The sequence below is a fragment of the Fontibacillus phaseoli genome (assembly GCF_003337355.1).
Taxonomy (GTDB): domain Bacteria; phylum Bacillota; class Bacilli; order Paenibacillales; family Paenibacillaceae; genus Fontibacillus; species Fontibacillus phaseoli.
Genome location: NZ_QPJW01000006.1, coordinates 1 through 57,671 on the forward strand (window position 1 = coordinate 1; position 57,671 = coordinate 57,671).

Below are 57,671 nucleotides of genomic sequence, written 5' to 3' on the forward strand. Positions count from 1 at the left end.
AAGACCCCTTGAAGACGACGAGGTTGATAGGCCTGAGGTGGAAGTGCAGCAATGTATGGAGCTGACAGGTACTAATCGGTCGAGGGCTTATCCAAAAACACCCCAAAAAGTGACGCGAGGCTTCGAAGGTAATTCCGATTACTTTTCGGGGACCCCGGGAAACCCAGTAAGGGCTAACATGCAAATTCACGTTTCGTATCCAGTTTTCAAGGATTAACACCTTGAATTTATGGCTTGGAGAGATACCCAAGTGGCTATAAGGGGACCCTCTGCTAAGGGGTTAGACTGCGTAAGCGGTGCGAGGGTTCGAATCCCTCTCTCTCCGCCATTTGTACAAGCTTAATATCCTTAATATGGCGGTGTAGCTCAGCTGGCTAGAGCGTACGGTTCATACCCGTGAGGTCGGGGGTTCGATCCCCTCCGCCGCTACCATATTTCCCTGGAGGCTTAGCTCAGCTGGGAGAGCATCTGCCTTACAAGCAGAGGGTCGGGGGTTCGATCCCCTCAGCCTCCACCATTATATATTTCACACCGTGCCGTTGTAGCTCAATTGGTAGAGCAACTGACTTGTAATCAGTAGGTTGGGGGTTCAAGTCCTCTCGACGGCACCATCTTTACCTAATGCGGAGCCGTGGTGTAGAGGCCTAACATGCCTGCCTGTCACGCAGGAGACCGCGGGTTCGAATCCCGTCGGCTCCGCCATTTTTTACAACTTTCATATTTCCACAATGAAGTGGGAAAGTTACCAACTTAACCGCTTTATTTTTTTGACCAATTTCATATGGCTCGGTAGCTCAGTCGGTAGAGCAGAGGACTGAAAATCCTCGTGTCGGCGGTTCGATTCCGTCCCGAGCCACTTTATGTTCCTTAAGGCTACGGTCTTAATGCAGCATAACCCTGGAGGCTTAGTGAAGTGGCTAAACACGGCAGACTGTAAATCTGCTCTCTACGAGTTCGGTGGTTCGAATCCATCAGCCTCCACCATTTCCTATGAGCCATTAGCTCAGTTGGTAGAGCACCTGACTTTTAATCAGGGTGTCGAAGGTTCGAGTCCTTCATGGCTCATGTCAAAAGTCGTCAACTTCGGTTGGCGGCTTTTTTGCGTTTCCGGGATCAAGGTCAGTACATTGGGGAGCCGATAATCTTGATAGTTCGTTCCAAAGGGAGACGGGCATTACCGTTTACCGGACGGGTTATGATAAAATGGCTGTAGAATGGTCATAAACTCATGAAATGGAAAGGCAACCCGATGGAAATCAATTCGCTGAAACAACAGGTTGAACAAATTGTAGGCATTCCCTTGACCGTGAAGGAGATGGAGATCTCGCAATGGGAATCGATAACGGCTCAAGCTGCAAAAATCGATCCAGGCACTTTCCGTTTGGACGACCGGATTATTTGGTTCTGCAAAAAAGGCGCAACTACGGTGCAGGTCCTTGAAGGAGATGCGGCGAGGCTTACGGAGAAAGAGTCCAAATTAATCGAGCTTTTGATTGCCGGGACCCGGGAAACAATCAAATCCTTACCGGTCAAGAAAGATGAGGAATCGCGAAGCGTCGAGATTGGGGAATGGATCGAGCAATGTTTGGAACAAGGGGAATTAAACGGTTCTGTTCCTGAGAACTTGGCGCTGAAATCCCGGTTGCAGACCCCGATGCTGCCGCTCTTGGTGAGCTGGGAGAACCGGGCCGGACAAGGCGTAGCTTTTTCAAAATTGCATAAGTTGCTGCGAAGTTATTTCGGCGGTGAATTGCTGCTGATTCCTTTAAAAGAAGACTGGCTTATCTTAGTAAGTGAAGCGCTGCTGACAGATCTGCGGGAAGAGAGTGAAGAAGGGGCGGACAATGAACGGGATTTGTTAGGCGCTTTATGCCAGGGTTTATATGAGCTGATTTCAAACGAATGGGCCGGTGGCGGTTGTCATTTGGCCGTTCATGAGCTGATTACGGGAGACCACTATATAGCACAAGCTGCTTTGACACTGAGGGAGACATTCCGGATTGGACATCTGTTCCATATTGCCGAGCACATTCATTTGCCTTGGGAGCTCCAGTTGGAGCGGTTAATCTGCAGCATTCCGGGCGATGCCCGCGAACGGTTCATTTCGGAGACAGGCGGTCATCACATAGTTTTTGCGGACGAAGAGATGCTGACTACGCTGGAGACTTTTTTTCAAATGGACTGTAATGTCAGTGAGACGGCTAAAAGGCTCTATATCCACCGCAATACGCTGATGTACCGGATCGATAAGATTAAACAGGAGACAGGTCTCGACGTGAGGACGTTCCGGGACGCGGTTTTGATCAACCTCGAGTTATTATTGTACAAAGTGACAAAAAGGGTCTAATAATTTTGTGCAGTTTGCGTATGGCGATTTTTTGCCCAGATAGGTATCATATAAATATGAATTGTATCCGATTTCATTTTTAGATGTAACATCTAAATTTAACTTATTAGGAGGCCAAACCTATGGCAGGCGTACGCTTAGAACACATCTATAAGAAATATGCAGGCGCAGACAAAGCGACTGTAATCGACGTAAATCTTGATATTGCAGATAAGGAGTTCCTCGTATTGGTAGGACCTTCCGGTTGCGGTAAATCGACTACACTGCGGATGATCGCAGGTCTGGAAGAAATCTCCGAAGGTAAACTGTATATCGGCGACCGCGTCGTGAACGACGTAGCTCCGAAGGACCGCGATATCGCGATGGTTTTCCAATCTTACGCTTTGTATCCGCACATGAACGTTTATCAAAACATGGCGTTCGGTTTGAAACTGCGTAAAGTGAAGAAAGAAGAAATCGATCAACGCGTTCGCGAAGCGGCAAAAATTCTCGATATCGTGCATTTGCTTGACCGTAAACCAAAAGCCCTTTCCGGTGGTCAACGTCAACGGGTAGCCTTGGGCCGCGCTATTGTCCGCGATCCTCAAGTGTTCCTCATGGACGAACCGCTTTCCAACTTGGATGCTAAACTGCGCGGTCAAATGCGCGCGGAAATCACAAAGCTGGTTAAACGCCTTGAAACAACCTGCATTTACGTAACACATGACCAAACAGAAGCCATGACAATGGGTGACCGGATCGTTGTAATGCAAGACGGTATCATTCAACAAGCAGCTTCTCCTGAAGAACTGTACAACCAACCGCAAAACATCTTCGTTGCCGGATTTATCGGTTCCCCAACGATGAACTTTATCAACGGTACACTGGTTGAACAAAACGGAGCGGTTTACTTCCAATCCGACTTCTTGAAAGTTGAAGTACCACAAGGTAAAGCGGTAACGCTGAAAGAAAAAGGATACATTAACGGGAAAGAAGTTATCATGGGCGTACGTCCAGAAGATATCCATGAAGAGCCAATCTTCCTGGAAGGATCCCCTAACACGATCTTTACTGCAAACGTAGACGTAACCGAGAACCTGGGTCATGAAATGTTGCTGTACTTGGCAAGCACTTCTTCCCTGATCGCTCGCGTAGACGGACGTTCCAATACTCGCGAAGGCGACAATGTGAAATTGGCGATCGATATGAACAAAATTCATATCTTCGACAAAGAGTCCGAATTGAACATATTCTTCTCCTAATCGATAAGAATCGACATCATTAAACCGCCGCCCTTCGGGGCGGTTTTTTAATAAGAAGATACAAAAATTGGGGTCGCATAGGCGACCCCTTTTTCGTGCTCGTTGAGCCCAGTCAAGGTTAAGAAATCCAAGCGGAATTAATATGAAATCATATTTAGAATCTCTCGCAATTACGGGAAGTGGATCAAAGATTGATTTACGGTTGAATTTCCTTTACGATGAATACATTGACAGAGGTAAGGATTACGAATTTTCTTACATATAATAGAGGGCCGAAATCCTGTGAACTGACAGGGATCTGCGAGCTGCAGCCCAAACACGGAAGGTCCTTTCGGAAAGGAAGAACACCATGGCTAAAAAAGTAAAAGTATCGGAATTGGTTAACCAATTCGGGCTGGAGGTTGTTTCCGGGGAACAGGGGTTGAAACGGGTAATAACCGTTGACGATTTGTACCGCCCGGGTCTGGAAATGGCCGGTTATTTTGAATACCATCCGCCGGAACGCGTACAGATTCTCGGGAAAACCGAACTGGCCTTTTATGAGATGCTTCCATTGGAAGAACGCAAGGACCGGATGAAACGTCTGTGCAGCAGCGATGAAACGCCATGCATTATTGTAACGAGATCCTGGGAAGTTCCGCAGGAATTGATCGATATCAGTTCGGAAAGAAGTATTCCCGTATTACGCAGCAGCATGGCGACAACGATCCTGTCTAGCCGGATCACCAGTTTCCTGGAACGGAAACTGGCCCCTACGGCCACCATTCATGGGGTGCTCGTTGATGTTTACGGCGTCGGGATGTTGATCACAGGCACCAGCGGCATAGGTAAAAGTGAGACTGCGTTGGAGTTGGTAAAACGCGGTCATCGTTTAATTGCGGATGATGCGGTAGAGATCCGTCAGACGTCGGATAATCAGTTGCACGGTTCGGCACCGGAACTGATCCGCCATCTCCTTGAAATCCGCGGGGTCGGTATTATCAATGTGATGACCCTGTTCGGTGCCGGAGCAATCCGGAACAACAAGCGAATCACTCTGGTCGTCAGACTGGAAGCCTGGCAGCAGGAGAAGCAGTATGACCGATTGGGCCTGGACGAAGAGACAACTCGGATTATTGATACCGATGTTCCGTTGGTTACGATTCCTGTCCGTCCCGGACGAAATCTCGCGGTTATCATTGAGGTGGCTGCGATGAACTTCCGTCTGAAACGGATGGGATATAATGCAGCCCTGCAGTTTACAACGAAGTTGACGGAGACGATTGCGGAAGATATCGACGATTTGGATTAGGAGCGTGAATGATGGGCACCTTGTTATTAAATCCGATCGCTTTTTCGATCGGTGGTCTGGATGTGCATTGGTATGGGCTCATTTTGGGCGCCGGTGCTTTGGCGGGTTTGCTGCTTGCCATGCGGGAAGGTAAACGGTTTAATATCCCTCAAGAGTTTTTCATGGACTTGCTGTTGTTAGGGGTTCCTTCCGCGATTGTCGCGGCGAGAATCTACTATGTAGCTTTTATGTGGGATGATTATAAGAATAACCTGATCGACATATTTAAAATCTGGAATGGCGGCATAGCCATATACGGAGCCCTCATTGGAGCTATCATCTGTGCGGTTATTTTTGTCCGCAGACGAGGCTACAATTTTTGGCGGATTGCCGACATCTGCGCACCAGGGCTTATTATTGGCCAAGTGATTGGACGTTGGGGCAATTTCATCAATCAGGAAGCTTATGGCGGCCCGACGACGGAGAGCTTTTTAAGCGATTATTTACATTTGCCTTCATTTATCGTGAACCAAATGAATGTGAATGGAACTTTCCATCATCCGACATTCCTATATGAATCTTTATGGAACTTGGCAGGATTGGTTATACTGTTCATTTTGCGGAGACAGAAGTTTTTACGGGCAGGGGAATTGTTCCTTTCCTACTTTATCTGGTATGCCATCGGGCGGTTCTTTATCGAAGCGCTCAGAACGGATAGCCTGGCTTTCCAAGGTGCTGCGTGGCTCGCTTCATTCGTCAACGGACTCTGGACACCGATGACATGGCTTGGTTTTGAACAGGGGTATTTGGCCCCGTCTTACGGCAACGTGAGAATTTCGCAATTGCTGGCTATTCTCTTCTTCGTCGTGGCGATTGCCTTGATTATTTACCGCCGCAGAACGGTGCGCGATCTGCCTCGGTACAGCGATCCGATTGTCTCGACGCGTGTTAGTGAGGTGGAGAGTTTGTCTTCGGTTCCTGCAAAAGAGCCAGGCTTGCCTTTAAATGAGACGAATCAGGCAAAAAAAGCCGAAGAGTCTAAAGAACCTCAGGATCTAAAAGAACCTAAGGAACCTAAGGAGTAATAAAGGAGCAATCGCTGCATGATCGACACGATATTATTTGATCTCGACGGAACTATAATCGATACCAATGATTTGATTATCAATACATTTATGCATGTGCTTTCCAATCATTTTCCGCAGCAGTCGTATACAAGAGAGCAAATCATCCCTCATATGGGTACGACCCTGGAGCAGCAGATGCAGACCTTTTCCGGCAGGCAGGATGTCGCCAATCTGGTCGCGGATTATCGCACGTTTAACAACCTGCATCATGATACGATGGTTCGCGAGTTTCCGCGCGTTAATGAGGTCATCAATACGTTGCACGAACGAGGGATCACGCTTGGCGTCGTTACGACCAAGATCAGGCCTACTACACTTCGGGCACTGGACATGTTTGGACTCAAAAAATATATGGACGTGATCGTGACCGTTCAGGATGTGGAACATCCGAAGCCGCATCCTGAACCGGTGCTGAAGGCGATCGGCCAACTTGGTGCCGATCCGACTCGTACGATTATGGTCGGGGACAGCGCGGCGGATATTCAATCCGCGAAAGCCGCTGGAGTAAAGGCTGCCGCGGTTGCTTGGTCACTAAAAGGCGTAGAAGTGCTAAGTCAATATCATCCGGATTATATCCTGCAGGACATGACCGATTTATACGGCGTGTTGGGATGGGAGTCTGTGAGCAGTGAGAAAGGTTAAGCGCTACCCGGTCGAAGGACCGAACGCTTTATGGCAGTTGTACCGGACAGTGAGCCCCTGGAAGGGGGTCAAAAATTTTATTTTTATCCAAATCAGCAGATATTGCCCGGTATTGTCCGTGAAAAACTGGATCTACCGCTGCATTCTCGGCATGAAGGTAGGCGAGCATACCGCTTTTGGGCTGATGGTGATGGTTGACGTGTTTTTTCCGGAGCTGATCAAAATCGGACGCAACTCGGTTATCGGGTATAATACGACCATTCTGGCCCACGAATACCTGATTAAAGAGTATCGGCTTGGCGAGGTGGTCATCGGCGATGAAGTGTTGATAGGCGCCAATTCAACCATTCTCCCTGGTGTTACTATTGGCGACGGCGCTGTGGTTGCCGCCGGTTCGGTCGTACATAAGGATGTGGCTCCTGGTACGTTTGTAGGCGGTAATCCGCTCAGAGTCCTTGAACGGAAAAATCCGGAAGGAATGGCTGGCGAAGGCGTCGAAATGGATTAAAGAAGCGGTTTATTCTATTAGAGGAGATGTGGTTGAAATGAGCGACATGGCTTTTGTCAGCAGCGCGTTTCATACGTTCATCAAGGAAGCTCCGGAGCAGCAGCGGATTTGGACGGAGACGGCCCGGCAGTTGGGGGAAGTCAGCAAACTGGATCCTAAAACCGAAGAGCTGGCTTACATCGCCGTGCTTGCGGCGGCCCGCATGGAGAGCGGAATCCCTTTTCACGTGAAGCATGCCAAATCGCTGGGCGCTTCACGGGACGAGATCATTAGCGCTGTTCTGGTCGGACTTCCCGCGGTTGGAAATGCGGTTATTCAAGTGTTACCTGCAGCGATCCGAGCATTTGAAGAGGAATAAACCGTGCGGATGATGGGATATTGCTCGAAAAGTTAATACTGATATTTTAGAGAGGCCTATGCGTCGTAAAGTGCATAGGCCTCTTTGATCATTTCTTCATATTGATGTTTACTTCCAATGGCTGCTTGATATCCTGTTCCGTGGCGGATGTGAGCGTGAATGTAAGCGGCTGTTCATATTCCCTCGGTTCTAAGTGGCAGGAGATCGTAACTTTTGATCCCATAGAGAAATAGTTGGTGTAAACTCCGTCCTTAAAAGAATATTTAGTACCGCTATTGTCAGAAAAATGGTCTTGTAATTTAATAGGAATCGCTAAATCGGAATCTTTCCGATCATATTGGAGCCGGATTTCCGTGGAATCTTTCCTTTGAATGACATCCTCTAGTTGAGCAACTGAATTTGATGTCTTTACCTCCTTTTTCCCCGTATCGATATTTATTTTACTTTCACTATAGGAGATCTCGGTAAATCTTGAAGCTCTTAAAGTAACCTTATTCCAGTCACTATAATAAATACTATCGTAATGGAGTGCAGATAAGTTGGCCTTGTCGTTCAGTATGTTGTGTTCCGATTGCCTAACCATTAGAAAATATTGAAACTGGTTTTTTTTTGTCTCACCCAGATATAGCTTGGCGTCCTTGATCTGCCACAAGCCTTTGTTGGGGGATGAATAGTCGGGTTTGACTCGTATTATGGTACTTAAGGGAGTGAGAATCATTTCCGTGATCCTGATTTCGTTCCCTTGGATGGTGGCCGATTGGTTAATGGGAACAATCCGTTCCAAATCGGCATATTTGCTGCTGTCGATTTGCACCGGTACTTCCAAGGTGGCCTTCTTGGCATCCGGATCCCTATCCTTGCTGAATTGTCCGGAAAAAGTAAATTGATCCGGCGTAGACCACCCTTCAACAAAACTGACCGTATAGTAGCTGTGACTAATATTTTTATCAGGAACCGCCTGACCCGATGAGGTAAAACGGGGCATGCTCATTTCTTTTCCGTCAGGTCCGAGTAATTTCGGGGTAAAGTCCATTTTCGATCTACTATCCGACAGGTTTTCGGTAGTAAAGAACACGATCATTTTTCGGCTGTCGGCCAATACCCCGTCTACGGTCATCCTGTAACCGTCTATTTCAGCCATCCGATTAACTGGTTGATACAAACCATGATCTGCGGCGGGCTGCATGTTCGAGGTCATCAAAGTCTGTACATAATCCGGAATGGTACTGCCTGGGCTACCTAAAACCGCTCCGGGCTTGGAAGGTGGCCCAAGCTGCCAAACCGCGAGAAGCAGCAGAAAGCTGGCAAGTGCACCTGCAACGATTCCCGAGCCGCGGAGAAAGGTAGCCCGTCGGCGTCTTTGTTTGCCGCGCTGAATTCCGTTGCGGATGGCGGCATCTAACTGCTCTTCGCTTACTTGTTCTTCGGATTGGCGCATTTCGTCAAAAAATTGAGTGTAGCGCATTTCCTTTTTCTCATCCATAGTACAATTCACCTCCCCAGGTCATTTTGCTTCTGAGCTGTTTAAGCCCTTGATGAAGCCAGGTTTTTATCGTCCCTTCAGGGCGATCCAGCACTTTTGCAATCTCGGTAAGCGTCATGTCCTGATAGTATTTCAACGTAAGCACATGACGGTATTTGGGCTTTAACCTTTCCAAAGCGATTTCAAGGTCCAGCTTATACACGCTGATCATTTCGCCGTTCTCGGACGGCGAGAGCGAGGACAGCGGGAGAACCCGTTTCCGCCGCTTCTGCTCATCAATGCACCGGTTGATCAGGATTCGAATCAGCCAAGGAACGAATGCGTCGGGATCCTTCAGTTGCCGGCATTTTACCCATGCCTTGCATACCGTTTCCTGGACGGCATCCAGAGCATCTGATTCGTTTCGTAAGTAGCTGTAAGCGATGCTGTAAAGCTTTCTTTTTTGCGCAGATATTAATTGGTAAAAGGCATGTTCGTCCCCTCCGCATGCAGCGGCGGCCCATTCTCTCTCGTCCACTAGCGGGCTCCTTTCTATATTGCAACAGTGATGCGGGATTACCGGCCGGTAAATTTTGTTCCCTACTATTAAGACGATGCGGGAATATGAACGGTTTTTTATTTTTTCAAGACGCATGATAGTGCTATAAAGTAAAATCAAAAATTGGGTTTCCTAAATTTCCAGATCTAGGTATGATATTAGAGGATGATAATTATAGCTTATCGGCGATGCAATATTTTCACAGCTTCATTTCAGCATGATATAGGGTAACTAAGTATTAACTTACGTCTTATACAGCACAGAGGTAGTTAGCATGCAGGAGCCTATGAATACTGGGAGTTGATGAAGTGAGTTTGAAAGTCAAGGAAAGATTGCCTCAGTTGGATCTGTTTCGGGCACTTGCCATATTCAGCGTAATTCAAGTCCATGCTTCTTCTTACGCAGCCGGATGGCAAGCGGTGGATTCCTCATCGTTTTATTTCTACAATGGGATGAATATCTTTTTTAGAATCGGCACGAGTTCGTTTATATTTCTAAGCAGTTTTGTTCTATTTTATAATTACTACGACAAGCCGGTAAGTCGCGATTTAATCGGCAGGTTTTACAAAAAACGGCTCACGTATATTATCTTGCCGTATATGCTTGTGTCTTTCTGCTACTTTTTAGTGACAATGTGGATCCAAAAAGATTTTCTCGACCACTCCGTGGCCCAACTATTGGGTTCCTTGGGGATCAAGCTGTTGACGGGTAGCGCCTATACTCATTTGTATTTCATTTTTATAAGTATTCAATTTTACATCCTTTTCCCGCTGCTGCTTTGGCTGGTTCAATCCCTGGGCAAAAGCAGGCTTTCGGCGGCCTGGATATTTCCTGCCGGGTTGGCTATCCAGTGGGCGTTCTTCTATTGGAATAAATACCAATTGGAGCTTTCCAACAAAGGGAGCTTCGCTCCCTCGTACATGTCTTTTTACATGCTGGGGGCCGTAGCGGCCATTTATTTCGACAAAATCAAGGGCTGGCTGACAACGGACTGGAGAGACTCAAGCAAGGAACAAAAAGCGTGGACGATGTCGCTTTGGGCTGGTTGGCTGGCGATGGCTTTTCTCGACGTTCAGCTATACTTTTTATTCAGAACCAAGGCGTACCTCCCAAGCACCGATATCTTTGAACTCGTATGGAACATTCATCTGCTGCTCTCCGCCGCGGTGCTATTGAAGGGGGCTTTTCTGGTGTATCGTAAGGGCTCGGCCTTTTGGATAAAGGCCTTGACCCGTCTGGGTGAGCTTTCCTTTGGGATTTATTTGTTTCATCCGATCGTGCTGCTGGTTTACCGCAAGTTTCGTAACCGGTTGGCTGGAGAAGAGATTTCGCTAGCCTACTTCTTCTTTATTATCGGAGGGTCGGTCTGCGCACTGCTTCTGTCGTGGATTTTTGTCCAGTTCTGCTTCAGACGGCTTCCGTTTGCCTCATGGTTCCTTGGAAATATACCGAATTCGTTAAAAAAGAGGAAAAAGCAGCCGAGCCAGGATCCTGGATCCTCGCCAACCGTGAATGTGAATATGTAACTAAAGAAAGCCGGCTTGGAAAGCAAGCCGGTTTTCTTTTTTGATTTGGGGCGCGGAAATCCGGTCAATGACATTATGGATTTTTCTTACTATACTAGGATTACGGTGCGATTGGCACTGTAAGGACAAGCTAAGCTGCATGCGTTGACGATTTGTGAACATCTATGATAAGATATGCCATATTCTTTAATTTGGTAGCATGGTAGCACTTTAATATGGTAAAGAAAATGAAGTTTAGATGTGACCCTTTGTGGAAGACATTATAGGGATGGGGTGAACGTTTTGTCGAAACCGAAAGGCTTTGAAAAACCGGCCGGCGTTCGCGATTATTTGCCGCATGCGGTAGAGAAGCTGCGAGCCATTGAACGCAGCGTGCTGGATTGCATGGCCGGTTGGGGCTATCGTCAAATTATGACGCCGACGATGGAATATTACGATACGGTGGGCGTTGCCAGTTCGACGTCCGATCAAAAGCTGTTCAAACTGCTCAATAACCGGGGAACCACGATGGTCCTCCGTTCGGATATGACGGCACCGATCGCCCGGGTCGTGGCTTCGATGCTGAAAGAGGAGCCGCTTCCGCTGCGGCTGTCCTATCACGCCAACGTGTTTCGTTCCATAGAAGAGGAAGCGGGAAAAGAGGCCGAGTTTTTTCAAACCGGCGTTGAGCTGGTAGGGGACGACTCGCCGGAGGCGGATGCCGAAGTCGTGGCGCTTGCGGTAGCCTCGCTCAAGGCGGCGGGAGTCACGTCCTTCAAGATCGCCCTCGGCCATGTCGGGTTTCTGAACGGACTATTGGAAGAAGCGGTGCCCGGCCGGGAGGATGTACGTGAAACGTTGAAAGATTGTCTCCTTCAACGGGATTTTGTCGGCTACCGCGAGACTTTGGCGGGCCTGTCTTTATCGGTGGAGCAGCGCGACGAGCTGGAGGGCATCCTCCGGCTGCGCGGGGGCAAAGAAATTTGCCGCCAGGCGCTGGAGCTTAGCGCGAATCCGCTGGCACAGCACGCCGTCCGGCATCTCAGCGAGGTGTGGGATGCCCTGGAGGACTACGGCGTAGCCAAGCAAGTGATGATCGACCTGACGATGATCGGCGATTTCTCTTACTATACGGGCATGACGTTCGAAGGCTATGCAGCAGAGCTGGGCTTCCCGGTGTGCAACGGCGGGCGCTATGATAACCTGTTGCAGCAGTTTGGGCGTCCGGCTCCGGCGACGGGGTTTTCGCTCAAGACGAACCGGATTCTCGACGGTGTTGACGGTATCCTAGTGGAGCCGGAACTACCGGTGCTGCTGCAGTACGATGCGGCGAATCGCAAGCTGGCCTTCGCCGAAGCGGAGCAGTTGCGCGGTGAAGGGCGTCGTGTCGTGATGCGCCATGTCGACGGACCGGCTGATGTGCTGGGCGAAACGATCGCCCGCGAAGTTCGTTCAGGCCCGCTGGGCCCGGCGTACGGCGAGATCCGGACTTATACGAGCTTCTAAGAGGGAGCCGATAGTTTGAGGATCGCCGTAACGAAAGCCGGAGCGGCGATGGAGTACGGGACTAAGATTGGGGCGTCTGAAGGGGCGGGGGAAGACGCCATGCCCACTGGGCTGCAGCGGTGGCACACTTAGTGGTGGTCGGTTACCGCCTTTCGCGATCAAGCCGTCTCCTTAGGCCCAATTAACTGGAAAACCTCCAGTTAATTCATGGATTTTCCAGAGTTTAACCGTTTGACGACCGAATTAACTGTAGGTTTTCTATCTAATTACGAAAATTGACCTCATAGAAGATATTTAGCTGTAGGTTTTCCAGTTATTTGCGATGAAGGTAGCTACCTTTAGTGAAGTAATGAAGTAGTGGAGTAGTCGCAGCAGGAGTGCATGGGGCACGTAGAGTAATTAATGTTTATTAGGTTTATGTTGGCTAACGGAGTTAATGAGGCTAATGATACTACTGGTGCTAAAGGTGTTTTTATGTAACTAGTAAAATTGATTGATGTAAGTGATGTAGCTCATGCATGTGATGCAAGGTGGTCGAAAGGAGGGCATGATCTATTTTGGGCGAGATTATAAAAGTTGCGATGCCTAAAGGGCGTATTTATAAAAAAGCGTCTGCCCTGTTTCGTGAAGCGGGGATACAGATCCCCACGGACGTAGATGAGTCTCGCAAGCTGGTTATTCCATTGCCGGAGATCGGCATGGAGTTCATTTTGGCAAAGCCGGTCGATGTGCCGACTTATGTGGAGTATGGCGTGGCCGACATCGGAATTGTCGGCAAGGATGTGTTGATGGAAGAGAATCGGGACGTGTACGAACTGCTGGACCTCGGCATCGCCCGCTGCCGCATGTCGGTGATCGCGCTGCCGGACTGGAAGCCGGGGATTCAACAGCGGGTGGCGACCAAGTATCCGAACGTCGCTTCGCAGTATTTTCGCGAGCATGGTCAGCAGGTGGAGGTTATCAAGCTGAACGGGTCCATCGAGCTGGCCCCGCTCATCGGCCTGGCCGACCGGATCGTCGATATGGTCGAGACCGGACAGACGCTGCGGGAGAACGGATTGGTCGAGCTTGAGAGCATATTCGAAATTACGAGCCGCCTGGTGGCAAACCGGGTAAGCTACCGGATGAAGAACGCCGAAATTCAGGCCGTTAGCGATGCGCTCGAGAAGGTTATAACTGCTAAAAACGATGCACGATAGATAGATAAGCCGATGTGGGTGAAATGAAATTCTAGCAATGACGGATGCCGGGGAGGGCTGCAGGATGAAAATAGTAAAAGTCGAGGAGTTTGATCTGCGGCGGGAGGTCGAATACGGATCGGCGGAACAAAATGAGGCGGTCCGGACCATCGTTTCGGATGTGAAAAAAGAAGGGGATGCCGCGCTGCTGCGTTATACGGAGAAGTTCGACGGCGTATGTTTGGAGCCGGCCGGACTTCGGGTTACGCAGGAAGAGCTGCAGGCGGCATACAGCCAAGTGGAGCCGTCGTTCGTCGAGGCCATTTCGGCGGCCGCGGCCAATATCCGCGCTTTTCATTTGCGGCAGAAGCGCAACTCCTGGATGGACTTGCAGCCCGACGGCAGTCTGCTCGGGCAAATCATCCGGCCGCTCAAGCGGGTAGGCGTGTATGTACCTGGCGGCAAAGCCGCGTACCCTTCCTCGGTGCTGATGAACGTTATTCCGGCACAAGTCGCCGGCGTGCCGGAGATCGTGATGGTCACGCCGCCGGCCACCGGCGGGAAAGCGGGCATCGACCCGTATATTCTCGTCGCGGCGGCCGAAGCCGGCGTGCACGAAATTTACCGGGTCGGGGGGGCTCAGGCCGTAGCCGCGCTGGCCTATGGCACGGACACGATTGAGCCGGTCGATAAGATCTGCGGACCGGGCAACATTTACGTAGCGCTGGCGAAGCGCGAGGTGTACGGCGTGGTCGACATCGACAGCATCGCCGGTCCGAGCGAGATCGCCGTGCTGGCGGACGACAGCGCCGATCCCGCCTATGTGGCGGCGGACCTGCTGTCCCAGGCCGAGCATGACGAAATGGCGTCGGCGATCCTCGTGACGCCGTCCGAGGCCTTTGCGAAGGCTTGTCAGGCGGAGGTAGAGCGCCAACTGGCGGAGCTGCCGCGGCGGGACATCGCGAGAGCCTCGATCCGGGATTACGGTGCCGTCATCCTGGTCGATTCCGTGGAAGCGGGGATCGGGGTGATCAACAAGCTGGCGCCGGAGCATTTTGAGCTGATCGTGGAGGAACCGATGGCTTATCTCGGGTTGATCGAGAACGCCGGGGCGATCTTCCTCGGGCCGTACAGCTCGGAGCCGGTGGGCGATTATTTTGCCGGACCGAACCATATTATTCCGACCAACGGCACGGCGCGGTTTTCGTCGCCGGTCGATGTGGACGATTTTATTAAAAAATCGAGTCTGATTTATTACAGCAAGGAAGCGCTGCTGCAAAACGGCGCGACGATCGTGGAACTGGCGCGGCGGGAAGGCTTGGAAGGCCACGCACGAGCGATTGAGATCCGGCTGCTTAAAGAAGGAAAGGCGGGGACGAACAATGACAACCAATAACTCGGAAGCAAGGGAACGCCGCGCGGAGATCAGCCGCAAAACGAATGAAACGGACATCAGGCTGCAATTTGCGGTCGATGGCACCGGTCAATCGGAGCTTCAAACGGATGTGCCGTTTTTGAACCATATGCTGGACTTGTTCACGAAGCATGGACATTTTGACCTTTCGGTACAAGCTCATGGGGATATCGATATCGATGATCATCATACGGTCGAGGATATCGGCATCTGCCTGGGGCAGTGCCTTCGCGAAGCGCTTGGCGACAAGCGCGGCATCAAGCGCTACGCTAGCGTATTCATCCCGATGGATGAGGCGCTTGCGCAGGTGGTCATCGACGTCAGCAACCGGCCGCATTTTGAATATCGCGCCGAGTATCCGTCCGACCGTGTGGGTAGCTTCGATGTCCAACTCGTTCACGAGTTTCTGTGGAAGCTGGCGCTGGAGGCGCGGATCACGCTGCATGTGATCGTGCACTACGGTCAGAACACGCATCATATGATCGAAGCGGTGTTCAAGGCGCTCGGACGGGCCATCGATGAGGCGACGAGCCTGGATCCGCGCGTGACGGGCGTGCCGTCGACGAAGGGAGTGCTGTAGGTGACGATTGCAATTGTCGACTACGGCATGGGCAATTTGCACAGCGTCAGCAAGGCCGTCGAGCGGCTCGGTTACGAGGGGCTCGTCACCGGCGGCGCTGACGCCATCCTGGGCGCGGACGGCGTGCTGCTGCCCGGCGTTGGCGCTTTCGGCGACGCGATGGAGCATCTGCGCGCGTCGGGGCTGGACGCCGTGGTGCACCAGGCGGCCGCGAACGGTACGCCGTTGCTCGGCATTTGCCTCGGCATGCAGCTGCTCTTCAGCGAGAGCGAAGAGCATGGGCGGAACGAGGGCCTCGGCATTTTGCCGGGCAGGGCGGTGCGTTTTGGCGGCAGTGGTGCGGGTAGCGCTCTAGGCGCAGGCACAGACGCCGGTGAAGGCGGCATCAGCGCAGGCTCTGCCACTGGCGCACTTGGTGCCCCGGGCGGCCTGAAGGTGCCGCACATGGGCTGGAACCGGCTGGCGTTCCTGCAGCCGGATAGCCCGCTCCTGGCGGGCCTGGAGGAAGGACATGTATACTTCGTCCATTCCTATCACGTACTGCCGGAGCGCCGGGAAGATCTGCTGGCCGTTACGGACTACGGCCACCCGGTCACGGCCATCGTGGGCCGCGGCAATGTGTACGGCATGCAGTTTCACCCGGAGAAGAGCGGCGAGCTCGGGATGGCGCTGCTGCGCAATTTCCTATCGCTGGCTGAGCGGGATAATAACTAATTTAACTTATAATATTATCTTCATAGAAAAGAACGGGAGGAAGAAACATGTCTTCATTCGTGATATACCCGGCGATCGATATCCGGGGCGGGAAATGCGTACGTCTCGTTCAAGGGGATTATGCTCGCGAGACGGTGTACAATGAGAACCCCGTGGAGGTTGCCCGCTCTTGGGAAGCGCAGGGCGGCAGCTTCATCCATCTGGTCGATTTGGATGGGGCCAAAGCCGGGCACCCGGTGAACGATGCGCTGATCGGCGAGATCGCCCGCAGCGTGCAGGTGCCGGTTCAGATCGGCGGCGGTCTGCGGACCTTGGCCGATGTCGAGCGGCTGCTCGGGCTCGGCGTCAGCCGGGTCATTATCGGCACCGCGGCAATTGAAGACCGCGCGTTTACCGAAGCCGTGCTTGGCACCTATGGCGACAGGGTCGCCATAGGCATTGATGCGCGGAACGGGTACGTAGCAACGCGCGGCTGGCTCGAAACCTCCGAGGTGCAAGCGGAAGTGCTCGCGAAGGAGCTGGCCTCCAAAGGGGCGGAGACGTTCATCTTCACCGACATTTCTCGCGACGGGATGATGCAGGGGCCGAACGTGGAAGCCATTCGTTCGTTGGCGCAGGCTTCCGGACGGACGGTGATCGCTTCCGGCGGCGTAACGGTGCAGGACGACCTTTTGAAGCTGGCCGCTTACGCCGATCAAGGCATCGGCGGGGCGATTGTCGGCAAAGCGCTTTACACCGGCAGCATCGACCTTGCCGTGGCGATCGAGGCCATTTCAACGGCAGTGAAGTAGAGAAGGGGAGTTGAGAGGACGATGCTGGCAAAACGAATTATTCCTTGCCTCGACGTCAAAGACGGCAGGGTTGTAAAAGGCGTTAATTTTGTCAATCTTCGCGATGCCGGGGATCCGGTTGAACTGGCGGCATTATATGACCGCGAAGGGGCGGACGAGATCGTTTTTCTCGATATTTCCGCTTCGAATGAAGGCCGGGCCACGATGATCGAGGTCGTCCGGCAGACCGCCGGCGAAATTGCCATTCCGTTCACGGTTGGCGGCGGCATCTCCCAGGTGGAGGATATGAAACGCATTTTGCGGGCCGGAGCCGATAAAATCGGCATCAACACGGCGGCCGTTCTGAATCCTCAGCTAATTTCGGACGGCGCGCGGCGCTTTGGTTCCCAATGCATCGTCGTGGCGGTGGACGCCAAGTTCAACCCCGCCTGGGGCGAGTGGGAAGTTTACACGCATGGTGGACGCAAGCCCTCGGGAATCAAGGCGTTGGAATGGGTAAAAGAAGCCGAGTCACGGGGCGCTGGCGAGATTTTGCTGACGAGCATGGATGCCGACGGCACCAAGGACGGATTTGACCTGCCGCTGACAAGCGCAGTAAGCCGTTCGGTAGGGATTCCGGTCATCGCCTCCGGAGGCGCGGGCAAGCCGGACGATTTTTATGAAGTGTTTACGGAAGGACAGGCGGATGCCGCGCTGGCGGCGACGATTTTTCATTATAAAGAAATTGCTGTACCGGATTTAAAGCGGGACCTGAAGTCCAGAGGGGTGGAAATACGATGACACAAAACCAATCGCTGCAGCTTTCTCTGCCGCTGGAGGCACTTGTGCAGGAAATCAAATGGGACGCGCACGGACTGGTTCCGGCCATCGTTCAGGATGAGTCCAGCAAGGAAGTATTGATGCTCGCCTACATGAACCGGGAATCTTTAGGCAAATCGGTAGAAACGGGCCAAACGTGGTTTTGGAGCCGTTCCCGCTCGGAGCTTTGGAACAAAGGCGCCACTTCGGGCAACACCCAGCAAATCCGCGCCCTGCGCTACGATTGCGACGGAGATACGTTGCTGGTGGAAGTGGACCGTCAAGGCCCGGCTTGTCATACGGGAGAAGACACTTGCTTTTTCCGTACGGCGGCGCAAAACTCATCGCCGGAGCAAAGAACAAATAGCGGCAATCGTTTTGCGGTGCTGGACGAACTGGAGCGTCTGATCGGAGACCGCTACGCGGAACGCCCGGAAGGCGCGTATACCACGTATTTGTTCGATAAAGGCATCGATAAAATTTTGAAAAAAGTCGGCGAAGAGACCACCGAATCGATCATCGCGGCGAAGAACGGTGATAACGACGAGCTGCGGTACGAGGTTAGCGACTTGATCTATCACCTGCTGGTGCTGCTGCGCGAACGCAACCTGCCGCTGGACGACATCATGCGGGAACTTGAGCGGCGTCATGAACGGCCGCGCCGGGATTAAGCGGAGAACGGGGGAACACAGCATGCTGATCGATTACCATACCCACCACGCCCGCTGCGGGCATGCCGTCGGGTCGCTGGAGCAGTACGTACAACGCGGGATTGAGATCGGACTGTCCCAAATCGGACTGTCCGATCATATGCCGCTATTGCACGTTGATCCGGTTGCATATTATCCGGAAATGGCTATGCCGATGGAAGAACTGCCGCGTTATGTGGAAGAGGCGTTTGTCCTCAAGGAGAAATACCGAGGTCAGATCGACGTCAGAGTAGGCCTGGAAGGCGATTACATCGAAGGCTGGGAAGAGCAGATCGGGCGCATCATCCAGGAGTATCCTTGGGATTATGTCATCGGATCGGTTCATTTTCTCGGCGAGTGGGATGTTTCGGACTTCCGGCAGGTGCATAACTGGGAGGGCCAGGATGTGTTTGCCGTGTATGAACGGTACTATGATGCGGTAACCAAAGCGGCACGGACGGGGTTTTACGACATCATGGGTCACCTTGATGTGATTAAGCGCTTTGGCAATCGGCCGGACCCGGCAAGGGACGCCGAGACGATCCGGTTGGAGCGCCAAGCCCTGAGCGCAGTCAAGGCGGGCGGCGTTGCGATGGAGCTGAATGCGTCAGGGCTGTCCAAGCCCGTGGCGGAGATGTTCCCGAGCCGCCGGATGCTGGAGGCTGCCGTGGAGATGGGCATTCCGTTCACGGTCGGCTCGGATGCGCACGATCCGCTCAAGCTGAGCGAGCATCTGGACACGGCGCGAGCGTTGCTGTACGAGCTAGGCGTGCGCGAGCTGGCGACGTTCGAGGGACGGCGGCGGACGATGGTACCGTTGGAGTCTGTGAAAGTATAGTCATGAGGGAAGCCACCTGTTTAGGTGGCTTCTTATATCGATTATGTAATTGAAGTTTTTTAGAACTGATTATTTGATATTACAGATGTCACTCGCCGTGGATATTCTCAATCTGCCAATAGAAACCGTATTGCATAATAATTGTTGTTGATCTGAGAATTTTACAATTACAGTTGATTCTTTTTATCCCAGTAAATACTTTTAAATACATTTGCACTAGTGGAGCGGGTCTCTTCATTTGCGATTCGAAGTGCCTTCTCACTACTCATTGGAGGAATTGAATACCAATAATTTATTCCTTCCCTTGCTAATAAATACCCACAAACTATAGGTATGAGCAGTAGCCCAATCTTTAATAATGGGACTAGAGAAGCAATAAATCCTATTTGAAGTTTAAAAGGATATGGTGGAACAACTGGAGTTTCAGAGTCAATTATTGAATTTCTTTGCCCTAGTCTAAAGTTTAACACCATGAAAAAAACGAATAACCCCCAACCCCCAAAAGTAAAATATATCCCCGTAAAAAAACACAATAGAGCATATCGGCCGTTTTTCACAAACTTCCCTCACTAGGAAATATCCATTATTTCCTATTCGATATTTTCGCCGAATATCCTTCAAACGTGGCAGTTCCGCTAAAAATCCGATATTTTCCGTGAGTATTTCCCGTGGGAGGACAGCTTTCACTATGGTATACTGTGAGATGGAGAATAAAGACTTGAAGATAGATAGGGAGGTGCCTTGTTTGAAAGAGAAAAGGGAACCCGGGGAGAAGCGGGGAAATGTATTGCCGATCTCTATGGACGCGGGCTTTTTCTTTGAGCGGGCTGTCTCTTCATTGGACCGTTATCACTACGACAAGGCATTAAAATATTTTCGCAAAGCTGTGGAGTACGAGCCGAACAATCCGGTGAACCATTGCAATATGGCGGGGATTTTGTCGGAAATGGGGGACTACGAGGCGTCTAACGCAGCGCTGGCCCTCGTTCTGGAGGAGATCGACCCGAATATGACGGAATGTTATTTTTATATGGCGAATAACTATGCGAATATGGATATGTTTGAAGACGCGGAAAAGGCGCTGGTAACGTACCTGGAGGAGGATGCCAGCGGCCAGTTTCTGACGGAAGCGGAAGAGATGATGGACTTGCTCCAATATGAGTTGGAACGTCCGACGAAGCTGAAGAGCATCAAAGCGATGGAAGGCGTGGTCGAGCACGACCGGGCCCGCGAATTGCTGGAAGAGGGCAAGTTTACGCAAGCGGTAACGTTACTGAAGGATATCGTGGATAAGCATCCCGAATTCCATGCGGCCCATAACAACCTGGCACTCGGTTACTATTATCTTGGCCGGTTCCAAAAGGCGATGGAGACGATCGGCGAGGTGCTGGAGAAGGATCCCGGGAATCTTCACGGATTAAGCAATCTGGCGATCTTTTATCAGCATGCGGGGAACGAAGAGGATGTAAGGGAATTGACGGATCGGCTGCGGAAGATCGTTCCTTTCCATCATGAACATGTATTTAAGCTGGCGACGACGATGGGGATTCTGGGCGAGCATGAAGCGGCTTTCGGGCATTTTAAGCGTCTGCTTCGGGATAAAGAGATTGAACGCGATCCCTCCCTGTACCATTATGCGGCTGTAGCGGCGTATCATACGCAGCGGTTCAAGGCGGCCAAGACATTATGGCATCAGGTTAAAAGGCTGGATCCGGCAAGCGGGGTTGCCGACTTTTATTTATACAGGCTTGAAGAACGAGAAGCCTTGGACGATTCCGGCGAAGGGCGTTTTCCAGTCAGCTATCATTATCATCTTCCTTTTGAGGAACAGTTTAAACAATGGGAAACCTCGCAGGAGAGCCTGACCCCCGAAATTACGGGGAATCCGCTGGTGCGGTCGTCCTTTTTCTGGGCGCTGCGCCATGGCGATGCCAAGACTAAACTGCAGGTGATCCAGGCGTTCGGCCTGATCGCCGACCGGGAAGTGGAGGAGGCGCTTAAGGCCTTCCTATTAGAGCCGGAGGAAGACCCGTATTTGAAAGATATCGCTTTGTTTGTCCTGCGCAATCTTGGGGTCAACAATCCGTTGCCGGTCAGTTTCGGCGAGAAGACCAAGCTGGTGGACCCCAGCCGGGTTGCCTCGGGTTTGCCGGTATGGAAAAGCGAGTGGCAGGCGGTCGTTGATTTGGCGGCAAAGCAACTGAAACGAAGCTTTGATCTGCAGCAGCAACATGATCTTGAAACGTTATGGGCGGAATTTTTGACTCTATTATATCCGGATACCCCGGAAATTACGCATATTGAGGGATGGGCCGCCGCGCTGGAATATTTAACGGCCAAGATCCACCGCCGTCCGGTCACGTATGAAGCGGTTGCGGAACGTTATGGCATTTCCGCTTCCACCGTACGCCGTTATACCCGCCGGATCGACGAGGTTTGCGGGGTTAAAGAGAAAATCGAAACGATATTTCCTTCCGTACAATAACTGTATCTGAAACGGGTAAAGCAAGTCCAACTTGGGTAAAACTTAGTATAAGTGTGTGTTCAGAAGGCCGAATTCTAACGAAAGAAGGCCTTTTTGAATATCTTCTTTAGGTGTGAGCTACATATTCAAGGAGGAGGCGCCATGTATAAATCCATTGTAATCGGAACCGGTCCGGCCGGTTTGACGGCGGCTATTTATTTGGCCCGCGCAAATTTGAATCCGCTCGTAATTGAAGGAGTGCAGCCCGGAGGCCAGTTGACGACAACGACCGAGGTGGAGAACTTCCCGGGATTCCCTCAAGGCATTCAGGGACCCGAGCTGATGGACAATATGCGGAAACAGGCCGAGCGTTTTGGGGCGGAGTTCCGCAGCGGCTGGGTGGAGCAGGTTGATTTTTCGGTCCGGCCGTTTAAAGTAAAAGTTGAAGGCGGGGACGAACTGGAGTCCGAGACAGTCATTCTTTCGACGGGAGCCTCGGCCAGATATCTCAGCATTCCCGGCGAGCAGGAAAATGTCGGCCGCGGGGTCAGCACCTGCGCGACTTGCGACGGATTCTTCTTCCGAGGCAAGAAAATCATCGTTGTCGGCGGCGGGGATTCTGCGATGGAAGAAGCCAGTTTCCTGACGCGTTTTGCATCCACCGTCACGCTGGTGCATCGGCGGGATGAACTGCGCGCCTCGAAGATTATGCAGGATCGGGCGCGAAGCAATGAGAAGGTGCAATGGGCGCTCAACCGGACGCCGCTTGCCGTCGTCACGGATGAGAACAGCACGGTGAAAGGGTTGAAGGTGCGGAATAACGCCACGAACCAGGAAGAGCTAGTCGAAGCGGACGGCGTCTTTGTGGCGATCGGGCATACCCCGAACACGAAATTCCTGGGCGACGCCATTCACACCGATGATCACGGCTATATCATTGTGAAGCCGGGCACGACGGAGACGAACATTCCGGGCGTATTCGCCTGTGGCGACGTGCAGGATACGCGCTACCGCCAAGCCATTACGGCTGCGGGATCGGGTTGCATGGCCGCTATGGACTGCGAGAAGTATCTTGAAGGCAGCATGGTGCATGATTGGAGCGAGACGTTGAACCCGTAAACAGCGGATGACAATTAAACAAATGCCTTTCCCAAAATCGGACGACCAGGCCGTAAGGGGAGGGCATTTTTTAATGCAGCCGGAGGTTCCAGGGTAGTAACGATGGATGTGAATTGTTATGCTGACGGTTGCGGAAGCTAACTTTTTCCAGTTTGATGCGTCTATAGAAATGAATGCGTAATCGCTAGTGATGGTTGCAAACAAGGGAACATACTGTTTTTTAAAGAGAGGAGAATGAAGTTTGAAGAAAATGCTGGTGTTCATTATCTTAGCCTTAGGCTTGGGGGTGACGATTCAATCGCCAATCTCCGCCACGGCTGCGAAGGATATCAAAGAAACATCCGCCAAACAGGTGGAAATCAACGTGAATGGGGAGTCCGTGCGTACGGACGTATCTCCAATACTTAGTAAGCAGAGCGTACTCATCCCGATCCGAAGCCTTTCGTCTTTAGGCCTGACCTATACGTGGGATGCGGCTTCCCAATCCGCTATCATACATAATAAGGAGCGCGATGTTTTAAAAATTACAGCCAACAGCCGGACTGCCTATAAAAACGGGAATGTCCTTGAAATGTCGGTGCCAGCCCGGAGCCAAGAGGGACGCGTGCTGGTTCCCATCCGCTTTGTCACCGAGTCTTTAGGCTATCAGGTTCGTTATGAAGCTGCCGGAAAAATCGTATATATTGTTTCGAACGAGGAGAAGAACGAATCCGTGGGGATCGACCTGAAAAATTACTTTTCGTCTGAGATAACCGTGCAGAAGGAAGAAGCGGGCAACAAGATGATTTGGACTATCGGCGATATCGTCGTCCGGATGGAGAAAGTGAAAACGGTCGGCGACGAAGCGGCTGAATCCAAGTATGTCACGGATGCCATCGTCTTGGAAAACAAGGATAAAGTTTATCCGATCAAATTTGCCAAGAGACCGAGCGAAGTTTCCTCCATCTCGTTATCCCCTGGCGGCGACTACTTGGCTTTGTCCGTTTTTTATAACAATGTGGGTCACAAGGTCATCATCATAAATGTAAGTACGGGAGAACAAGTTGTACTAAATGAAATGGTGTCTGCCGGGCGTGAAGGCGCGGAAACGATCCACGCTTACAATTGGTCGCCCAAGGGGAATGTGCTGGCCTTCGCCTACGGGAATACAAGCGAGAGCAAGCTCGGCGTATATGATTTTGACAAGCAGGTGTTCGTGAAAGTATCCGAGGCTAATAGTTATATCAGTACCGCGTTTGTATTATGGAACAAAAACGGGGAAATCGTGGACGTGATTAGCGAACAGCCTTCGGATCAATATAAGATGTACAGATATAGCCTGAACGATAAATCCGTGAAGTCTGTAACCGTTGTGAAACGGGAGAAATTGGAACAATTTTCGAAATTCAGACCTTAGCCATGTTGGAAAAGAGAAGCGCCGCCGAAACCTCACTTCGGCGGCGCTCGCTATTTAATCCGGCAGGCTCTTCTCTCGTTCATATCCAGCCCTTCTCTTCGGCGAGACGGACCGCTTCAATCCGGCTTTTCACCTCAAGCTTGTTCAAAATTTCCGAAATATAATTGCGCACGGTGCCGTAGGACAAGTGCAGGTTCTGCGCGATTTGCCCCGCGCTATGCCCTTCGGCCGCCAGCCTCAGGATGTCTTGCTCCCGGGCGGTTAGCGGGTTTTCTTCCCGCAGGCTACCGAACACGAGCTCCGGCGACACCTCCAGGTGGCCAATCATGACGCGGCGGATGGCTTCGGCCAGCTTGTCGCTGGACTCGTCTTTGAGCAGGTAGCCACGGATGCCCGCTTTGGCCGCCCGTTCAAAATAACCGGGCCGGGCGAAGGTCGTCAGGATGATGACCCGGGACGGAGAGGCCTCAGCCTGCAACTTTTCCGCGACGTCAAGACCGCTCAAACGCGGCATTTCGATATCCATCAGGCAGACATCGGGCTGCAGCAGCTTGATCATCGAGAGCGCTTCGGCTCCGTCCGCTGCCTGTCCAACCACTTCAAAATCGTCCTCCAAATCAAGCAATGAGGATAGCGCGCCGCGTAGCAGGCGTTGATCTTCCGCGATGACAATGCGAATCATGCGGATTCACCTTCTTTCTGTTCTTTAACCACGAGCGGGACGGAGACCTGTAGTTTTGCCCCTTTTCGTTCGCCGGCGGGGGACAAGGTGAGCGAGCCTTCAATCAGGGACAGGCGTTCAGCCATTCCTTTCAAGCCGTTGCCGTGTCCGTGGGTAGCCGTGGCGGAACCGGGCAGCCCGGGGGCAAGACCGATTCCGTTATCCTGAATCGATACCCGAACGTCTGCGTCGGTTCTGCCGAGCGTGATAATGCAGCGGGATGCTCCGCTATGCTTCACGATATTGGTTACCGCCTCTTTAATGCAGAGGCTGAGGATGTTTTGCGTCAAGTCGGATACATCTTCAAGCACGGTATCTCCTTCGATGTCGAAGGAAATATCGGCCGTGCGCAGGATTTCCCCGGCTTCCGCCAACTCCTCGGCTACGGTCACGGCGCGCATATCGGAGACGAGCTCCCGCACTTGCCGCAGCGCGGCCCGGGAAGTCCGCTGAATTTCCTGAGCTTCCGCCCGGGCGCGTTCCGGATCTTTGAGCGCCAGCTTTTCCACGAGCTGGCTTTTCAACGTGATCAAGGACAGCGTATGGCCTAGCGTGTCGTGCAGGTCCCGTGCGATCCGCATTCGCTCTTCCCGCTTGACCAGCTCTTTGATTTGCTGATGGGCCTGATCCAGCTCCTGCTCCAAACTCTGTCTGCGTACCATGGAACGTATGCCGAAAGGTGATGCTACCATAATGGTAAAGAATGGGAGGGTAAAGACGAAATCATTCAGGGACATGCTTCGTACTACAAGGAATAAAGGGATAAGCTCAATTGCGGCAAAAGCAATCATAGCCATGTTGAATTTACGGTGATCGGTGTACCAGCCGATAAAATTGGCCGTGAAGAATCCCATGTATAAATTGTATGGATTATAAAATACGCAGAGCAAGACGATCAGAGTCATCTGCAGGGCGAGCCAACAGGAGAAGGCTTTTCCAGTGACCATATAAAGCTGACGATAAGTCACTACGAATAACGCGATCATCGCGTAGCCGAGAAACAGCTTGAGGCCGGTCTCGTTCCGGATGTTAAAAACGGGCAAGGCAATATAAATCAGCCACATGTAAGGGAACAAACCGTATTTTTTGGGGAATAGCGTGAACGGTTTTCGTGACGCCATGGCCATGTTAAACTACACCACTTCCTGTTTTTTTCTGATATACGTGGATAGTATCATAAACAGGATGAGATAGCCCAGCAAAATCAGGATATTGCTCCAGTCCGGCGCGTGACCGCGGATAATTTCCCAGGCCCCGTTGCCGAAATTGTAGGAGGGCAGCCATTTACCGATATGCTGCATGAGCTTTGGCATGATCTCTATCGGCATCCACATGCCGCCCGTCACCGCGAGAGCCAAATAAATAGCATTGCTGACGCCGCTGGCGGTATCGACCCGCTTCATCGTTCCTACTAATGTACCGATTGCCAGAAAGGGAAGGGAACCGGCAAGAATCCATAGAACGCTGTAAACCCAGGTTAGCGCGGGGAGCGAGACGCCATTGATCAGAACGCCGGCCAGGAAAATAAACACAATGGAAATCAGGTGCATGACGGTCTGGCCGAACATTTTTCCGAAGAAATAGACCGGTCCCGGCAATGGCGTTACCCGCATGAACGTAGTCCAGCCCTGCGTGCGTTCCTGCACCAGCCGGATGCCGAGCGTCATGATCGCCGAGCCCATCACGCTGAACGTGGTCATCGACATGAGATAGTGTGCCGCCCACTCCGCCTGATTCTCTCCTCCCGTATTGACGACCCGGGTGAAGATGAAATAGAACATGATCGGCATAAGCAGGGACCAAAATACATAGTAGGGGTTGCGAATTACCCGCAGCAATTCGGCTCTGCACTGTTTTATTAGGATCTTCATCATCTATACAGCCTCCTCTTGGCTTATGGTCAGTTGTTCAAATGCTTCATCCAGCCGTCCCTGGTCGATCCGGATGTCCCGAACCTCCAGCTTTTCCGCAAAAATCGTTTCCAACACCAGGTCGGTATTCTCCGTATTTACATAAATCCGTCCTTCTTTGTCATAGAAGTCTGACAGCACAGGCAAAGTTTTTAAGATTTCGCGCAGCCTTGGACCTTCCTGACGGGCGAGGAAGGAAACCGAGCGTTTGACGATCCGCGATTTGATCTCCTCCGGCGTTCCGTCGGCAACCAGCGAGCCCCGGTGAAACAGCAGAATGCGGTCTGCGGCATCGTCGGCTTCCTGCAAATAATGGGTCGTGAAAAGGATCGTCTTGCCCTGTCCGGCCAACTCCCGGACGCTTTCCCAGAACCGTCGCCGGGCCGTGATGTCCAGACCGACCGTCGGTTCATCGAAGAAGAGCAGGTCGGGATTGCCCGCCATCGCGAGGGCGTAGCCAAGGTTGCGTTTCTGTCCCCCGGACAGCTTCTCCGCGAACCGCTTCAAATCGGACTCCGCCAGTCCCGTTAACCGGATCAGGACATTCATGTCCATCGGCTGCGGATAATAGCTGCGGATAAGGTCGAGCACTTCCTTCACTTTAAGCCGGTCCATGATGCTGACTTCTTGAAGCATGGCGCCGGTTTTTTCGCGTACGGCTTGATCCTTCGGATGCTTTCCGAAAATCTTGATATCTCCTTCCGTCGGGTCTAGCAGGCCCAGCATCATTGATAGCGCCGTCGTTTTGCCCGCCCCGTTCGGTCCCAGAATCGCTACGATCGAGCCCTTTTCTATGCAAAAAGAGAGGTTGTTGACCGCTTTTTTGTCTTTAAACGTTTTACTTACCTGATTCATTTCGATAATGCCTTCCATGGGTTCGCCTCCGTTGTTGTTCCTGTTCTTGACTTAAGAATAAGGTAAGGGGAGGCTCGGCGTTAGTAAGGACTGTCATGAATGGAGGGTGACAATTGTCACGAATTGAAGAGGAGCGAGAAAGTTGAAAAGAGTGAGCAAGAGCCGCTTTCCGTCCCACCGATATCGATGGCTGAAAAGCGGCTCTGCTCCCTTATGAGTCAAGCAAGCGGGGTTACGGTTCGGAAATCCATTCGCCGTCTTCAGGAACAAGCACGCGGCCGGTTAGCCCTTCGGCGGCCAAGTACTGGCGGAGATTCTCCCTAGTGGTCAAACAGTGATTGATCGCATCCATATGGACGGCAATGAATCGGGTATCGGGGGCATGACGGCTTACGGACGCGATGTCCCCGGCATCCATCGTAATGGGTTCGCCGGTAGTGAAGCGGGCCCCTCCCGCATTTACGACGGCGACCTCCGGCCGATGGAGGTTCAGCGCTTCGCGTACCTCCTCGCACCAGATCGTATCGCCGGCGATATACAGGGTCGGTTCTCCGGCGGCTCGGAAAACGAACCCGGACACACGGCCCATCCGCTCGCCGATCTCGCCGGTCCCATGGCGGCCGCCGGTGCGGGTTAACGTGATGCCGTGGTATTCCTGAGTGTCCCGCACCGCGGTGACCGAGGTAAACCCGGTGCCCCGAATGGCTTCCTCGTCGCCCGGCTGGCAGAGGAGCGGATTGCGCCGGTCATTCGGCGTATTCGGAAACGGCGGATAGGCGCCGGGTTCGGCCAGCATCGGATCTATAAGCCAGGTCAGACCGCCGTATTCCAACCCTAGGGTGGCGTGGCGAATCAATGTGATTTTCATGAAGGACACCTCTTTCTTTGGAGAAGACTCATTTGCTACAATTATAAAAAATATATGTAAAGTCCGACATGGCTTGGTGAAAGGGAAATCGCCTTCCGGCTTTCAGCTTGAAAGAAAAGATAGGAGTGATCAGGACATGGAGCATTTGCCGGATATCCAACCCCCGGGTATCGATGATACCGATCTTCGAATTCTCCGTTGTTTACTGGAGGATGCCAGCCATTCCCACAAGGAAATCGGTGGAGAGGTTCATTTGACCGGGCAGGCGGTGGGCGCGCGCGTTCGCAAGCTGCAGGATCTCGGCGTCATTGAAGGCTATACGCTCCGTTGGAATCCCGAGCGGTTGGGGCTGTCCGTACATGCGTTCGTTACCGTCTTTATGAATTCGAGTACGGGGCATCAAGCTTTTCAGGAGTTTGCGGCGGGTTGCGACAGCATTGCCGAGGTACACCGCGTCAGCGGCGAGGGCTGCTATTGGATGAGGGTTCGGGTGTCGAGCCAATCCTTGCTGAATGAATTTCTTGAGGAGCTGCTGCGGTTCGGGAATTATAAGGTTAGTTTGTCGATCGGGAAATTGAAGGGGTAGCGGAAGAATGTAGGCTGACTACGAAGTTGTAACTGCATTAAGACAGAAAAACCGTCCGGGAGTGCGCACTTCAACTAGAGTGCGCGGCTCATGCCCGGGCGGTTTCTTTGCGGTTGTTAAATTTCCTTACGGCGGAAATGAATCAGACCGGCCGCAAGGAACAGCAGGAAGCTGCCGACAACGGTAATCATCAAACTTTCGAGCGGAAGGTTAAACGCGCCGTAGTTCTCTTCCCCGGATGGCATCATGGCAAGAACGGGCTGGGCCCACGGATAGAACGGGCCGATTTTTGCCGAACTGACGATCAGGATGTTGGGGATCGTCAGCGAGACATTCAGGGCGAGCGGAGCGGCAAAGCTCGCCCAGCTCAGGGATACGCCGAGCTGCAGCGCAACCAGCGGCATACAGGCGATCCAGCCGCCGAGCAGGCTGGAGGCGATCATGGCCCACGGGATCGGTGCCGTGAAGGCCTGAATCCAGCCAGCGGCGAGAACGCCGCCCAGGAAGATCAGCTGGCAGAGGGCCAGCAGGCCGGCCACGATGGTGAACTTGGCCAGGTAAACGGCACTTCGCGAGACCGGCAGGACAAGCAACTGCTTCCAGCCGCCGCCGGTGTGCTCGTACCGGCACAGAAAGGCCGGGAGCAGGCCGGACATAATCGGCAGGAAGAACAAGGCATGGAGCATGGCCATTGCGCCGAGCATGACGGTCCAGGGATTAGCATCGCTATACGACGTTTCGGCCAACGCGCCGATCAACGTAGACAACAAGGGACTGGCCAGCAGAAGCAGCCAGATGCGCGACTTCGACATCTTCAGTCTTTCCGAAGATAAGACACGGAAAAAGGTGCCCATTTATTCCACATCCTTTCGGTTGAAATGGATCATGCCCATTACCATGATGACGGCGCCGCAGATGATGCCCGCGCCGACGAACCAACTGGCATGAGGACCGCTATAACCGAAGGCGGGCCAATTGAGCGGGAACCATTCCGGGAGCTGCATGGCGAACGGAGACATGATTGCAGCCGCTACCCCCAATGTCACTGGCAGGGCCTGGTTGCGGAAGGTTAGCGACAGCCACAACTGAAGCGCGAGCAAAGGCAGCGCGCCCAGGTAAGGGAAAAAGCCCATCCGCAGGATGTCGCCCAGCGGAATATCGGTGCCGAACCCCAACGCCAAGCCAAGTACGATCGTAAAGATCGGCAGCAATATGCAGGATGCAGTAAGAAGCAGGAAACAAAGTGTAAACTTGCCGCTAAACACGGCGGTTCTGGAAATGGGCAACGCGAGCAGCTGTTTCCAAGAACTCATTTGATGTTCTACATTAGCGACCAAAGAGCTGACCAGGGTTACGCCCAGATAAAGCGCAATGGGGACGAAGATGACGACATTGCTAATCAGGCCGCCCCAGAGGTCATCCGCGTACTGTTTTTTCAGGTAATCGAGCCGCAGCCCAAAGTTCAACGCCTGCATGGCCACGAGCCCGACGGGAGCCAGAAAAATCAGGAACCAGATTCCTTTGCCGCGGATTTTCAAAAAGTCGGCGGAGAGCGAGCGGAGCATCATGGCCGGCTTCCCTCCCCGATGACCTGCATGAAGATATCTTCCAGCGATTTCTTATTCTGCTCTACCCGGTAAATGTCATGCCCGTTCTCGACCAGACGCTTGACGAGCTGGGCTACCTGCGGGTCTTTCATGCCCGGGAATACCAGTGTGCCTTCCTTCAAGTTGCCGGCGGCCCCCAGGTCGCGGGCCAACCAAAGCGCGGAATCGGGCTCGGAGACGACCAGTTCCATATCGTGCGATGCTTGAAACCGCAAATTCTGGATCGTATCCTGGAACACCATCCGTCCTTCCCGGATAATGCCGACCCGATTGGCCATCTGCTCGACTTCGCCCAGCAAATGGCTGGAGACGAGCACGGTAATGCCGTATTGGACCGGCATGCTTTTGATCAGCTCGCGGATCTCGTGGATCCCGGCGGGGTCGAGGCCGTTGGTCGGCTCGTCGAGAATGAGCAGATCCGGGCTGCCGAGCAGGGAGGCCGCGATGCCGAGCCGCTGCTTCATCCCGAGCGAGTAGCCTTTGACCGCCCGGCGGGACTCGCTCGTCAGCGAGACGATCTCCAGCACCTCGTCGATGCGCGACTTCGGCGCGCCGAGGATGCGGCGGATCGCCTCCAGGTTGTCGACGGCGTTCAGATGGCCGTAATAGGACGGGTACTCGACGAGCGACCCGATCCGGCGGAGTATCGCGAGCTTGTCTTTGCGGAGCTCGCGCCCGAAGATGGAGATTGAGCCTTTGGTCGGCCCAATCAAGCCGAGCAGCATGCGGATTGTAGTCGTTTTCCCGGCCCCGTTCGGGCCGAGGAAACCGTAGATATCCCCTTTGGCAATTTCCAAGTCCAAATGGTCCACTGCAAAGCGTCCCCGATATTTTTTCGTTAAGCCCTTCGTTTGAATAATCATTTCGTTCACGTCAAATCACCTCGGTAATGATCATACCGTCCGAAGTTTAAAGGTGAAGGGGGGGCAAGTTTAAATTTTGTTTAAGCGAGGGAAGAGGGGGGACGGGAATGGTGGTGGCAAGAGTAAATAGAGAATGGCGGGTGTAAGGTGAAAGTAAGGTGAAAGTCGAGTGAATGAGCGAGTGCTTAGTTAAAGTAGTGAAGTAGTGGCAATAGTGACAAAAAGAGCAGTTAGAGCAATGAGATTAATAGTGAAATTGTAAGTGTGTACGTAATCGTACTGGTGTGCAAATTGGCGAAAAGTTAGCAGAAGTGGGTACGGTAGGAGTGGGTGTAGAAGTAACTTTAAATATAATCTGCTGCGATAGTGGCTCTGGTCGTCGTAACCGGCAGTATAAGCAAATAATGCCCAAAGCGGGTATATAGACATCGATCCCCCAGAAGCAATAACTGGACTTTCTCCAGTTAATTTTGCTGTATTCAGCTATATAAATAAAATAACTGGAAAACCTGCATGTAATTCGCCCCTTTACGCGCAAATGAACCGTATTAGGGCAAATTAGCTGGAGGTTTTCCAGTTAATTGGGGCAGCGCGCCCCTTAAGCGTGAATTAGCTGCATGTTTTCCAGTTAATTACAGCGGTCGGTCGTCGGTTAGTACCTTCGCGCTACACCGACGGATAAATATAAATCCTCGTCCCGCCCTCCGTGGACGATTCCGTCTCACGGACGAGGCTCATTTCCCGCAGCAGCAGATCGACGATCTGCAGGCCGAGGCCGGCGCCTTTCGCCGGGGAAGCCGCGCCCAGGCCGGGCCCCCGGTCCGTGACGACCAGCGCCGTCCGGCCGTGCCGCCGGGCTAACGAGATGCCGACGTAGCCGCCGGAGCTCGCGTGCCGCACGAGGTTCTGGAACAGGTTGTCGAGCACGCGGCGGAAGCCCTGCTCGTCGATCCGCCAGGACAGCGGCTCCTCCGGCAGGTCGATGTCGGCCTCGATGCCGGCCTTTTCCCAGAGCGGGTACCAGGCGGCGGCACTCACCCGGACGACGCGGAGGACGTCCCGACTCTCCAAATTCAAAGCGTACCGCCCGCTGGCGAGCAGATTGTAGGAGAGCAGATGGTCGATCAGCCCGCTGAGATCGTCGATTTTGGTCTCCATCAGGGAGAGGGATGTCCGGCCCTGCTCGGAGAGCGGTTCCTTGCGGAACGAATACAGCTGCCCGGCGAGAACGGTCAGCGGGGTCCGCAAGTCGTGCGAGAGATTGCTGATCAGGCTCTTGCGGAGCTCTTCCTCCTCATTCTCCCGGCGCCTGCTGTGGCCGAGCTCGTCGACCATATGATTGAACGCCTGTTCAAGCCGCCCGATTTCATCCGGCCGGCCCGTGGGAATCCGGACCGGCAATCCGTTCGGCCCGGTCCGGGTCATGCCCGATTCCAGCCGGAGTAGGCGTTTCCGGATATCCCGGAAGAATAAATACGATAGCAGAATAAAGAAGGCAAACATCAAAAACATAAAGAACCCGTAAAACCGGGAATCTCCATCTCCGTTTCTGGTCGTCTTTTTCATATGTTTACGAGGAAGTTCAAATACCATGAAGCCTTGCCCCGCCGCCTCTTTTTCCCCGCCGATAAAAGCGACGATGGTAAAAGGGTCGGAGTCCACGGCCGTTTTCATATAGGAAATGGCGTCCTCCGGTGACCATTTGGCCGGCAGGCCGCTCCGTTCGGGCAACCGAAGGCGGGTCACGCCTTCCGCATCGACCCAGAACATGGAAGCATCCGGATAGCGTTGTTTGAGATTCTTCAGACCGGCATCGATTTCCGCCGGCGTTTTTCCGCCCAAGGCCAGAGCTTCTTTGTGCCATGTCTCCTCTAGCGTATAGGCGGACCCGTAGGAGCGCGGAATCGGTTCTTGCTCCACCGACTGGGGAAACAGCAGCCGGTTAACACCCCACGAAGCCATAAAGCTGAATGGAATCAGAATCGGGATGAACACGAGCGCGAAGCAAATGATGACCAGATAGCGCGACAGCAGCGAGTTGCGGAATTTGAGTTTGCGGGCGGGTCTCATGACCGCACCCGATAGCCGATGCCCCGGATCGTTTCGATAATTTCCGGGGTGGCGGGATCACGCTCTAATTTTTCGCGCAAATGGCGGATATGTACCATCAGGGTTTTATCTCCGTCGAGGTAAGGCTCACCCCAGACCGCTTCGAAAATTTGTTCCTTGGTCATGATCTGCCCGAGGTGTCTCAGTAAATATTGAAAAATGTGAAACTGCTTCCCGGTCAGTACGATTTCTTCCCCCGTCTCCCGGTTTTTGATCGTGTTTTCCTTCTCGTACACGAGCAGATGCTTTAATTCCAACGCCTCGGAGGAAGCCGCGCCGCTGCGGCGCAGCAGTACCTCAACCCGGGCCGCCAGCTCGTCGGGATGAAACGGCTTGGTCAGGTAGTCGTCGGCGAACTGCAGTCCCTGCAGCTTGTCATCGATCGATGTCCGGGCGGACAGCATCAGTACCGGCAAGCCGGGATACTGCTTTTTTAGCCGCTGTCCTACGGTAAATCCGTCCAGTCCGGGTAGCATGACATCCAGGATAGCCAGTTGGCACGAACCCGCTTCTTCGACGGCACGATCCCCGCTGGTCAGCCAGGTGACTCCGTACCCGCGTTCCTTTAAATCCGTGCTGACCCACTCCCCGATTTCCCGGTCGTCTTCGATATATAAGATGTTTTTGCTTGTCATCATCACTGGAATCATTCCTTTCGGAATCTATTGTGGCAAATTGGTGAGGAAAAATAAACCGTCTGGACCAACAAATTTTAATTTGTGATTACAATCACAAGTCGGCTATATTCGCTATGCTACTTTTTATGTGAGAACGGTTATCACTTAAATTTTACTTATTTTAATATTGATAGATTATTTGATCAGACTTTTAGCGGCATATCAGGCCCATGGACAACAAATTAAAATGAAAAGGTGAAGGGAGATCTCAAAATGAGCGAACTCATCAACAACCGGGAGCAAAGCGTACCGGAACAGACGCGTCGTCAGGCTCTGCTGAAGGAAATCATTAAGGAACTGCATGAAGGGAAGAGCGTAGCGGAAGTGAAAGCCCGCTTTGAAGAAGCCGTAGGCGATGTTACCGTGTCCGAAATCTCCGCGATGGAGCATGCGCTGATGGAGGAGGAAGGCATTCCCGTCGAAGAGGTGCAGCGCCTATGTTCCGTGCATACCGAAATTTTTAAAGGCTCGATCGAAGACATTCATCGTTCCTCCACGCCGGAAGAACAGCCGGGGCACCCGGTTCATACGTTCAAGCTGGAGAACCGCGAGATTGAGCGGCTGGTCAATTTCAAAATAGCACTTCATTTGGACAAATTCAAAAAGGACGTCTCCGAAGACATTATTTTCAAGCTGTTGGAGGACTTGAGTTTGCTGCTTGACATCGATAAGCACTACAGCAGAAAAGAGAATTTGCTCTTTCCTTATTTGGAGAGATACGGGATCTTTGGGCCGACCAAGGTCATGTGGGGCGTCGATGACGGCATTCGCGCGATGATCAAGGAGGTCAAGGCCAAACTGACATCCTATGACGGCGATCAGGAGATGCTATGCATCGATCTGGAGCGGATCATCCAGGAAGTAAATGCGATGATCTTCAAAGAAGAGAACATTTTGCTGCCGATGGCCTTGGAGAAGCTGACCGAAGACGAATGGGTAAAAATCGCCCGCGAAAGCGATCAGATCGGCTTTTGCCTAACGTCTCCCGATCAGGAGTGGATTCCCGAGCGTTCTCCGATTCCGGGCATGGAAACGGCGGAGGACGAAAGCGGAGAGGATGACGGGGCTCCCCAGGGGTACGTGAAATTCCAGACCGGCATCCTGTCGGTGGAGCAGCTTGAAGCGGTCATGAACCATCTACCCGTTGATTTGACTTTTATCGACGAGAACGACGTGGTCCGTTACTTCTCCCACGGCAAGGAGCGGATCTTTGCCCGCACGAAGGCGGTCATCGGCCGGACGGTACAGAACTGCCACCCGCCGCAAAGCGTGCATATCGTGAACGAACTGCTGGCGGATTTCAAAGCCGGGAAAAAGGATGACGAGGACTTCTGGATTCCGATCAAGGACAAATTTGTTTATATCCGTTACTTTGCGGTTCGCAGCGAGGACGGACGGTATCTGGGCACTCTCGAATTCACGCAAAATATCGCGCCGATTCGCGCTCTGGAAGGGCAGAAACGGATCATGTCATAACCGGGCCACCGCCTTTGATTTCCGCTTTATGCGGAGTCGGGGCGGTTTCTTTTTCCAAGGGTTGTGATCGTTGTCATATTGCCGGAAAGCCTTGTCTTTACTGGATTCTCTGACTTCCTGCGTCTCTTGACCGAACGGATGGGTTCGCTTATAGTGGGTACGTAGGAATATTACCGTATTATTTACTATTTAGAGAAAAAGGTGGCTTGTACAATGTCTGAAAAAATCTACATTGGTGTTGACCTGGGCGGAACGGCGATTAAAGTCGGCATCTGTAATGAAGAAGGTCAGCTTCTTCATACTTACGAAGGGCCCACCGAAACGGAGAAGGGCGCTGAAACGATCGTTAATAACATCGAGCGCTACGTTCGCCTGATTGTGGAGCAATCCCCTTTTGAGTGGGAGCAAGTTGCAGGTGTAGGTGCCGGGGTGGCCGGTTTTACTAACGTACGCGAAGGCATTATTATTTTGGCGCCGAATGTAGGTTTGAGGGATCTTCACATTCGTGAAATCCTGGAAGAACGTTTGGGCAAGTCGATCAAAATAGACAACGACGCCAACGTGGCGGCACTGGGCGAGGCTTGGGGCGGTGCAGGCAAAGGTGTTGATAACTGCGTATGCTATACGCTGGGTACCGGCGTCGGCGGCGGCATCATTATTGACGGCAAAATCTATCAAGGGTTTAGCGGATTGGCAGGGGAGTTGGGACATATGGCTGTTGTCCCGGATCTCGAAGCGATTCAATGCGGCTGCGGCCAAATGGGCTGCCTGGAGACGGTTTCATCTGCAACGGGAATTATCCGCATGGCCAAGGATGCCGTAGCGCGCGGGGAACGCACTTCCCTTGCTCTGGTCGAAAATATTATGGCCAAAGACGTTTTTGACGCGGCAAAAGCCGGCGATGAAACGGCGATCCGGATCGTAAACCGCGCCGCTTTCTATCTCGGTAAATCGCTGGCAGCGGTTGCCGTCGTGCTGAATCCGGAGCTATTCATTATCGGCGGCGGCGTGTCCAAAGCCGGAGACATTTTGTTCGATGAGGTTCGCAATGTTTTTGCCAAGCATACGCCGGAGCCGGTCCAAAAAGGCCTCAAAATCGTCCCTGCTTCCCTGGGGAACGACGCCGGAATGGTCGGCGCGGCCGGATTGTTCCTTCGTTCGTAATAGAAGTTTATATAAGAGATATAAGGAATAGGAGAACTTTCGAGGAGGGAAAAGGATGCCGGAAAAAGATACTTCTTCAGTTGCCAATCTGATGATTATTACTGGCATGTCGGGAGCCGGTAAGTCACTTGCTGTGAGAAGCTTGGAAGATCTCGGATTTTTCTGCGTCGATAATTTACCCCCGGTTCTTATCCCTAAGTTTGCGGAGCTGATCGAACAGTCCAAGGGCAAGATCGCCAAAGTGGCGCTTGTCATCGACCTTCGCGGCCGGGAATTTTTCACCGCCCTGTCGGAGTCGCTTGGGTATATTAAAGATCATTTCACCATCAAAAGCGAAATCCTGTTTCTGGACGCCACCGACGCGGTGCTGGTACAGCGGTATAAAGAAAGCCGCCGTCGCCACCCGTTGGCTCCGGAGGGGATGCCGCTCGACGGAATCCGGCTGGAGCGCAAAATGCTTGAGGAACTGAAACTGTCGGCTACCCAGGTCATCGATACCAGCAGCATGAAGCCGGCCCAGTTGAAAGAAAAGATCATTACCCGGTTTTCCCACTTGGAGAGCAGCAATTTATCTGTTAATATAACATCTTTCGGATTTAAATACGGCATACCGATCGACGCCGACCTGGTGTTTGACGTCCGGTTCCTGCCGAACCCGCATTACATTGAACAGCTTCGTCCGCACACGGGACAAGACAGTGAAGTATATGATTATGTTATGAAGTGGCCGGAAACTCAGGTATTCCTGACCAAGTTGTTAGACATGCTGCACTTCCTGCTGCCTCAATATCATAAAGAGGGAAAAAGCCAGGTCATTATCGGGATCGGCTGTACCGGCGGTAAGCACCGTTCGGTGGCGATCGCCGAATATTTGGGCCGGATGCTCGGGACCAGCGAAACGGAAAGCATTCGCGTGAGTCATCGGGACGAGGGCCGGGACCGGCATTAGTGGCCGCTCAGAAAGTGGTGAGTCAGAAGTGGCAAATCGGGCCAAGGAAGGAAGAGTGCCGCGGATCGTGGTGATGGGCGGGGGAACCGGCCTATCGGTCATGCTTCGCGGGTTGAAAGAGAAACCGCTCGACATCACGGCCATTGTTACCGTAGCCGACGATGGCGGCAGTTCCGGAATTCTCCGTAGCGAGCTGCAGATGCCGCCTCCGGGGGATATCCGTAACGTATTAACCGCTTTGGCGGACGTCGAGCCGTTGTTGTCGGATATGCTTAATTACCGTTTCGCTTCCGGTTCGGGTTTGGCCGGACATAGTTTGGGCAATTTGATTTTAGCGGCGATCACCGATATTTCCGGTGATTTCGTTACGGCGGTCCGCGAGCTTAGCCGCGTGTTTGCCGTACGCGGGCGCGTATTGCCGGCCGCCGGCCAGGCGGTGGTGCTCCATGCGGAGATGGAAGACGGATCGATTATTACGGGCGAATCCAAGATTCCGGAAGCCGGCGGCAAGATCAAGCGGATTTTTCTGGAGCCGGAAGAAGTCGAACCTCTGCCTGAAGCGGTGGAGGCCATCCGGGAAGCCGATGCCATTCTGATCGGACCGGGAAGCCTGTACACCAGCATCATTCCGAATCTGTTGGTGCCCAAGCTGGCTGAGGCCGTACTGGAAAATGAGAGCGCAATAAAGATTTTCGTCTGCAATGTGATGACCCAGCCGGGCGAAACCGACGATTATACGGTCAGCGATCACTTGCAGGCCGTTTACGAGCATGTGGGTCACCACCTGTTTGATTACGTCATCGTCAATGACGGCGAGATCCCGACGCAAGTTCAGGATTTCTACGCCGAGAAAGGCGCCAAGCCCGTTCAAGTCGACTGGGATGTGGTAACGGGCCGGGGATATAAAGTCATCGCTGATACACTCGTGCTGTTTCGCCGTTATTTGCGGCATGATGCGGACAAATTGAGCCATCATATATATCAGTTGGTGCAAAACTGGATTTTACGAAAGAGGTGAGTCCCTTGTCGTTTGCGGCGCAAACCAAAAAAGAATTGACCATGGTCGAGGCTGATGCCTGCTGTGAACTGGCTGAACTGTCCGCGTTGATCCGGATGAACGGTTCGGTTCAGGTTTCCAACAAAAAGGTCATTCTGGATATTTCGACGGAAAACGCCGCGATAGCAAGGCGGATTTATTCTTTGTTGAAAAAGCATTTTCAGATCCACACCGAACTGTTGGTTCGCAAGAAGATGCGCCTCAAGAAAAACAATGTTTATATCGTGCGCATTCCGGGCCGGGTTCAGGAGATTTTGAAGGATCTGCAGATTGTTTCGGAGGGATTTATTTTTACGCCGGGGATTAATCCCGACCTTACCCGGAAAAACTGTTGTAAGCGGGCGTACCTGCGTGGCGCGTTCCTGGCCGGCGGCTCGGTCAACAACCCGGAAGGCTCTTCCTATCACCTGGAGATCTCCTCCATGTACGAAGAGCACTGTCAGGCGCTTGTTGATTTGGCCAATGAATTTCATTTGAACGCACGCTGCATCGAACGCAAGAAGGGCTTTATTTTTTACATCAAGGAAGGCGAAAAAATCATCGAGCTGCTGAACATTATCGGCGCGCACCAGGCACTGTTCAAATTTGAGGATGTGCGGATTATGCGCGATATGCGGAACTCCGTTAACCGGATCGTCAATTGCGAAACCGCTAATTTGAATAAAACGATCGGGGCGGCCGTACGGCAAATCGACAACATCAGGCTGCTGCAAAAAGAAGTAGGTCTCGAGAACTTGCCCGACAAGTTGCGGGAAGTCGCCGAGGTGCGTCTCGCGCATCCGGATATGAACCTTAAGGAAGTCGGCGAACTGCTAAAGGGTACGGTAAGCAAGTCCGGCGTAAACCATCGGCTGCGCAAGATCGACGAGTTGGCGGAAAAAATTCGCGGGAGCTAAAGTTGTTTTGCTAGTGTGACGTAGGCTGTGTATGATATAATGGTATAAATTATAAATGTTCACATCGTTGAACACGTGATCGAATTTGTATTAGGGGGTAAGGTTTGATGATCAAAAACCCGGTAACCGTTCGTCTGAAAACGGGTCTTCACGCCCGGCCGGCGGCGCTTTTCGTTCAGGAAGCGAATAAATACTCGTCCGAAATTTTCGTTGAGAAAGACGATAAAAAAGTGAATGCCAAGAGTATCATGGGCATTATGAGCCTTGCCATCAGCACAGGCACCGAGATTTACATCAGCGCGGAAGGTGCGGACGCCGAGCAGGCTGCAAACGCTTTAATCAATTTGGTCAGCAAAGAGGAATTGGAGAACCAGTAATTTTAGTTTACTTCGATTCTTGTGCAAAAACGAAGGGGATGAATCCGTGTATGCGAGCGGATTCATCCCCTTTTATTTATGTGTGCCTTGGCGGGAAAAATAACTGGATTTTCTCCAGTTATTTTTCGGGTAAATGGCCAAATCAGCACAATTTACTGGAAATCCTCCAGCTAATCCAACTGATTTTATACTCCAAGGCCTTTAATAGATATATTAGCTGCATTTTTTCCAGTTAATTACATACAACACGCCCAAAAGCGCAAAATAGCTGGAGGTTATCCAGTTAAAAATAATTTATTAAGATTTTGTGGTTTGTCCTGCAACATTTGATCTTGAACTGCGTTTAGTAGTTAAATTCACCAATAAATGGAGGGTCAATTCATGAAAACTTGGATAAAACCTGTAGGTGTAGTACTGATAGCGGGAACTTTACTCGTAGGCGGAACGTTTTTGAGCGGGGCGCTCAACGCCTCCCAGCCTGTTTATGCCGACAGTGAGTTGCAGAAGAATATCATAAGCGTAGTGGGGAGCGGCGAAATTTCAGCCAAACCGGATGTCGCTTACTTATCGCTCGGCGTGGAGACGCAGGCCGATACGGCGAAGGAAGCCCAAAACGCAAATGCGGCGAAGATCGCCAAGATCAATACGCTACTGAAGGATACCTGGAATATTGACGCCAAGGACATTCAAACCGGCCAATTCTACGTGCAGCCTAACTATACCTACACCGAAAAAGAAGGCCAAAAAGTAAAAGGATACACCGCCCAGCATACGTTGAACGTAACCTATCGCGATTTAGCGAAAGTCGGCCAATTGCTGGACGCTGTTTCGCAAGCCGGAGCCAACCGGATCGACAATATCCGGTTCAGTACCGAGAACCCGGATCAGTACCAGGAGCAAGTGATCGAGAAGGCGATGAGCAATGCTAAGCTGAAGGCGGCAGCGATTGCCAAATCGGCCGGCCGCAGCCTCGGCGTCGTAGTCAGCGTGACGCAATCGGGCGGAGGGGAAACTCCGATTTACATGCAAAATGAAGCTCTACAGATGAAGGCCACCGCGGATGCAGGCGCAAGCACGGCCGTGGAACCGGGCGAAGTGACATTGAAGACGACGCTCAGCGTCATTTTTGAAATGAAATAAACTAAAACGGAAGCCGGGCCCTGACAGATATTACTGTCGGGAAACCCGGCTTCTTTTTTATTTTGTATTGTTTTGCGTGGTTCCGGTTGTTTTGGTGAACGGCTTTAGTTTTTCGGTCAATCGGATGTCCTCGTAGTAATCCTTTTTCACCGAATCCACGGTATAGGAAATATGCACTTTCATGATGGAATTCTTTACGATTTTCAGGCCGTTAAATAGAATCCCTTCCCCCAAATACTCCGTTAAGTGGGTCTCGTGCCGATGGAAAGGATCGCCCCCGATCGCGGTATCCAAAACATTTACTCCATCTATCGTACCGGAAATAACAATGCCGTCAAATTTCTGTTGCCCGCCCGGAAGCTCCATGTAATAATTCGGAGCCAAGTACAGATGACTGCCGAAGGAGACCAGATGAATATCTTTTATGTCAAAATCCGCTGTATGAATTTCAAACTGATATTCGGCCGGCGTATCGTTGGTGCTAATGGATTTACTTATCAATACGGTTGTCAAGCTAACTATGAGTATGAATATGGCGGTAAGGATCAGCTTATTTTTCATAGGACATCTTAAATATAAGGAACTCTACTATCTACGAAGATTTGACCGTTGATTACACCTAGCCATAAGGAGCATGTGGTACCTATAGTGGTCTCTGCCCCACCGCCTACCACGCCATATTCCCATGAAAATGATAAATTTGCTTGGCTGTACCAATAGGAGCGGGCCAAGGCAGATCTGCTTCTGCCTGGATCTTCATATTCTCTGACAATTTCCGTAGAAGGAGTACCGGTTACTCCGAATCCGCTAGCATTAGCCCCATATAAATTAGTTATTCTGCTCTTTCTTGTCCCCGGGAGCCCGACTTCGAAGTCAGCGTAGTAGTAGGCGCTTGCCGTACCTACGGCTTTGCTTACTTTGTAGTCCCAAACGTCGATATAATCGCCATGATTCCATGATCCGAGAGGGGAAATTAGTGACGAATCCCCTTTATTTGCATGATCTCCCTTCACCAATTGCGATCCACCGACTTCCACGCCGACTGACATGAATGATCCATCATCGAATCTATAATACTTGGTTTGCGAACCGTCAAAAAAATTGAAGGAATAGAAATCATCGGGCAACAGGCTTAATGATTCCGGTTTGTAAGCGTCCCATAGCTCGTTGTTTTCCACTTTACTCAGTAAAATGGTTTGCTTTTCAGCCGGGATATTGTTATCCTCAAAATACTTATTTAAGTCCAGGCCGGCTACTCCATTCACATCCGGATTATGAACGACTTCACTTTCTGTACTTGCTGCACTCGCTGTACCCAAATTTAATGCCAAGCATAAAACTCCAATACTAAACAACGTGCCTGCCTTCTTTAAAATCTTCATAATCTAAACCTCCTAATATAATGGAATAATTCCAGTATATTACTATTGGAGAAATAGGAATATTAAATTAATTATGGAAGTAATTGCATATTTGTGTTATGGGTAATCTCGGACGCCGTAGCCATCGAACTATAACCCTGCTTTTGTTCAGGCTTCCTAAGCCTTATTCCTTCTATTAAATAATGTTTGATATTTTGCTATATTCCTTGACTCGTCTTGCCGGTGTTGGCTAGAAAAGAGTTGTATCCCGCGCCAAAACAAGGTATAGTGAATATGCAAAAAATGAATCGATAGACCTGAAACAGCCATACCAATGGATATGGCTTTTTTTTCTTAAAGGCAACTTTTTATCACACAACCTATGAAGGAGTTGATGCATAGATGATTGAGCTGTCCGGGGTTGAAAAACACTTTCAGGGACAAGTCGTTGTGCATCCGCTTTCGCTCACCATTAAGGAAGGGGAATTCCTTACCTTGCTGGGCCCGAGCGGCTGTGGCAAGACGACGATTTTACGCATGATCGCCGGATTCGAGCAACCGACCAAAGGGAAGATTTTGCTGGACGGGGCCGATTTGACGAGTTTGCCTCCGAATCGCCGGGATTTGAACCTGGTCTTTCAGCATTATGCCTTGTTTCCGCACATGACGGTAGAAGACAATATCGCCTTCGGGCTAAAAATGAAAAAAATGCCGGCTAAAGAACAGCGGGAGCGCGTTCATGAAGCCGTAACCATGACGCAACTGACTCCGCTGGTCAAACGTTACCCGCATCAGCTTTCGGGTGGGCAGCAGCAGCGCGTAGCGATTGCCCGTGCGATCGCCAACAAGCCCAAAGTGCTGCTTCTGGACGAGCCGCTTGGCGCGTTGGATCTGCAACTGCGGAAGAACCTGCAGTCCGAGCTGAAGCATCTGCAGCGCAGCCTTGGCATTACGTTCGTATACGTAACGCATGATCAGGAGGAAGCGATGATGCTGTCCGACCGGATCGTGATCATGAACAGCGGCAAGGTGGAACAGATCGGGACGCCGCGGGAAATATACGCTACGCCGACTACGCTGTTTTCCGCTACATTTGTGGGAGAGAACAATATTTTCTCACAAGATGGGCGGTTGTTTGCTGTGCGTCCGGAAAAACTGAAAGCCGTCCGTAATCAGGACGGGGCTAAGCGGATGGGAGAAGTGCTGGATGTCCTCTATCTGGGGAGCATCCACAAACTGATCGTTCAGCTCGACGATGAACCGATGACGGTGTCTATCGTGTTTGATTTTACCGATGACCGCCCATGGGAAGTTGGAGAAAAAATCGGCGTGAATTGGAATACGGAGGATGAGGTGGTTATCGGGTCATGAAGAAATCAAGCCTGGGCCTTCTGCCGGTCCTCCTTTGGCTGAGCCTGTTCCTGGTCGTTCCGATGCTGATCGTTATAGGGATTTCTTTTATGGGCCGGGACGAACTCGGCAATGTGGTGTTCAATTTAAATCTGGACGCTTATGCCACGTTCTTTGATCCGCTTTATTTAGGGATTTACTGGGACACGATTGTCCTGTCCGTATTGACTACCGTTTTATGTTTGCTGCTCAGTTACCCGTTGGCCTACTATATCGCAAATGCCGGTCCGAGGATGCAAACCTGGGGACTGGCGCTGATCACGATTCCGTTCTGGATCAACTTTCTGATCCGTACTTATGCCTGGGTGCTGCTGCTGCGGACGCAGGGCGTGGTGAACAATTTGCTGATTGATTTCGGATTGATTCAGGAGCCCCTGCAAATGCTGTACACCAAGGGCGCGGTGCTGCTGGGCATGGTGTATACCTTTATTCCGTTTATGGTGCTGCCCATCTATGTGGCGCTGGAGCAGATGGATAAGAAGCTCCTTGAAGCGGCGAGCGACCTGGGTGCAACCGGCTGGAAATCGTTCTGGCACATTACGCTGCCGCAGACGAAGTCCGGGATTATGACGGGCTCAGTGCTGGTGTATGTATCGACGACCGGCATGTTCGTGGTAACCGATATTCTGGGCGGGGCCAAATCGGCAATGATCAGCAACATTATTCAAAGTCAGTTCCTCGGAGCGCGCAATTGGCCGTTCGGCTCGGCGTTATCGGTGATCTTCGTGATCACGTCGCTGGTATTAATCGCCCTGTTTAATAAAGCGATGACATCCAGACATTTGACGGCAAAGGAGGGACGCTGATGAAGCGGAAAAATCATCCGTTGCTCGGAATCCATTCCCTGCTGGTCATGATATTCATTTACGTACCGATTGCATTCATTATCGCCTATTCGTTCAATAGTTCCCGGCTTGCTGCGGACTGGAGCGGCTTTACGTTTGAATGGTATGCCTCTCTGTTCACTAACCGGCACGTCATGGAAGCACTGGGCAACACAATGACCGTTGCGCTTGTTTCAACCGTGGTTTCGACCTTGCTTGGTACGCTGGCTGCGCTAACGATTCGCAAGGTTGGCCGGAAGACCAAAGCCGGAGTGGGCGGTCTGCTTTATCTGCCGATCATCATTCCGGACATCATCATGGGGTTATCCCTGCTGGTCCTGTTCACCCAATTCCATATGCCGCTAGGTAAAATGACGATTATTATCGCGCATATCACCTTCTGCGTTTCCTATGTCTATGTGATCGTGACAACGAGACTGACGGGCATGGGAGGCCAATTGGAAGAAGCGGCTCAGGATCTTGGTGCAGATGCTTGGCAAACCTTTCGGCATGTTACCTTGCCGCAAATCATGCCTGGGATCATCTCGGGGGCATTGATCGCTTTTACGATGTCGCTTGACGATTTCATGGTCAGCTTCTTCGTCAGCGGTCCGAGCTCGACGACTTTGCCGATTTATATTTATGGTCAGGTAAAACGGGGTATTTCCCCGGAAATTAACGCGCTTTGTACGATATTAATCCTCGTCAGCGTGACATTGATTTTCCTGGCTCAATTCATGTTAAATAGAGGGAAGGGCCAGAAGAAACAATCAGTTCTCCCGTTCTAAGACACCTTACTTGAAAATAGGTTGTAGTTTGCTACATTCTGATGATAAATTCCAATGGATGAAAGAAAGAGAGGAGATAAAGAATTGAAAAAAATGAAATGGGCCGGCCTGGTGCTGGCGGCTACTATGGTGCTTGCGGTATTGTCGGGTTGTGGATCGTCCAAGGAAACGCTGAACATTTACAGCTGGGCGGACAACTTTGACGCAGACGTACTGGCAGCTTTTGAAAAGCAGAACGATGTGAAGATTAACTACGATGTGTTTGCCAACAATGAAGATCTGCTCGCCAAAATCAAAGCAGGCGGCGGTGGCTATGATTTGATCCAGCCTTCCGACTATATGGTGGCAACCATGATCAAGCAGGATCTGCTCGCACCGTTGAACAAGGACAATATTCACAATTTTGCGAATATTTCCGATACGTACAAGAACCCGTCCTTTGACCCGGACAACAAGTATTCCATCGTTTACACCTCCGGAGTCACAGGCATCGCATACAATACGAAATACGTTAAAGACGAGATCGACAGCTGGGATGACCTTTGGAATCCCGAATACAAGGGGAAAGTCATCCTGTTGGACGATAACCGTGAAGTAATCGGCATGGCGCTGAAAAAAGCCGGAAAATCGAACAGTTCGACCGATGAAGGCGAAATCACCGCCGCAGTGGACGATTTGAAAAATCTGCTGCCGAGCGTGCTCGCTTTTGACACCGACAATATCAAGCAAAAGATGATTCAAGAAGAAGGCTGGATCGCAACGGTTTGGTCCGGAGACGCATCCGTCATTGCCAAAGACAATCCGGACGTAGCCTATGTAGTGCCTAAGGAAGGCGGAACGATCTGGTCCGACAACTATGCGATCCCGAAGGGCGCCAAGCATCAGGAACTGGCTGAGAAGTTCATCGACTTCATGCTGGATCCTGAAAACAGCGCCAAAAACTATGAATCCATTGGCTACAGCGATCCGAACGTCAAGGCGCATGAATTTCATAGCGAGGAATACAACAGCGATAAAATGATCAACTTATCGGAAGACGAATTGTCCCGGACTGAATGGCTGGGAGATGTCGGTGATAAGCTTCAAGTATACGACCGTTTCTGGACCGAATTGAAGAGCGGCCGGGAGTAATTCCTAAGCAAAAGAGTGTGGGAAACCACGCTCTTTTTTTGTTTGCACGGTCCTGTGTCCCGTGCGGGTAGGGTCGCGTGCGCGCCGAATGTTCCGGCGTAGCCAACTTTATCTCCTTAGTATGCGTCTATAGAAGTAAATAGAGTAAGAGAGGTTTAAGGAGATGATTCAATTGAAAAAAAGAGCGTTTATTATGGCAGGCATCTTATGCTCGCTGCTTACGGCGGAAAGTTTTGCTTCTGCGCTTCCTGCCAATGAGGAGACTAGCGTATACGTCAACGGAAGCCTGCAAGTGGAAGTTTTGACCGTGAACAACCGCACCTTGGTTCAACTCGCCACCTTGAATGATCCGGCTTGGAATATCTCTTATGATTCCAAGAAGAAAACCGTCGTCGTATCCAACCCGTCGAATAAGAAGAGTATACTTTTGAAGGCGGGAGAGAAGTCTGCTGAGGTAAACGGTAAGAAGGTAGCCATAGATGCGCCTGTTACCGTGAAGGAGGGGCGTACTTATGTACCTCTAAGATTACTTTCCGAGCAAATGGGCGGCTATGTATCGTTCAATAAAGAAGAGAACCGGGCGGTGATCCGGACTCCTTCCGGACAGGCAAACTATGAAACCCTGATGAGCGGGGACCTGGCTGAAGCCCGGGATGTTGCTTCACGCCTAGAGCTGGTCTACGAGCGGGGCACCGAGCCGCTTCCGGTGACCGGAGAAGGTTTTACTACCACAAATGCGTATCCTAAAGGGGAAGCGCTGCGTTTGAAGCGGGAATACAAAGGAATGACCTGGTATGCGGAAGTGAACAAGGAAGGACTGTTGATCGTTAAGTGGCAGAAGGACAGTCTTGACGAAAAAAACGAAAGCGGGACACCGCCGAAGTCTTTTGGCGAAGGCGTGTTTTTCTCCGATAACTTTATGTCGGGATTGCTGGTCTATGGTACTGTAAATGCGGTCGGAGAGTTATCGGAGCTTGGAAGAATCGATTTGGCGGGTGACGGGGACAAGGAACCGAGCCTTGCAGTTCCGATTGAGGGGGAATCGAGGGAGGATGCAGTTACGGGTGCATTAACGGTGCATTAACGGGCGAATTGGGCGGTAAACGTTCGGCTGGCATGGAACTTCTTTTATAACTCAGCTTCCTGGAGCATGATTTTGCACACTCGGGGAATAATTGGGGTAACTCCGAGAAGAAGTGAGGTTGAGAAATGAAAAAGTTCGCTTTTCGTGTAGGATGTGCGGTGCTTGCTATAGGTATACTGGCTTCCGGATTGGGGGGCATGAGGTTACCGGGAACTCCTGTTTATGCTGAACCTGCTCAAGGCAGTCCGTCTGCAACGGAGCAAGTCCAAAAGCCTAAGGCCGGTCAGCCGGTACAGGTTACGCTGAAGGGAAAACCGTTGAAACAGCAAGGCGTGATGGGGGAAGAGGCAGTACTGGTTCCGTTGGAACTGATTCGCAAAAGCCTAAAGATTCCGGTGAAATTCAATGAGAAGAGCAATACGTACACGTTAAAGCGGGGAAATGTCGTCGTCCAGCTTCAGCCTACGGAGACGGGGGCCAAAGCGGTTGTGGACGGAAGCACGCAAGTGCTCCCGTATGAGTGGAAGGTTATTGACGGCAGGCCCTATGTATCCGTGAAAGTACTTACCGATAATTTGGGGTATACCTCGGAGTGGAATAAGGACGGAACCGGAAGTTTGCTTAATCTGATCCCACACCGTTTGAACGATATCAAGATCAGCACGCGCAACATAGAGAAGGCAATTCCCGAAGCTTCCATCAAGGTGCAGTATCCTCAGGTCAGCGGTTTGCGGAGCAAAGAGGCCGAGATGAAGATCAATACCCTGCTTCAAGCAAGGGCCGATACATTCGTACAGAAGTCGCTGAAGGAAGCAAAGGAAAATCAGCCTTCGCCGAACGGCAGTCCATACGAGTACATTGGCAACTACACTGTTACTTATAACCGGGGCGGGCTCCTGAGCATCCTGGAGCAGACCTACGCTTACACGGGAGGAGCGCACGGCATTAGCTTCAGAGAAGGTCTTACCTTCCGCTTGAGCGACGGCAAGCTGCTGACCTTGGATGAAGTGCTGCGCGCCAACCCCAACTTCCGCAACATCGTCGACCCTGCCATCGCCAAACAACTGAAGCAGACCGAAGGCTACTTCGGAGGCTTCGAAACCATCGGGAACAACCCCGATTATTACCTGAAGGATAACGGCGTCGTTATCTTCTTCCAACTGTACGATTATCTTCCATACGTGTTCGGATTCCCCGAATTTTACTTCTCGTTCCCGGAACTGGGGATCAAGAAGTAGTTGCGGGAGCAACTGAAATTGGTTGAATAATTGAGAAGTACCGGACAAGTACCAGGCAAGTACCGGCAAGTACCGGACAAGTACCGGGCAAGTACCGGACAAGTACCGGGCAAGTACCGGGCAAGTACCGGACAAACACCGGACAAACACTAGACGAACACCTATAAAATGTTCCCTTGCGAATTGTTCAACGGCCAGTCTGGCGATCAACCGGCATCAGTCCAACAAACAGCTAAAGAAAGCCTGCAAAGGCTGACAATGACCCGATAAACGGACGAATCATCGTTCCAACAAGCGGCACTATGATGGATCAGATTAAAGAGCTGGTCTAACGTTCGAGAGACAACCAGCAACACAAACCACACCAGTAGCATTAGCACAACAGTAACGAAAGCAGCAATAGTAACCACAGCTTAACAGCAACATTAGTAATGCCAACAAAACCAGCAAAACCAACAAAACCAACAAAACTAACAAAACCAACAAAACCAACAAAACCAACAAAACCAACAAAACCAACAAAACCAACAAAACCACTAACACCAGTACCACCAGTAACTAATGCAATAACATGCGCAACAGTAACAACTAGCTAAACACCCCGACCGACTACCGGCTACAATCAATCTGGCTATTCCCAGTAACAGTCCATTTACCGTCGACACTCGGCGTAACAAATCTGTGACTTACAAAGCCTGCCAATTTGGCAGGCTTTGTTTTTTTGGATGTCTCTAATGAGCTAGGTTGACTGTAGTGACTACGCCACATACACAAATACTGCAAAAATACATCAATTTACTTGTACAGATGGCCGAATGAGCTGAATTGGTGCAAAAGTACATCATTTTTCATTGTTTAAGCAGGATTTGATCCAATTGCCTTGGCAAATGATGCACTTTTGCAGTATTTTCCTCTAATACAGTCCATTATGCTTATAAAAACTGTATTTTTGCATCAATTTGTAGCCAGATGGCATGAGCAAACGCTACTTGGAATGTCATTTTGCCATTTGCTATGCTGCTATAAATTCTTATTCCCCGATCTCAACCGGGATCAGCTTGAATTGGTCGACATCCGCCAAGCCTCGATTGGTGATGCGCAGTTCGGGGATGACCGGCAGGGCGATCAACGAGAACGTCATGAACGGCGCGTTCAGTGTGCAACCGAGCGCCTTCCACGCTTCCCAGCGCCTGAACTTCCTTCACGACGACATCGAGCGGCTGGTCGGACATCAGCCCGGCGATGATCATCGGCACGGACGCCAGCACCTGTCCGTCCAGCACGGCAATCATGCCGCCGCCCAGCTTTGCCAGCTCGTTGGCGGCGAAGGCCATGTCCTCCGGGTTGGTGCCCATGACCAGAAGGTTATGACTGTCATGCGCTACGGTCGAGGCGACCGCCCCGCGCTGCAGGCCGAAGCCTTGCGCGAAGGCCAGAGAGATCTGCCCCGTGCCGTGATGGCGCTCAATGCAGGCCAGCGTAAGCACATCCTGCTCCAGGCTCGGCAGGATAAAGCCGGCCTCAACGGCAAGCGTGGCGGTGCCGCGCGCCGTCCGGGCGCTGTTCTCGATCGCCCGGATCACGTTCACTTCCGTCTCGGCGACGGAACCGGAACCGGAACCGGATCCCCCTCGGCAACTCGCCAGCGCAAAATCGCGCGCCTCCAGCGGTCGCGCCAAATGCACCGACTGCCGTGCGCCGTCCGGATAGGCATAGGCCGGGAAGGCCTTCTGCAGCCGGCCGCCGTCGAACACCACGTTGCCATCCGTGATGACGGTGGACGGCACCATGTCCTTCAGGCTGTCGATCAGCAGCAGATCGGCGCATTTGCCAGGCGAGATGCCGCCGACGTCGCCGTCGACCCGGAAATACCGGGCCGTGTTAATCGTCGCCATCTGAATCGCCGTTACCGGCTCCACGCCTTCCTCGATCGCACGGCGCACGACGTGGTTCATATGACCCTTCTCAATCAGGGTCTGCGGATACACGTCGTCCGTCACTAGCATGATGTTGCCCGGATAGACGTGATCTTCCGTCACGACCTTGATCACTTCCTTCACATCATGCCAGGCCGAGCCTTCGCGGATCATCAGATGCATGCCGAGCTGCAGCTTGAGAAGGCCCTGCTCGCGCGTGACCGTCTCATGGCAGGACGTCACGCCGGAGGCGATATACGCTTGCAGCATAGGCTCATCCTCACTCGGAAAGTGGCCGGTGACCGCCTTTCCGGCCTTGATCGTCGCGGCGATTTCCCCGCTCATTTTGGAGTCACCGTACACGACCCCGGGAAAGTTCATTACCTCGCCAAGCCCCTCGACCCCTTCCCAGGTCATTCCATCCTCGATGTCGGCTACGTTCAGGTCGGCTCCGGCATCCTCCAGATCGTCCGTGGCGGGAACGCAGGAAGGGAAAGTCGTATATACCTTTAGCGGCAGTTCCCGACCTTCCTCGTGCATCCAGCGCACGCCTTCCGCGCCGAACACATTGGCGATCTCATGGGGATCCATGAATACACCGGTCGTCCCTTTCGCCAAAGCGGCTTTGGCGAACTCGGTTACGGACAGCATCGTGCTCTCCACATGCATGTGGCCGTCCAGCAAGCCCGGCGCGATGAACCGTCCCTTGGCATCCAACACTACCGTATTTTCGCCGATCGTATGATCGGCGTCGCCGACATAGGCGATCCGGCCCGCGGCGACGGCCACGTCTGTATGCGCCTGCAACCGTCCGGTGTATACATTGACGAGCGTTCCGTTTTTTATCACCAGGTCGGCCTTTTTCGTTCCGGTGGCCACCTCGGCCAGAGTGCGGCTGACCTCGGTCAATTTTTGTCTCTCTAAATGGCTCATCTTTGTTCACTCCTTCATTGATGGGTGGCTAATTTATCTGTTCATATTCTTTCACCGAACTCCCCGAAAAGCAAGCCAGACCGGCAAAGCTACGCGGTGATCCGAGGTTAGTCCGGATGATTTTTGGAGGGACTCCGACAGATATCCTAATCCGATAGGCATATAAAAAAGACTGCCCCTGGGAATGGAAATCCCGTTGGAGCAGTCCTTGATTTAATTCCGTAATTAAAATTAAATGCCTTGCGGTGTCACTTTTTCGATGACGCGATCGATCAGGCCATAGTCTTTCGCTTCGGCAGCGCTCATGAAGTAGTCGCGGTCGGTATCCTTCTCGATCCGTTCCAGCGGCTGTCCAGTGCGTTCGGCCAAAATCTTGTTCAGCTTGTCGCGCAGCTTAAGAATGCGGCGGGCACGGATTTCGATATCCGTAGCCTGGCCTTCGGCTCCGCCGAGCGGCTGATGAATCATGATTTCACTGTTCGGCAACGCAAAGCGTTTGCCTGGGGCGCCGGCATTCAGCAGGAATGCGCCCATGGAAGCCGCGAGGCCCACGCAAATCGTGGAAACGTCGGACTTAATGAATTGCATCGTATCGAAAATGGCCATACCGGCCGTAATGGAACCGCCTGGGCTGTTGATGTAGAGATGGATGTCTTTTCCCGGCTCTTCCGCGTCCAGAAACAGCATTTGCGCGATAATAGCGTTAGCAACGACGTCATTGACCTGGGAACCCAGAAAAATGATGCGGTCCTTCAGCAGTCTGGAGTAAATGTCATAAGCGCGTTCTCCGCGGTTACTTTGTTCAACGACCATAGGAATATAACTCACCGATAAAACCTCCTTATTTGGGATCAATCCATTTTATTGAATCGGTTCAATCAATTTCAGAATTGACGGAATCGATGAATATTAACCTCATCATAAACAATTTCAAACAGAAAGTCAAAGAAAGTCAAACTCAGTGCAATAAAAAAACCCATAGGTCAGGGTATGAGGTAAATCGTATGATAACAAAGACCTGTTTATAGGTGATAATGGCGCGCCCGCGAGGAATCGAACCTCGATCTCAGGCTCCGGAGGCCTACGTCATATCCATTGGACCACGGGCGCAAAACAGTACATTCATTTAGCGTAGCAAAAATGATTATATGACATCCAGGGATAAAAAGCAAGGAAGTTGCTAAAAAAAGTTGACCAGTTTCAAACCGGAGAATCCGTTAAATAAAAGCATTGAACTGAAAACGCCATTATGCTAATTTGAGGCTATAAAAACGTTTCAATAATGAAGGGCGAATGGGAATGGCAAAGGTTACAATCAAGGACGTTGCAAGAGAGGCGGGCGTCTCCATATCTACGGTTTCGAATGCGTTAAACGATGTGGACGTCCTGGCTCCTGAGACAAAATTGCATGTGCTTAACGTGGCTAAGCGGTTAAATTATGTACCTAATCTGAACGGCAAGCTGTTGAAGTCCGGGAGGACCAAAATGCTGGGTTTTTTCACAACCTGCGTATCGGGCCCGTATTTCTACACTTTGGTGGAGACCATGGCCCGCGAATGCGACCGCTTGGGGTACGGGCTCAATGTGTTCGTCACGAAAGACAAACAAGTGATCATGAACAACATTCTAGGCAGGCGTGTAGATGGCGTCATTATTTATGAAGAGCTAAAGATCGACGAGCATGACATAGCCGCTATGGAAAATGAAAAGATCAAGGCGGTTTTTCTGGATCGGATCTATCACAACGAGACGATGGGCAGCGTGACTTTCGATTCCTTTGTTTCCGGTTACGAAGCGACGAAATACTTAATCAGCCTCGGGCATAAAAAAATAGCGTACATTTCCGGCGTAGATACGACATATGACAGCGTGCAGCGTAGAGACGGATATTTGGCCGCCTTGCGGGAGCATCAGCTTCCGGTGGACGAGGAGTATGTATTGCGAGGCTATTTTGAAGAAGAGGGAACTTATAATGCTGTGAAATCTTTTCTTCATAATCATTCCGGCAAAGTGCCGGACGCTTTTCTGGCCGGGAATGACCTTAGTGCGATCGGTTGCATCAGGGCTTTAAAAGCGCACGGATTCGAAGTGCCGATGGACATCAGCGTCGTGGGCTTCGATGATATCGATATCGCCCAGTACTTCGCGCCGCCGCTTACGACGGTAAGAAACCAGATCTCAAGGCAAGCCGTCCTGACGATCGGCCACCTGGTCGCCATGATCCAGAAGAAGGAACGGGGCAGGTCCCAAAAGCTGCAGGGTGAGCTTGTTGTTCGAGGTTCGAGCCATGTAAAGATCAACAAGGGTGAGCAAACATAAAGATGATTCGTTAGCGGTCGTTCTGTTTAATGATGGGGAGGAGGCGGGAAATGTTGCTTTGAAACTGCGGGGAGCCGAGCTGTTAAGCTTCCGTTTGGAGTCTAAAGATGCATATATCCGTGTTGATCCGAACCAGTTGATCGTAGATAGATCATTTTATATAGAACTGAATGCGGTACAGTTGAAAAGGTCTCCTTTTGCTGAGGATGGACGGATAGTTCGCCCGTTACATCAAGCAGGGGCCTTTTTATGTTGATTTAACCGCTGGGAGAAGCGGCATGTATAGATAGAAAGCGGAATGTAAATTATACGGACGTCAGGCTTGCAACAGGCACAGAAATTGGTTAAAATATCAGTGGGACTTAAAAAGTTTACCCGGGACATTTTAGGACCAAGGAGAAGGAGAGAGAAGACGAAGCTTGCAGGAGTGGAAAGCATGCGAACTATTTTGGAAATGCAAAAGCAGCTTCTTCCTGATCTCATGGAAATTCTCAAGAAAAGGTATACCATTCTTCACCAGATCTTGTTGTCGGATGTGATTGGCCGCAGAACACTTGCGGTATCGCTGAACATGACGGAACGAGTGTTGCGGGCCGAGACGGATCTCCTGAAGGCTCAGGGCCTGATTGAAATCGAGAATATAGGCATGAGAATCAGCGATTCGGGCAGAAAACTGCTGGAGGGCATGGAGCCGGTAGTGAAGGAGATCTTCGGATTGTCCAATCTGGAAGAGAAGATTCGAAAGGCGTTCGGTCTTCGCAAAGTTGTGATCGTTCCCGGCGACAGCGAGATTTCCCCGCTGGCCAAGAAGGAACTGGGCCGGGCAGGTGCGAAAGCGCTGCTTGGCGCCATGAGCAGCCAGGACGTAGTTGCCGTTACAGGCGGATCTACGATAGCCGAGGTTGCGGAACAGCTCAGTCCCCCGGCGAACTTGTCGCTGAAGCAATGCTGGTTTGTACCGGCGCGGGGCGGACTAGGGGAGAGCTTGGAAATACAGGCCAATACGATTGCTTCAGGTATGGCGAAACGGGTTGGAGCAGGCTATCGATTGCTGCATGTACCCGATCTGCTAGGCAAAGAAGCGTACGAGTCGCTCGTAGGGGATCCGAACATCCACGATATCGTCGAGATGATCCGCGAGGCGCGGATTATCATTCATGGAATCGGTGATGCTATGGAGATGGCGCGGCGCCGCAAGCTGGAAGATTCAATGGTACGGGAACTGCAGAAAGAGGGCGCCTTGGCGGAATCATTCGGGTACTATTTTAATCAAGAAGGCGTCGTAGTTCACAAAATGCTGACCCTGGGTCTCCGGCTGGAAGACATCATGAGGACGGACACCGTTATCGGAATCGCGGGCGGCAAGAGCAAGGCGAAGGCGATTCATGCGGTGCTGCAATTCGGACAAGAAGATATTCTGGTTACGGATGAGGCGGCGGCGGAAGAGATCGTGGAGGAGATTGAGCGAAGCGAGCGCCGCAGAACGGAATAGCCTGTTACTTAACAGATTCATAATCAAATGGTTTACTCATGGCGGGTTATTCAGCCTGTCTTGAATAATAAAAAAAACGAACACTGGGAGGATCTATTCATGAGTGTAAAAGTTGGTATTAACGGTTTCGGACGTATCGGACGCTTGGCTTTCCGTCGTATTCAAAATGTGGAAGGCATCGAAGTAGTAGCAATCAATGACCTGACAGACGCTAAAATGTTGGCTCATTTGTTGAAATATGATACAACGCAAGGCAAATTCGACGGCGAAGTTGAAGTTCATGACGGCTTCTTCAAAGTTAACGGCAAAGAAGTTAAAGTACTGGCTAACCGCAACCCTGAAGAATTGCCTTGGGGCGAGCTTGGCGTAGACATCGTGCTGGAGTGCACAGGCTTCTTTACTACTAAAGAAAAAGCTGAACTTCACCTGAAAGGCGGAGCTAAGAAAGTTGTTATTTCCGCTCCTGCTACAGGCGACATGAAAACTGTCGTTTACAACGTAAACCATGAAATCCTTGACGGTACTGAAACCGTAATTTCCGGTGCTTCTTGTACTACTAACTGCTTGGCTCCTATGGCTAAAGTGCTTCAAGACAAATTCGGCATCATCGAAGGCTTGATGACTACGATCCATGCTTACACCGGCGACCAAAACACGCTGGATGCTCCTCATGCTAAAGGTGACTTCCGTCGTGCCCGTGCAGCTGCTGAGAACATCATCCCTAACACAACTGGTGCTGCAAAAGCTATCGGTCTGGTTATTCCGGAACTGCAAGGCAAATTGGACGGCGCGGCTCAACGCGTTCCAGTAGCAACAGGTTCCCTGACTGAGCTCGTAACCGTTCTTGACAAGAAAGTTACTGCAGCTGAAGTAAACGAAGCGATGAAAGCTGCTTCCGATCCAGAAACTTATGGCTACACAGAAGACGAAATCGTATCTTCGGATATCAAAGGTATGACTTTCGGTTCCCTGTTCGATGCTACTCAAACTAAAGTCCTGACTGTTGGCGACAAACAACTCGTTAAAACCGTTGCTTGGTATGACAACGAAATGTCCTACACCGCTCAATTGGTTCGTACTTTGGAATTCTTCGCAAAAAAAGTTAAGTAATTCCGTTTTTCCTTGATAACATTCCAAAGAGGAGTAACCTTCATGAAGGTCTCCTCTTTGGTTCATGGTTTTATAAGTAATTCGACATTCACACACACACCGTTTTTTATATGAAAATAAATAGAGAAGCAGTACCGCTTAGGAGAGAAATCGAGAGTCGTAGTTGGAATTGCGCAGCCTGTCTGTGCTTTGGCCCGGAATGGGCGCCGCGCATACCTATAGGAGGAACGTGGAGATGAATAAGAAGAGTGTACGTGATGTGGAAGTAACCGGCAAACGTGTGTTTGTCCGCGTAGATTTCAAT

Annotated in this window: 53 protein-coding genes, 9 tRNA genes, 1 rRNA gene and 1 pseudogene (1 of these 64 running past the window's edge); 47 read left to right on the forward strand and 17 right to left on the reverse strand. The window is 51.5% G+C overall.

Annotation, left to right across the window (positions count from 1 at the left end; genetic code table 11):
* From DFP94_RS15330 to DFP94_RS15405, 16 genes are all read left to right on the forward strand, one after another.
* Nucleotides 1–95 (forward strand): 23S ribosomal RNA (locus DFP94_RS15330); the annotation flags it as partial.
* 141 nt (nt 96–236) lie between these two features.
* Nucleotides 237–328, forward strand: a tRNA-Ser gene (locus DFP94_RS15335).
* Between the two features lie 27 nt (nt 329–355).
* A tRNA-Met gene (locus tag DFP94_RS15340) sits at nt 356–432 on the forward strand.
* A gap of 9 nt (nt 433–441) precedes the next feature.
* A tRNA-Val gene (locus tag DFP94_RS15345) sits at nt 442–517 on the forward strand.
* Nucleotides 518–535: 18 nt separating this feature from the next.
* Nucleotides 536–611, forward strand: a tRNA-Thr gene (locus tag DFP94_RS15350).
* Between the two features lie 14 nt (nt 612–625).
* Nucleotides 626–702: transfer RNA gene (locus tag DFP94_RS15355), tRNA-Asp, on the forward strand.
* An 81-nt stretch (nt 703–783) separates the two neighbouring features.
* Nucleotides 784–856: transfer RNA gene (locus DFP94_RS15360), tRNA-Phe, on the forward strand.
* A gap of 43 nt (nt 857–899) precedes the next feature.
* Nucleotides 900–984: transfer RNA gene (locus DFP94_RS15365), tRNA-Tyr, on the forward strand.
* Nucleotides 985–992: 8 nt separating this feature from the next.
* A tRNA-Lys gene (locus DFP94_RS15370) sits at nt 993–1,065 on the forward strand.
* A gap of 163 nt (nt 1,066–1,228) precedes the next feature.
* The gene (locus tag DFP94_RS15375; RefSeq protein WP_245954867.1) at nt 1,229–2,347 is read left to right on the forward strand and encodes a PucR family transcriptional regulator; all 1,119 of its coding nucleotides are present in this window, start codon (nt 1,229–1,231) and stop codon (nt 2,345–2,347) included.
* 122 nt (nt 2,348–2,469) lie between these two features.
* Complete coding sequence (locus DFP94_RS15380) at nt 2,470–3,588, forward strand: ABC transporter ATP-binding protein (protein WP_114497356.1); 1,119 nt, start codon at nt 2,470–2,472, stop codon at nt 3,586–3,588.
* A gap of 349 nt (nt 3,589–3,937) precedes the next feature.
* Nucleotides 3,938–4,879, forward strand: a complete 942-nt coding sequence (gene hprK / locus DFP94_RS15385) for an HPr(Ser) kinase/phosphatase (RefSeq protein ID WP_114497357.1) — start codon at nt 3,938–3,940, stop codon at nt 4,877–4,879.
* 11 nt (nt 4,880–4,890) lie between these two features.
* On the forward strand, nt 4,891–5,943 hold the full coding sequence (gene lgt / locus DFP94_RS15390; protein WP_114497358.1) for a prolipoprotein diacylglyceryl transferase: 1,053 nt from the start codon (nt 4,891–4,893) through the stop codon (nt 5,941–5,943).
* 18 nt (nt 5,944–5,961) lie between these two features.
* Nucleotides 5,962–6,627 carry a pyrophosphatase PpaX gene (gene ppaX, locus DFP94_RS15395; RefSeq protein WP_114497359.1) on the forward strand — a complete coding sequence of 222 codons (666 nt, stop codon included), beginning with the start codon at nt 5,962–5,964 and terminating at the stop codon, nt 6,625–6,627.
* The gene (locus DFP94_RS15400) at nt 6,614–7,135 is read left to right on the forward strand and encodes an acyltransferase (RefSeq protein WP_114497360.1); all 522 of its coding nucleotides are present in this window, start codon (nt 6,614–6,616) and stop codon (nt 7,133–7,135) included. Before ppaX ends, DFP94_RS15400 begins: the two co-directional genes overlap by 14 nt.
* 37 nt (nt 7,136–7,172) lie before the next feature.
* Nucleotides 7,173–7,493 carry a carboxymuconolactone decarboxylase family protein gene (locus DFP94_RS15405; protein WP_114497361.1) on the forward strand — a complete coding sequence of 107 codons (321 nt, stop codon included), beginning with the start codon at nt 7,173–7,175 and terminating at the stop codon, nt 7,491–7,493.
* A gap of 88 nt (nt 7,494–7,581) precedes the next feature.
* Here the strand turns inward: DFP94_RS15405 and DFP94_RS15410 are convergent, their stop codons facing one another.
* Entirely contained in the window at nt 7,582–8,976 is a 1,395-nt protein-coding gene (locus DFP94_RS15410; protein ID WP_114497362.1) for a DUF4179 domain-containing protein, read from the reverse strand.
* Nucleotides 8,969–9,493 (reverse strand): sigma-70 family RNA polymerase sigma factor, encoded by a 525-nt coding sequence (locus DFP94_RS15415; RefSeq protein ID WP_245954870.1) that lies wholly within the window; start codon nt 9,491–9,493, stop codon nt 8,969–8,971. The genes DFP94_RS15410 and DFP94_RS15415 overlap by 8 nt, the downstream gene beginning before the upstream one ends.
* Nucleotides 9,494–9,822: 329 nt before the next feature.
* On the opposite strand from DFP94_RS15415, the gene DFP94_RS15420 reads away from it, so the two are divergent.
* From DFP94_RS15420 to DFP94_RS15485, 13 genes are all read left to right on the forward strand, one after another.
* Nucleotides 9,823–11,040, forward strand: coding sequence for an acyltransferase (locus DFP94_RS15420; protein ID WP_114497363.1), 1,218 nt, complete (start codon nt 9,823–9,825; stop codon nt 11,038–11,040).
* A 282-nt stretch (nt 11,041–11,322) separates the two neighbouring features.
* Nucleotides 11,323–12,525 carry an ATP phosphoribosyltransferase regulatory subunit gene (locus DFP94_RS15425; protein WP_114497364.1) on the forward strand — a complete coding sequence of 401 codons (1,203 nt, stop codon included), beginning with the start codon at nt 11,323–11,325 and terminating at the stop codon, nt 12,523–12,525.
* A gap of 557 nt (nt 12,526–13,082) precedes the next feature.
* Complete coding sequence (hisG, locus tag DFP94_RS15430; protein WP_114497365.1) at nt 13,083–13,724, forward strand: ATP phosphoribosyltransferase; 642 nt, start codon at nt 13,083–13,085, stop codon at nt 13,722–13,724.
* A gap of 64 nt (nt 13,725–13,788) precedes the next feature.
* The gene (hisD, locus tag DFP94_RS15435; protein WP_114497366.1) at nt 13,789–15,099 is read left to right on the forward strand and encodes a histidinol dehydrogenase; all 1,311 of its coding nucleotides are present in this window, start codon (nt 13,789–13,791) and stop codon (nt 15,097–15,099) included.
* Nucleotides 15,086–15,697, forward strand: a complete 612-nt coding sequence (hisB, locus tag DFP94_RS15440; RefSeq protein ID WP_114497367.1) for an imidazoleglycerol-phosphate dehydratase HisB — start codon at nt 15,086–15,088, stop codon at nt 15,695–15,697. Before hisD ends, hisB begins: the two co-directional genes overlap by 14 nt.
* A complete protein-coding gene (hisH, locus tag DFP94_RS15445; protein WP_114497368.1) occupies nt 15,698–16,411 on the forward strand; it encodes an imidazole glycerol phosphate synthase subunit HisH in 714 nt (237 codons plus the stop codon). It abuts the gene before it with no gap.
* Between the two features lie 47 nt (nt 16,412–16,458).
* Nucleotides 16,459–17,202, forward strand: a complete 744-nt coding sequence (hisA, locus tag DFP94_RS15450; protein WP_114497369.1) for a 1-(5-phosphoribosyl)-5-[(5-phosphoribosylamino)methylideneamino]imidazole-4-carboxamide isomerase — start codon at nt 16,459–16,461, stop codon at nt 17,200–17,202.
* 21 nt (nt 17,203–17,223) lie between these two features.
* Nucleotides 17,224–17,982, forward strand: coding sequence for an imidazole glycerol phosphate synthase subunit HisF (hisF, locus tag DFP94_RS15455; RefSeq protein ID WP_114497370.1), 759 nt, complete (start codon nt 17,224–17,226; stop codon nt 17,980–17,982).
* On the forward strand, nt 17,979–18,671 hold the full coding sequence (gene hisIE, locus DFP94_RS15460; RefSeq protein ID WP_114497371.1) for a bifunctional phosphoribosyl-AMP cyclohydrolase/phosphoribosyl-ATP diphosphatase HisIE: 693 nt from the start codon (nt 17,979–17,981) through the stop codon (nt 18,669–18,671). The genes hisF and hisIE overlap by 4 nt, the downstream gene beginning before the upstream one ends.
* Nucleotides 18,672–18,693: 22 nt before the next feature.
* Nucleotides 18,694–19,527 carry a histidinol-phosphatase HisJ gene (hisJ, locus tag DFP94_RS15465; RefSeq protein WP_114497557.1) on the forward strand — a complete coding sequence of 278 codons (834 nt, stop codon included), beginning with the start codon at nt 18,694–18,696 and terminating at the stop codon, nt 19,525–19,527.
* 703 nt (nt 19,528–20,230) lie between these two features.
* Nucleotides 20,231–22,012, forward strand: a complete 1,782-nt coding sequence (locus DFP94_RS15475) for a tetratricopeptide repeat protein (protein ID WP_425459260.1) — start codon at nt 20,231–20,233, stop codon at nt 22,010–22,012.
* 141 nt (nt 22,013–22,153) lie between these two features.
* Nucleotides 22,154–23,110, forward strand: coding sequence for a thioredoxin-disulfide reductase (gene trxB / locus DFP94_RS15480; RefSeq protein WP_114497373.1), 957 nt, complete (start codon nt 22,154–22,156; stop codon nt 23,108–23,110).
* Between the two features lie 250 nt (nt 23,111–23,360).
* Nucleotides 23,361–24,506, forward strand: coding sequence for a stalk domain-containing protein (locus DFP94_RS15485; protein WP_245954887.1), 1,146 nt, complete (start codon nt 23,361–23,363; stop codon nt 24,504–24,506).
* A 79-nt stretch (nt 24,507–24,585) separates the two neighbouring features.
* On the opposite strand, the gene DFP94_RS15490 is transcribed toward DFP94_RS15485, so the two are convergent.
* From DFP94_RS15490 to DFP94_RS15505, 5 genes are all read right to left on the reverse strand, one after another.
* On the reverse strand, nt 24,586–25,188 hold the full coding sequence (locus DFP94_RS15490; protein WP_114497375.1) for a response regulator transcription factor: 603 nt from the start codon (nt 25,186–25,188) through the stop codon (nt 24,586–24,588).
* A complete protein-coding gene (locus DFP94_RS15495; protein ID WP_342768257.1) occupies nt 25,185–26,354 on the reverse strand; it encodes a sensor histidine kinase in 1,170 nt (389 codons plus the stop codon). The genes DFP94_RS15490 and DFP94_RS15495 overlap by 4 nt, the downstream gene beginning before the upstream one ends.
* A 6-nt stretch (nt 26,355–26,360) precedes the next feature.
* The gene (locus DFP94_RS25545) at nt 26,361–27,098 is read right to left on the reverse strand and encodes an ABC transporter permease (protein ID WP_181873179.1); all 738 of its coding nucleotides are present in this window, start codon (nt 27,096–27,098) and stop codon (nt 26,361–26,363) included.
* Nucleotides 27,099–27,101: 3 nt separating this feature from the next.
* Nucleotides 27,102–28,010 carry an ABC transporter ATP-binding protein gene (locus DFP94_RS25550; protein WP_181873170.1) on the reverse strand — a complete coding sequence of 303 codons (909 nt, stop codon included), beginning with the start codon at nt 28,008–28,010 and terminating at the stop codon, nt 27,102–27,104.
* Nucleotides 28,011–28,224: 214 nt separating this feature from the next.
* Nucleotides 28,225–28,860 carry an MBL fold metallo-hydrolase gene (locus tag DFP94_RS15505; RefSeq protein ID WP_114497376.1) on the reverse strand — a complete coding sequence of 212 codons (636 nt, stop codon included), beginning with the start codon at nt 28,858–28,860 and terminating at the stop codon, nt 28,225–28,227.
* Between the two features lie 136 nt (nt 28,861–28,996).
* Between DFP94_RS15505 and DFP94_RS15510 the strand changes: the two genes are divergently transcribed.
* Nucleotides 28,997–29,446 carry an Lrp/AsnC family transcriptional regulator gene (locus tag DFP94_RS15510; RefSeq protein ID WP_114497377.1) on the forward strand — a complete coding sequence of 150 codons (450 nt, stop codon included), beginning with the start codon at nt 28,997–28,999 and terminating at the stop codon, nt 29,444–29,446.
* A 116-nt stretch (nt 29,447–29,562) separates the two neighbouring features.
* Here DFP94_RS15510 and DFP94_RS15515 read toward each other — a convergent pair whose 3' ends face one another.
* The 5 genes from DFP94_RS15515 to DFP94_RS15535 all read right to left on the reverse strand — a co-directional run bounded on the left by DFP94_RS15515 (nt 29,563) and on the right by DFP94_RS15535 (nt 34,660).
* Nucleotides 29,563–30,300, reverse strand: coding sequence for an ABC transporter permease (locus DFP94_RS15515; RefSeq protein WP_114497378.1), 738 nt, complete (start codon nt 30,298–30,300; stop codon nt 29,563–29,565).
* Nucleotides 30,301–31,014, reverse strand: coding sequence for an ABC transporter permease (locus DFP94_RS15520; protein ID WP_114497379.1), 714 nt, complete (start codon nt 31,012–31,014; stop codon nt 30,301–30,303).
* Nucleotides 31,011–31,925: an ABC transporter ATP-binding protein gene (locus tag DFP94_RS15525; protein ID WP_114497380.1), complete on the reverse strand. Its 915-nt coding sequence runs from the start codon at nt 31,923–31,925 to the stop codon at nt 31,011–31,013. The genes DFP94_RS15520 and DFP94_RS15525 overlap by 4 nt, the downstream gene beginning before the upstream one ends.
* A gap of 657 nt (nt 31,926–32,582) precedes the next feature.
* Complete coding sequence (locus DFP94_RS15530) at nt 32,583–33,986, reverse strand: sensor histidine kinase (RefSeq protein WP_114497381.1); 1,404 nt, start codon at nt 33,984–33,986, stop codon at nt 32,583–32,585.
* The gene (locus tag DFP94_RS15535) at nt 33,983–34,660 is read right to left on the reverse strand and encodes a response regulator transcription factor (protein ID WP_425459261.1); all 678 of its coding nucleotides are present in this window, start codon (nt 34,658–34,660) and stop codon (nt 33,983–33,985) included. The genes DFP94_RS15530 and DFP94_RS15535 overlap by 4 nt, the downstream gene beginning before the upstream one ends.
* Nucleotides 34,661–34,915: 255 nt before the next feature.
* On the opposite strand from DFP94_RS15535, the gene DFP94_RS15540 reads away from it, so the two are divergent.
* From DFP94_RS15540 to DFP94_RS15570, 7 genes are all read left to right on the forward strand, one after another.
* Nucleotides 34,916–36,178 carry a DUF438 domain-containing protein gene (locus DFP94_RS15540; RefSeq protein WP_114497383.1) on the forward strand — a complete coding sequence of 421 codons (1,263 nt, stop codon included), beginning with the start codon at nt 34,916–34,918 and terminating at the stop codon, nt 36,176–36,178.
* Nucleotides 36,179–36,391: 213 nt separating this feature from the next.
* Nucleotides 36,392–37,342 (forward strand): ROK family glucokinase, encoded by a 951-nt coding sequence (locus DFP94_RS15545; protein WP_114497384.1) that lies wholly within the window; start codon nt 36,392–36,394, stop codon nt 37,340–37,342.
* 55 nt (nt 37,343–37,397) lie between these two features.
* Entirely contained in the window at nt 37,398–38,291 is an 894-nt protein-coding gene (rapZ, locus tag DFP94_RS15550) for an RNase adapter RapZ (RefSeq protein ID WP_114497385.1), read from the forward strand.
* A gap of 73 nt (nt 38,292–38,364) precedes the next feature.
* Nucleotides 38,365–39,309 (forward strand): gluconeogenesis factor YvcK family protein, encoded by a 945-nt coding sequence (locus tag DFP94_RS15555; protein ID WP_114497560.1) that lies wholly within the window; start codon nt 38,365–38,367, stop codon nt 39,307–39,309.
* 5 nt (nt 39,310–39,314) lie between these two features.
* Nucleotides 39,315–40,244, forward strand: coding sequence for a DNA-binding protein WhiA (gene whiA, locus DFP94_RS15560; RefSeq protein WP_114497386.1), 930 nt, complete (start codon nt 39,315–39,317; stop codon nt 40,242–40,244).
* A 107-nt stretch (nt 40,245–40,351) separates the two neighbouring features.
* The gene (locus tag DFP94_RS15565) at nt 40,352–40,621 is read left to right on the forward strand and encodes an HPr family phosphocarrier protein (RefSeq protein WP_114497387.1); all 270 of its coding nucleotides are present in this window, start codon (nt 40,352–40,354) and stop codon (nt 40,619–40,621) included.
* A gap of 381 nt (nt 40,622–41,002) precedes the next feature.
* Entirely contained in the window at nt 41,003–41,761 is a 759-nt protein-coding gene (locus DFP94_RS15570) for an SIMPL domain-containing protein (RefSeq protein ID WP_114497388.1), read from the forward strand.
* Nucleotides 41,762–41,818: 57 nt separating this feature from the next.
* On the opposite strand, the gene DFP94_RS15575 is transcribed toward DFP94_RS15570, so the two are convergent.
* Both DFP94_RS15575 and DFP94_RS15580 read right to left on the reverse strand, forming a co-directional pair.
* Nucleotides 41,819–42,322 (reverse strand): hypothetical protein, encoded by a 504-nt coding sequence (locus tag DFP94_RS15575; protein ID WP_114497389.1) that lies wholly within the window; start codon nt 42,320–42,322, stop codon nt 41,819–41,821.
* Nucleotides 42,323–42,330: 8 nt separating this feature from the next.
* Nucleotides 42,331–43,143 (reverse strand): hypothetical protein, encoded by an 813-nt coding sequence (locus tag DFP94_RS15580; RefSeq protein ID WP_114497390.1) that lies wholly within the window; start codon nt 43,141–43,143, stop codon nt 42,331–42,333.
* A gap of 381 nt (nt 43,144–43,524) precedes the next feature.
* On the opposite strand from DFP94_RS15580, the gene DFP94_RS15585 reads away from it, so the two are divergent.
* The 6 genes from DFP94_RS15585 (at nt 43,525) to DFP94_RS15610 (ending at nt 49,597) form a co-directional block, all read left to right on the forward strand.
* Complete coding sequence (locus tag DFP94_RS15585) at nt 43,525–44,493, forward strand: ABC transporter ATP-binding protein (RefSeq protein ID WP_114497391.1); 969 nt, start codon at nt 43,525–43,527, stop codon at nt 44,491–44,493.
* Entirely contained in the window at nt 44,490–45,338 is an 849-nt protein-coding gene (locus tag DFP94_RS15590) for an ABC transporter permease (protein WP_114497392.1), read from the forward strand. Before DFP94_RS15585 ends, DFP94_RS15590 begins: the two co-directional genes overlap by 4 nt.
* Nucleotides 45,338–46,144, forward strand: coding sequence for an ABC transporter permease (locus tag DFP94_RS15595; protein WP_114497393.1), 807 nt, complete (start codon nt 45,338–45,340; stop codon nt 46,142–46,144). Before DFP94_RS15590 ends, DFP94_RS15595 begins: the two co-directional genes overlap by 1 nt.
* 84 nt (nt 46,145–46,228) lie before the next feature.
* Entirely contained in the window at nt 46,229–47,275 is a 1,047-nt protein-coding gene (locus tag DFP94_RS15600; protein ID WP_114497394.1) for an ABC transporter substrate-binding protein, read from the forward strand.
* Between the two features lie 172 nt (nt 47,276–47,447).
* A complete protein-coding gene (locus tag DFP94_RS15605; RefSeq protein ID WP_181873171.1) occupies nt 47,448–48,359 on the forward strand; it encodes a copper amine oxidase N-terminal domain-containing protein in 912 nt (303 codons plus the stop codon).
* Nucleotides 48,360–48,484: 125 nt separating this feature from the next.
* Nucleotides 48,485–49,597 (forward strand): PdaC/SigV domain-containing protein, encoded by a 1,113-nt coding sequence (locus tag DFP94_RS15610; RefSeq protein WP_114497396.1) that lies wholly within the window; start codon nt 48,485–48,487, stop codon nt 49,595–49,597.
* 1,030 nt (nt 49,598–50,627) lie between these two features.
* Here DFP94_RS15610 and ade read toward each other — a convergent pair.
* The 3 genes and pseudogenes from ade to DFP94_RS15630 all read right to left on the reverse strand — a co-directional run bounded on the left by ade (nt 50,628) and on the right by DFP94_RS15630 (nt 53,556).
* A pseudogene (ade, locus tag DFP94_RS15620) lies at nt 50,628–52,446 on the reverse strand (adenine deaminase).
* 231 nt (nt 52,447–52,677) lie between these two features.
* Nucleotides 52,678–53,274: an ATP-dependent Clp endopeptidase proteolytic subunit ClpP gene (clpP, locus tag DFP94_RS15625; RefSeq protein ID WP_114497398.1), complete on the reverse strand. Its 597-nt coding sequence runs from the start codon at nt 53,272–53,274 to the stop codon at nt 52,678–52,680.
* Between the two features lie 207 nt (nt 53,275–53,481).
* A tRNA-Arg gene (locus tag DFP94_RS15630) sits at nt 53,482–53,556 on the reverse strand.
* 189 nt (nt 53,557–53,745) lie between these two features.
* Between DFP94_RS15630 and DFP94_RS15635 the strand changes: the two genes are divergently transcribed.
* The 4 genes from DFP94_RS15635 to DFP94_RS15655 all read left to right on the forward strand — a co-directional run.
* On the forward strand, nt 53,746–54,765 hold the full coding sequence (locus tag DFP94_RS15635) for a LacI family DNA-binding transcriptional regulator (protein ID WP_114497399.1): 1,020 nt from the start codon (nt 53,746–53,748) through the stop codon (nt 54,763–54,765).
* Between the two features lie 436 nt (nt 54,766–55,201).
* A complete protein-coding gene (locus tag DFP94_RS15645; protein ID WP_114497401.1) occupies nt 55,202–56,257 on the forward strand; it encodes a sugar-binding transcriptional regulator in 1,056 nt (351 codons plus the stop codon).
* A 99-nt stretch (nt 56,258–56,356) separates the two neighbouring features.
* Nucleotides 56,357–57,367, forward strand: a complete 1,011-nt coding sequence (gene gap / locus DFP94_RS15650; RefSeq protein WP_114497402.1) for a type I glyceraldehyde-3-phosphate dehydrogenase — start codon at nt 56,357–56,359, stop codon at nt 57,365–57,367.
* 235 nt (nt 57,368–57,602) lie between these two features.
* Nucleotides 57,603–57,671 carry the beginning of a phosphoglycerate kinase gene (locus DFP94_RS15655; RefSeq protein WP_114497403.1) on the forward strand. The gene runs 1,113 nt beyond the window's last position, so 69 of the gene's 1,182 nt are visible here — the first part of the coding sequence; the start codon lies at nt 57,603–57,605; its stop codon lies beyond the right edge, outside the window.

Excerpts from the sequence above, each read along its gene's own strand:
- DFP94_RS25545 (WP_181873179.1), bottom strand. The coding sequence starts at position 27,098 with ATGAAGATCCTAATAAAACAGTGCAGAGCCGAATTGCTGCGGGTAATT.
- hisB (WP_114497367.1), top strand. The coding sequence starts at position 15,086 with ATGACAACCAATAACTCGGAAGCAAGGGAACGCCGCGCGGAGATCAGC.
- DFP94_RS15570 (WP_114497388.1), top strand. The coding sequence starts at position 41,003 with ATGAAAACTTGGATAAAACCTGTAGGTGTAGTACTGATAGCGGGAACT.
- DFP94_RS15645 (WP_114497401.1), top strand. The coding sequence starts at position 55,202 with ATGCGAACTATTTTGGAAATGCAAAAGCAGCTTCTTCCTGATCTCATG.
- DFP94_RS15545 (WP_114497384.1), top strand. The coding sequence starts at position 36,392 with ATGTCTGAAAAAATCTACATTGGTGTTGACCTGGGCGGAACGGCGATT.
- DFP94_RS15410 (WP_114497362.1), bottom strand. The coding sequence starts at position 8,976 with ATGGATGAGAAAAAGGAAATGCGCTACACTCAATTTTTTGACGAAATG.
- DFP94_RS15590 (WP_114497392.1), top strand. The coding sequence starts at position 44,490 with ATGAAGAAATCAAGCCTGGGCCTTCTGCCGGTCCTCCTTTGGCTGAGC.
- hisIE (WP_114497371.1), top strand. The coding sequence starts at position 17,979 with ATGACACAAAACCAATCGCTGCAGCTTTCTCTGCCGCTGGAGGCACTT.
- hisD (WP_114497366.1), top strand. The coding sequence starts at position 13,789 with ATGAAAATAGTAAAAGTCGAGGAGTTTGATCTGCGGCGGGAGGTCGAA.
- lgt (WP_114497358.1), top strand. The coding sequence starts at position 4,891 with ATGGGCACCTTGTTATTAAATCCGATCGCTTTTTCGATCGGTGGTCTG.
- DFP94_RS15565 (WP_114497387.1), top strand. The coding sequence starts at position 40,352 with ATGATCAAAAACCCGGTAACCGTTCGTCTGAAAACGGGTCTTCACGCC.
- hisF (WP_114497370.1), top strand. The coding sequence starts at position 17,224 with ATGCTGGCAAAACGAATTATTCCTTGCCTCGACGTCAAAGACGGCAGG.
- DFP94_RS15505 (WP_114497376.1), bottom strand. The coding sequence starts at position 28,860 with ATGAAAATCACATTGATTCGCCACGCCACCCTAGGGTTGGAATACGGC.
- DFP94_RS15595 (WP_114497393.1), top strand. The coding sequence starts at position 45,338 with ATGAAGCGGAAAAATCATCCGTTGCTCGGAATCCATTCCCTGCTGGTC.
- DFP94_RS15535 (WP_425459261.1), bottom strand. The coding sequence starts at position 34,660 with ATGACAAGCAAAAACATCTTATATATCGAAGACGACCGGGAAATCGGG.
- DFP94_RS25550 (WP_181873170.1), bottom strand. The coding sequence starts at position 28,010 with ATGGAAGGCATTATCGAAATGAATCAGGTAAGTAAAACGTTTAAAGAC.
- DFP94_RS15375 (WP_245954867.1), top strand. The coding sequence starts at position 1,229 with ATGAAATGGAAAGGCAACCCGATGGAAATCAATTCGCTGAAACAACAG.
- hprK (WP_114497357.1), top strand. The coding sequence starts at position 3,938 with ATGGCTAAAAAAGTAAAAGTATCGGAATTGGTTAACCAATTCGGGCTG.
- DFP94_RS15475 (WP_425459260.1), top strand. The coding sequence starts at position 20,231 with ATGGAGAATAAAGACTTGAAGATAGATAGGGAGGTGCCTTGTTTGAAA.
- DFP94_RS15515 (WP_114497378.1), bottom strand. The coding sequence starts at position 30,300 with ATGGGCACCTTTTTCCGTGTCTTATCTTCGGAAAGACTGAAGATGTCG.
- DFP94_RS15485 (WP_245954887.1), top strand. The coding sequence starts at position 23,361 with ATGCTGGTGTTCATTATCTTAGCCTTAGGCTTGGGGGTGACGATTCAA.
- DFP94_RS15580 (WP_114497390.1), bottom strand. The coding sequence starts at position 43,143 with ATGAAGATTTTAAAGAAGGCAGGCACGTTGTTTAGTATTGGAGTTTTA.
- DFP94_RS15405 (WP_114497361.1), top strand. The coding sequence starts at position 7,173 with ATGAGCGACATGGCTTTTGTCAGCAGCGCGTTTCATACGTTCATCAAG.
- DFP94_RS15635 (WP_114497399.1), top strand. The coding sequence starts at position 53,746 with ATGGCAAAGGTTACAATCAAGGACGTTGCAAGAGAGGCGGGCGTCTCC.
- DFP94_RS15520 (WP_114497379.1), bottom strand. The coding sequence starts at position 31,014 with ATGATGCTCCGCTCGCTCTCCGCCGACTTTTTGAAAATCCGCGGCAAA.
- DFP94_RS15495 (WP_342768257.1), bottom strand. The coding sequence starts at position 26,354 with ATGGCCATGGCGTCACGAAAACCGTTCACGCTATTCCCCAAAAAATAC.
- DFP94_RS15575 (WP_114497389.1), bottom strand. The coding sequence starts at position 42,322 with ATGAAAAATAAGCTGATCCTTACCGCCATATTCATACTCATAGTTAGC.
- DFP94_RS15610 (WP_114497396.1), top strand. The coding sequence starts at position 48,485 with ATGAAAAAGTTCGCTTTTCGTGTAGGATGTGCGGTGCTTGCTATAGGT.
- DFP94_RS15530 (WP_114497381.1), bottom strand. The coding sequence starts at position 33,986 with ATGAGACCCGCCCGCAAACTCAAATTCCGCAACTCGCTGCTGTCGCGC.
- hisA (WP_114497369.1), top strand. The coding sequence starts at position 16,459 with ATGTCTTCATTCGTGATATACCCGGCGATCGATATCCGGGGCGGGAAA.
- DFP94_RS15490 (WP_114497375.1), bottom strand. The coding sequence starts at position 25,188 with ATGATTCGCATTGTCATCGCGGAAGATCAACGCCTGCTACGCGGCGCG.
- gap (WP_114497402.1), top strand. The coding sequence starts at position 56,357 with ATGAGTGTAAAAGTTGGTATTAACGGTTTCGGACGTATCGGACGCTTG.
- DFP94_RS15380 (WP_114497356.1), top strand. The coding sequence starts at position 2,470 with ATGGCAGGCGTACGCTTAGAACACATCTATAAGAAATATGCAGGCGCA.
- DFP94_RS15585 (WP_114497391.1), top strand. The coding sequence starts at position 43,525 with ATGATTGAGCTGTCCGGGGTTGAAAAACACTTTCAGGGACAAGTCGTT.
- hisJ (WP_114497557.1), top strand. The coding sequence starts at position 18,694 with ATGCTGATCGATTACCATACCCACCACGCCCGCTGCGGGCATGCCGTC.
- DFP94_RS15555 (WP_114497560.1), top strand. The coding sequence starts at position 38,365 with ATGGGCGGGGGAACCGGCCTATCGGTCATGCTTCGCGGGTTGAAAGAG.
- ppaX (WP_114497359.1), top strand. The coding sequence starts at position 5,962 with ATGATCGACACGATATTATTTGATCTCGACGGAACTATAATCGATACC.
- rapZ (WP_114497385.1), top strand. The coding sequence starts at position 37,398 with ATGCCGGAAAAAGATACTTCTTCAGTTGCCAATCTGATGATTATTACT.
- trxB (WP_114497373.1), top strand. The coding sequence starts at position 22,154 with ATGTATAAATCCATTGTAATCGGAACCGGTCCGGCCGGTTTGACGGCG.
- DFP94_RS15510 (WP_114497377.1), top strand. The coding sequence starts at position 28,997 with ATGGAGCATTTGCCGGATATCCAACCCCCGGGTATCGATGATACCGAT.
- DFP94_RS15540 (WP_114497383.1), top strand. The coding sequence starts at position 34,916 with ATGAGCGAACTCATCAACAACCGGGAGCAAAGCGTACCGGAACAGACG.